General features: G+C 39.0%; 40 protein-coding genes and 1 pseudogene. 38 read left to right on the top strand and 3 right to left on the bottom strand.

Going from position 1 to position 42,960, the window contains the following annotated elements:
• Window positions 1-201, top strand: a 201-nt coding sequence (locus tag C1E99_RS13395) for a transposase (protein ID WP_161943210.1), incomplete at its 5' end; no start/stop codon positions are given.
• A 69-nt stretch (window positions 202-270) separates the two neighbouring features.
• Here the strand turns inward: C1E99_RS13395 and C1E99_RS13390 are convergent.
• Window positions 271-981 (bottom strand): GntR family transcriptional regulator, encoded by a 711-nt coding sequence (locus C1E99_RS13390; protein WP_105207782.1) that lies wholly within the window; start codon window positions 979-981, stop codon window positions 271-273.
• A gap of 232 nt (window positions 982-1,213) precedes the next feature.
• On the opposite strand from C1E99_RS13390, the gene C1E99_RS13385 reads away from it, so the two are divergent.
• The 20 genes and pseudogenes from C1E99_RS13385 to C1E99_RS13290 all read left to right on the top strand — a co-directional run bounded on the left by C1E99_RS13385 (window position 1,214) and on the right by C1E99_RS13290 (window position 21,052).
• Window positions 1,214-2,986 (top strand): glycoside hydrolase family 35 protein, encoded by a 1,773-nt coding sequence (locus C1E99_RS13385; protein WP_105207781.1) that lies wholly within the window; start codon window positions 1,214-1,216, stop codon window positions 2,984-2,986.
• Window positions 2,987-3,040: 54 nt separating this feature from the next.
• Window positions 3,041-3,427, top strand: a pseudogene (locus C1E99_RS13380) (PTS system mannose/fructose/N-acetylgalactosamine-transporter subunit IIB); the annotation flags it as partial.
• A 138-nt stretch (window positions 3,428-3,565) separates the two neighbouring features.
• Window positions 3,566-4,462 (top strand): PTS mannose/fructose/sorbose/N-acetylgalactosamine transporter subunit IIC, encoded by an 897-nt coding sequence (locus C1E99_RS13375; RefSeq protein ID WP_105107200.1) that lies wholly within the window; start codon window positions 3,566-3,568, stop codon window positions 4,460-4,462.
• On the top strand, window positions 4,449-5,267 hold the full coding sequence (locus C1E99_RS13370) for a PTS system mannose/fructose/sorbose family transporter subunit IID (protein ID WP_105207780.1): 819 nt from the start codon (window positions 4,449-4,451) through the stop codon (window positions 5,265-5,267). The genes C1E99_RS13375 and C1E99_RS13370 overlap by 14 nt, the downstream gene beginning before the upstream one ends.
• On the top strand, window positions 5,267-5,662 hold the full coding sequence (locus tag C1E99_RS13365) for a PTS sugar transporter subunit IIA (protein ID WP_105107202.1): 396 nt from the start codon (window positions 5,267-5,269) through the stop codon (window positions 5,660-5,662). Before C1E99_RS13370 ends, C1E99_RS13365 begins: the two co-directional genes overlap by 1 nt.
• 187 nt (window positions 5,663-5,849) lie before the next feature.
• Complete coding sequence (locus C1E99_RS13360) at window positions 5,850-6,851, top strand: aldose epimerase family protein (protein WP_105207779.1); 1,002 nt, start codon at window positions 5,850-5,852, stop codon at window positions 6,849-6,851.
• Between the two features lie 107 nt (window positions 6,852-6,958).
• The gene (locus C1E99_RS13355) at window positions 6,959-7,213 is read left to right on the top strand and encodes a DUF1912 family protein (RefSeq protein ID WP_105207778.1); all 255 of its coding nucleotides are present in this window, start codon (window positions 6,959-6,961) and stop codon (window positions 7,211-7,213) included.
• Between the two features lie 16 nt (window positions 7,214-7,229).
• The gene (locus C1E99_RS13350) at window positions 7,230-7,616 is read left to right on the top strand and encodes a helix-hairpin-helix domain-containing protein (protein ID WP_105207777.1); all 387 of its coding nucleotides are present in this window, start codon (window positions 7,230-7,232) and stop codon (window positions 7,614-7,616) included.
• Between the two features lie 83 nt (window positions 7,617-7,699).
• Window positions 7,700-8,728, top strand: a complete 1,029-nt coding sequence (locus C1E99_RS13345) for a hypothetical protein (protein WP_105207776.1) — start codon at window positions 7,700-7,702, stop codon at window positions 8,726-8,728.
• A gap of 247 nt (window positions 8,729-8,975) precedes the next feature.
• A complete protein-coding gene (locus C1E99_RS13340; protein ID WP_105207775.1) occupies window positions 8,976-9,365 on the top strand; it encodes a VOC family protein in 390 nt (129 codons plus the stop codon).
• Window positions 9,362-9,937, top strand: a complete 576-nt coding sequence (locus tag C1E99_RS13335; protein ID WP_105207774.1) for a shikimate kinase — start codon at window positions 9,362-9,364, stop codon at window positions 9,935-9,937. The genes C1E99_RS13340 and C1E99_RS13335 overlap by 4 nt, the downstream gene beginning before the upstream one ends.
• A 114-nt stretch (window positions 9,938-10,051) precedes the next feature.
• Window positions 10,052-12,703, top strand: a complete 2,652-nt coding sequence (locus tag C1E99_RS13330; RefSeq protein ID WP_105207773.1) for a valine--tRNA ligase — start codon at window positions 10,052-10,054, stop codon at window positions 12,701-12,703.
• Between the two features lie 324 nt (window positions 12,704-13,027).
• On the top strand, window positions 13,028-14,074 hold the full coding sequence (locus C1E99_RS13325) for a DNA cytosine methyltransferase (RefSeq protein ID WP_105207772.1): 1,047 nt from the start codon (window positions 13,028-13,030) through the stop codon (window positions 14,072-14,074).
• Window positions 14,067-15,149, top strand: a complete 1,083-nt coding sequence (locus C1E99_RS13320; RefSeq protein ID WP_105207771.1) for a DUF262 domain-containing protein — start codon at window positions 14,067-14,069, stop codon at window positions 15,147-15,149. Before C1E99_RS13325 ends, C1E99_RS13320 begins: the two co-directional genes overlap by 8 nt.
• A 2-nt stretch (window positions 15,150-15,151) precedes the next feature.
• Window positions 15,152-15,826, top strand: a complete 675-nt coding sequence (locus C1E99_RS13315; protein WP_105207770.1) for an MAE_28990/MAE_18760 family HEPN-like nuclease — start codon at window positions 15,152-15,154, stop codon at window positions 15,824-15,826.
• Between the two features lie 332 nt (window positions 15,827-16,158).
• Window positions 16,159-17,016, top strand: coding sequence for a Fic family protein (locus C1E99_RS13310; protein WP_105207769.1), 858 nt, complete (start codon window positions 16,159-16,161; stop codon window positions 17,014-17,016).
• 272 nt (window positions 17,017-17,288) lie between these two features.
• Entirely contained in the window at window positions 17,289-17,528 is a 240-nt protein-coding gene (locus tag C1E99_RS13305) for a hypothetical protein (protein WP_105207768.1), read from the top strand.
• Window positions 17,529-17,530: 2 nt separating this feature from the next.
• Window positions 17,531-19,447, top strand: coding sequence for a hypothetical protein (locus C1E99_RS13300; protein WP_105207767.1), 1,917 nt, complete (start codon window positions 17,531-17,533; stop codon window positions 19,445-19,447).
• Entirely contained in the window at window positions 19,431-20,294 is an 864-nt protein-coding gene (locus C1E99_RS13295) for a hypothetical protein (RefSeq protein WP_105207766.1), read from the top strand. The genes C1E99_RS13300 and C1E99_RS13295 overlap by 17 nt, the downstream gene beginning before the upstream one ends.
• On the top strand, window positions 20,291-21,052 hold the full coding sequence (locus C1E99_RS13290; protein WP_105207765.1) for a DUF6339 family protein: 762 nt from the start codon (window positions 20,291-20,293) through the stop codon (window positions 21,050-21,052). The genes C1E99_RS13295 and C1E99_RS13290 overlap by 4 nt, the downstream gene beginning before the upstream one ends.
• Window positions 21,053-21,175: 123 nt before the next feature.
• On the opposite strand, the gene dcm is transcribed toward C1E99_RS13290, so the two are convergent.
• Entirely contained in the window at window positions 21,176-22,441 is a 1,266-nt protein-coding gene (gene dcm, locus C1E99_RS13285) for a DNA (cytosine-5-)-methyltransferase (protein WP_105207764.1), read from the bottom strand.
• A 111-nt stretch (window positions 22,442-22,552) separates the two neighbouring features.
• On the opposite strand from dcm, the gene C1E99_RS13280 reads away from it, so the two are divergent.
• From C1E99_RS13280 to C1E99_RS13260, 5 genes are all read left to right on the top strand, one after another.
• On the top strand, window positions 22,553-24,043 hold the full coding sequence (locus C1E99_RS13280) for a Sau3AI family type II restriction endonuclease (protein ID WP_105207763.1): 1,491 nt from the start codon (window positions 22,553-22,555) through the stop codon (window positions 24,041-24,043).
• A gap of 21 nt (window positions 24,044-24,064) precedes the next feature.
• Window positions 24,065-25,123, top strand: coding sequence for an MmcQ/YjbR family DNA-binding protein (locus C1E99_RS13275; protein ID WP_105207762.1), 1,059 nt, complete (start codon window positions 24,065-24,067; stop codon window positions 25,121-25,123).
• An 82-nt stretch (window positions 25,124-25,205) separates the two neighbouring features.
• The gene (gene asnA, locus C1E99_RS13270) at window positions 25,206-26,198 is read left to right on the top strand and encodes an aspartate--ammonia ligase (protein WP_015646534.1); all 993 of its coding nucleotides are present in this window, start codon (window positions 25,206-25,208) and stop codon (window positions 26,196-26,198) included.
• Window positions 26,199-26,332: 134 nt separating this feature from the next.
• On the top strand, window positions 26,333-28,180 hold the full coding sequence (typA, locus tag C1E99_RS13265; protein ID WP_024399145.1) for a translational GTPase TypA: 1,848 nt from the start codon (window positions 26,333-26,335) through the stop codon (window positions 28,178-28,180).
• 17 nt (window positions 28,181-28,197) lie between these two features.
• Window positions 28,198-28,449, top strand: a complete 252-nt coding sequence (locus tag C1E99_RS13260) for a DUF3165 family protein (protein ID WP_105207761.1) — start codon at window positions 28,198-28,200, stop codon at window positions 28,447-28,449.
• 103 nt (window positions 28,450-28,552) lie between these two features.
• Here C1E99_RS13260 and C1E99_RS13255 read toward each other — a convergent pair whose 3' ends face one another.
• A complete protein-coding gene (locus C1E99_RS13255) occupies window positions 28,553-29,755 on the bottom strand; it encodes a mechanosensitive ion channel (protein WP_105207760.1) in 1,203 nt (400 codons plus the stop codon).
• Between the two features lie 169 nt (window positions 29,756-29,924).
• Between C1E99_RS13255 and murD the strand changes: the two genes are divergently transcribed.
• The 12 genes from murD to ileS all read left to right on the top strand — a co-directional run bounded on the left by murD (window position 29,925) and on the right by ileS (window position 42,593).
• Window positions 29,925-31,274 (top strand): UDP-N-acetylmuramoyl-L-alanine--D-glutamate ligase, encoded by a 1,350-nt coding sequence (murD, locus tag C1E99_RS13250; protein WP_105108055.1) that lies wholly within the window; start codon window positions 29,925-29,927, stop codon window positions 31,272-31,274.
• Window positions 31,275-31,276: 2 nt separating this feature from the next.
• Window positions 31,277-32,341 (top strand): UDP-N-acetylglucosamine--N-acetylmuramyl-(pentapeptide) pyrophosphoryl-undecaprenol N-acetylglucosamine transferase, encoded by a 1,065-nt coding sequence (locus tag C1E99_RS13245; RefSeq protein ID WP_105207759.1) that lies wholly within the window; start codon window positions 31,277-31,279, stop codon window positions 32,339-32,341.
• Between the two features lie 4 nt (window positions 32,342-32,345).
• Window positions 32,346-33,329, top strand: coding sequence for a cell division protein FtsQ/DivIB (locus C1E99_RS13240; RefSeq protein ID WP_105207758.1), 984 nt, complete (start codon window positions 32,346-32,348; stop codon window positions 33,327-33,329).
• Between the two features lie 166 nt (window positions 33,330-33,495).
• A complete protein-coding gene (gene ftsA / locus C1E99_RS13235; protein WP_105207757.1) occupies window positions 33,496-34,869 on the top strand; it encodes a cell division protein FtsA in 1,374 nt (457 codons plus the stop codon).
• 25 nt (window positions 34,870-34,894) lie between these two features.
• On the top strand, window positions 34,895-36,121 hold the full coding sequence (gene ftsZ, locus C1E99_RS13230; protein WP_105207756.1) for a cell division protein FtsZ: 1,227 nt from the start codon (window positions 34,895-34,897) through the stop codon (window positions 36,119-36,121).
• A gap of 1 nt (window position 36,122) precedes the next feature.
• A complete protein-coding gene (locus tag C1E99_RS13225; RefSeq protein WP_105207755.1) occupies window positions 36,123-36,794 on the top strand; it encodes a YggS family pyridoxal phosphate-dependent enzyme in 672 nt (223 codons plus the stop codon).
• A gap of 19 nt (window positions 36,795-36,813) precedes the next feature.
• Entirely contained in the window at window positions 36,814-37,371 is a 558-nt protein-coding gene (locus tag C1E99_RS13220; protein WP_105207754.1) for a cell division protein SepF, read from the top strand.
• Window positions 37,372-37,375: 4 nt separating this feature from the next.
• Window positions 37,376-37,639, top strand: a complete 264-nt coding sequence (locus tag C1E99_RS13215) for a YggT family protein (RefSeq protein WP_105108048.1) — start codon at window positions 37,376-37,378, stop codon at window positions 37,637-37,639.
• A 2-nt stretch (window positions 37,640-37,641) separates the two neighbouring features.
• Complete coding sequence (locus C1E99_RS13210) at window positions 37,642-38,433, top strand: RNA-binding protein (protein ID WP_105108047.1); 792 nt, start codon at window positions 37,642-37,644, stop codon at window positions 38,431-38,433.
• Window positions 38,434-38,441: 8 nt separating this feature from the next.
• Entirely contained in the window at window positions 38,442-39,119 is a 678-nt protein-coding gene (locus C1E99_RS13205; RefSeq protein ID WP_105207753.1) for a DivIVA domain-containing protein, read from the top strand.
• A gap of 231 nt (window positions 39,120-39,350) precedes the next feature.
• On the top strand, window positions 39,351-39,791 hold the full coding sequence (locus tag C1E99_RS13200) for a GNAT family N-acetyltransferase (RefSeq protein ID WP_105207783.1): 441 nt from the start codon (window positions 39,351-39,353) through the stop codon (window positions 39,789-39,791).
• A gap of 12 nt (window positions 39,792-39,803) precedes the next feature.
• Window positions 39,804-42,593, top strand: coding sequence for an isoleucine--tRNA ligase (gene ileS / locus C1E99_RS13195; protein WP_105207752.1), 2,790 nt, complete (start codon window positions 39,804-39,806; stop codon window positions 42,591-42,593).
• Window positions 42,594-42,960: the final 367 nt, after the last annotated feature.

Below are 42,960 nucleotides of genomic sequence, written 5' to 3'. Positions count from 1 at the left end.
TTTCTAAAGGATAAAGACAAGGTTTTAAACGCTATGGAATTGCCTTATTCCAACGCCAAACTGGAAGCTACCAATAATCTCATCAAAGTCATTAAAAGAAATGCCTTTGGTTTTAGGAACTTTGAAAACTTTAGAAAACGGATTTTGATTGCCTTGAACATAAAGAAAGAGAGAACCAATTTCGTCCTCTCTAGGTGTTAGCTTTTCATCTACCCACTACAGTTGACAAAGAGCCAAAAAACGCAGTAATTTGCGTTTTTTTGTTGTTAATTAACGATGGTTGGCTGTAATTTCAAATTTGTAATACTTCCAATGCTTGTAAGTCTCAGTGTATTCTAGAATCTCTCCGCTAGTGCTATTGGTAGTTGTTTTGTTTTGAAGTACAGCAGGTTCGGTTGCTTTTAATTTCAAATGACTTGCGACTTCCTTTGGACATGGACTGACAATTTCGTTTGTTTCTACAAACGGTTCCTCAGACATGTGGATGTTGTAATCCAATTTGAAGCGTTGGTAAATGGATTGATAGTGCTCTAATGGAGCATCGGGATTCTGGATAAATCGTTGTGGGATATATGAATTGTGGAAAATGTAAGGTGTATCCTCTGCAGAGCGAACTCTGACAATTTTGTAATAAAAATCATTTTTATCCAAATTCAATTTTTCAAGAATTGCTGGGTCATTGCCCTTATCGCATGAAAGAACGACAACCTTATCTTTGTCCATCGGGAAAATTTCAATATCGGAAAATTCCACTAGACGCCCTTTGCGAGAGCGTGAAACAAACGTTCCTTTCCCTTGTTGTCGAACGAGGTAACCGTCTTTTACAAGTTCATTTACTGCACGAATAACAGTGATAGAGCTAACATTAAAAAGCTTTGTCAATTCAGATTCTGTGTAAAATTTATCGCCATTTTCAAATTTACCAGAAATAATCTGTTGACGTAAGTCATTTTGTATAAGTTGGTACTTAGGTACTTTCATTACATATTCCTTCCTTTCTATGATTTATTATACTAAATGGTTGAGAAAAAATCAAAAAATATAGCTATTTCTATAAAAAAATCGAAGAGAAAACCTATACATTTCAATTGTTTAAATGAGTTTGTAATGAAATTCAAAGAAGTGTAAAAAAAATGAAAAAACTACTGGACATAACCACGGCAAAATGTTATTATATTAACAGAAAGGTAAGCGGTAACATCGGAGGAGACCTATGAAAGAATTTAAAATTAAAAATCAATTCTACATAAATGGAAAACCGTTTAAAATTTTATCTGGTGCTATCCATTATTTTAGGGTTCATCCGGATGACTGGTACCATTCCTTGTATAATTTAAAAGCTTTAGGTTTTAATACGGTTGAAACCTATGTTCCTTGGAACTTGCATGAACCAAAGAAAGGTGAGTTCTCATTTGAAGGAATACTAGATATAGAGCGATTCTTGGGAATTGCTCAGGAACTAGGGCTTTATGCAATTGTTCGTCCTTCCCCCTATATTTGTGCAGAGTGGGAGTGGGGTGGTTTACCCGCTTGGCTGATGACGGAGGAGCTTCAAGTACGCTCGAGTGATCCAGTATATTTGAAGCACCTAGATGAATATTACGCTTCTCTTCTTCCTAAATTAGCCAAGCTCCAACTCTCGCAAAATGGAAACATACTAATGTTCCAAGTGGAAAACGAGTATGGTTCCTATGGTGAAGAAAAAGAGTATTTAAGAGCAGTGGCTGAAGTGATGCGTAAATATGGGTTGACAGCCCCTCTATTTACCTCAGATGGACCATGGAGAGCCTGTCTGAGAGCAGGTAGCATGATTGCAGACGATGTCTTGGTGACAGGGAATTTCGGATCGAAAGCCAAGGAAAACTTCGCTATGATGCAGGATTTCTTTGACGAGTATGATAAGAAATGGCCACTCATGTGTATGGAATTCTGGGATGGTTGGTTTAACCGCTGGGGTGATGAAGTCATTCGTCGCGACCCAGAGGAATTAGCTCAAGCAGTCATGGATTGTATTGAATTGGGATCGATTAACCTCTATATGTTCCATGGTGGAACCAACTTTGGTTTCATGAATGGTTGTTCAGCAAGGGGGCAAATTGATTTACCGCAGGTAACGTCTTATGATTATGACGCTATACTTGATGAAGCAGGTAATCCGACTAAGAAATTCTATGCCTTGCAAGGCTTGATGAAGGAAAAATATCCTGAACTGGATTACTCAGAACCACTAATTAAGGAAGCAAGAGCCTTCCCGGCAGTTAGTCTGAAAGATAAAGTTAGCTTATTTGCTACACTCGACAATGTAAGCGTTTGCCAAAAATCGTTTTATCCGCGGAATATGGAGTCTCACGGTCAATCGACGGGCTATATCTACTATAGGACACAGCTTGAGAAGGATAAGATTGACGCAGAACGATTCAGAGTTGTGGATGCGCGCGATAGGATTCAAGTATATGCTGATGGTCAATTGGTGACGACTCAATATCAAACCGAGATAGGTGAGGATATTGATTTACACCTCGAAAATAGACAAACAGAGGTGTCTATCCTGGTTGAGAACATGGGGCGTGTGAACTATGGTCATAAATTGACGGCACCAACTCAATCCAAGGGGATTGGTAGAGGTGCTATGGCGGACTTGCATTTTATCGGTAATTGGGAAACCTATCCATTGCCATTAGATGATGTATCCTATCTTGATTTTACGCAAGAGTGGAAAGAGGGACAACCAGCCTTCTATCGTTATCCGTTTGAATTGGATGAATTGGCAGATACTTACTTAGACATGACTGGTTTTGGTAAGGGAGTTGTATTTGTTAACAATGTAAATATTGGACGTTTTTGGGAAAAAGGACCAATCCTCTATCTCTATATTCCAAAAGGATACTTAAAGAAAGGAGAGAATGAAATTATCGTCTTTGAGACGGAAGGAAGATATAGAGAAAAGATTAGCTTTTCACAAAAACCAGTAATAAAAGAATTGTAGAGTCTAAAAGTAGACTTCTACTCAAAAGATTTATGAAGAAGAGGAGAAGAAAATATGGCAATTATTGCTACACGTATTGATGGTCGTTTGATTCATGGTCAAGTTGCTAACCTGTGGACTACCAAATTAAATATTAGTCGTATCATGGTTATCGATGATGCTGTGGCTCAGAACGATATTGAAAAACAAGGTCTAAAATTAGCCTGTCCTCCAGGGGTAAAATTATCTATTTTACCAATTGAAAAGGCTGCTAATAATATTAAGGAAGGTAAGTATGACAGTCAACGTCTCTTGATTGTTGCACGTCGCCCAGAAAACTTCCTTCGTTTGGTTGAATATGGAGTTGAATTGGCAGAATTGAACGTAGGAAATATGTCTCAATCACCAGAAACTCGCTCTGTTACTCGTTCTATCAACGTTGTTGATAAAGACATCGCTGATTTCGATGCCTTGGTTGCAAAAGGTGTGAAATTGATTGCCCAAATGGTGCCAGGTGACACACCAAAAGACTTTATGCCATTGTTGGATAAAGTAAGATAATTTACGGATATTTTTGAAAAATTTTAAAGGAGGATCACTATTATGCAATGGTGGCAAATATTACTTCTAACGCTCTACTCTGCTTATCAGATCTGTGATGAGTTGACAATTGTATCGTCAGCTGGTTCACCTGTATTTGCAGGTTTCATCTCTGGTTTAATCATGGGAGATTTGGCAACTGGTTTGACAATCGGAGCGTCTCTTCAATTGATGGTACTCGGTGTGGGTACTTTCGGTGGTGCATCTCGTATCGACGCAACTTCTGGTGCAGTTCTTGCAACAGCCTTCTCAGTATCACAAGGTATTGATCCAGAGTTGGCAGTAGCAACAATCGCGGTACCAGTAGCTGCACTCCTTGTATATACAGATATCGCTGGTCGTTTCTCAACTACTTACTTTGCACACCGAGTGGACGCAGCTGTTGAAAAATTTGACTACGCAGCAATCGAACGTAACTACCTTCTCGGTGCTATCCCATGGGCACTCTCTCGTGCACTCCCTGTATTCCTTGCTCTTGCATTCGGTGGTGAATTCGTAGATGCAATGGTACAAGCTATCCAACAATATCAATGGGTTGCAAACGGTTTGACATTGGCTGCTCGTATGCTTCCAGGTCTTGGTTTCGCTATCCTTCTTCACTACCTTCCACTTAAACGCAACCTTCACTACTTGGCAGTTGGTTTTGCCCTTACAGCTATGTTGACAGTTCTTTACGGTAACGTATCTGCATTGGGTGGCGCTGTTGCTGGCATCGTTGGTACTCTTCCAGAAGATTCTGGTGTAGCATTTGTAAACAACTTCAAAGGTTTGTCAATGATTGGTATCGCAATTATTGGTATCTTCCTTTCAGTTTTACACTATATCAACAGCCAAAAAGTAGCAGTAGTTGCTCCATCAAATTCAGAAAGTGGGGAAATTGACGATGACGAAATCTAATTACAAATTAACAAAAGAAGATTTTAATCAAATCAACAAACGTAGCTTGTTCACTTACCAACTTGGTTGGAACTATGAGCGCATGCAAGGTTCAGGTTACCTTTACATGATCTTGCCTCAATTGCGTAAAATGTATGGAGATGGCACTCCTGAGTTGAAGGAAATGATGAAATTGCATACTCAATTCTTCAATACTTCACCATTCTTCCATACCATTATCACAGGTATTGACTTGGCACTTGAGGAAAGCGATGGCGTAGCTTCTAAAGATGCGGTAAATGGTATCAAGACTGGTTTGATGGGTCCATTTGCACCAATCGGTGACTCAATCTTTGGTTCATTGGTTCCAGCAATCATGGGTACTGTTGCAGCGACAATGGCTAGCCAAGGTTCACCAGTTGGTATCTTCCTCTGGGTGGCTGTAGCAGTTGTTTATGACATCTTCCGTTGGAAACAATTGGAAATTGCCTACAAAGAAGGTACTAAACTGATTACAACAATGCGCGACCGTTTGACTGCTCTTGTTGATGCGGCTTCTGTACTCGGTGTGTTCATGTTGGGTGCTTTGATTGCAACAATGATCAACTTTGAAGTTTCTTGGGCTCCAACTGTTGGTGAAAAAGTGATTGATGTTCAAGACTTGCTCAACACAATCTTCCCACGTTTGGTTCCAGCAATCTTCACAGGCTTTGTATTCTGGTTGCTTGGCCGTAAGGGTATGACTTCTACTAAGGCTATCTTGATTATCATTGCGCTTGCTCTTTGCTTGTCATTCATTGGTCACTTTGCATTTGGTATGGCATAATGGTTAGAAGTTTAGTATTAGTAAGTCATGGCATCTTCTGTGAAGAGTTAAAAAAATCTACGGAAATGATTATGGGTCCTCAAGAGGACATTCATACAGTAGCGCTTTTACCAGAAGAAGGTCCTGAAGACTTCCAGAAAAAATTTGAAGAAACAATTGCTAATCTAGATGACTTCGTTGTCTTCGCAGATTTGTTAGGTGGTACACCAGCCAATGTCGTATCACGAAAATTGATTGAAGGTGGGCAGTTTGATCTCTATGCAGGAATGAACATGCCAATGGTCATTGGTTTCTTGAACGGTGTCTTGCTTGGCGAAGCCGTAGACTATGTCGAATTTGGTACAAGCAACCTTGTCCACGTCAATAGCCTATTAACAAGTGATGAAGATGAGTGAAAAACTCCAGTGGAGTTTTTCAGCCCGAGCCTAGAAATAGGAGAGCGTGGAAAGTTCAAGTGAACTGTTTCAACTGGTCACCTTAAAATAAGATATACAAGTTAGTCATCTATTTAGAAAGGCTTTAAGTATCCTGAGGGGAAGCACGTTGAATGCCTCCCCTCCTTTGTTTTCGTGAGGAAAAGCAATGATTGAAGTAAAAACATTTGGTGAAAAAGCGAAGCTCTATTGCTTGAAAAATAAAAATGGTATGCAGGTTACTCTGACAGATTTTGGTGCCAGAGTGGTGGAAGTGCTTCTGCCAGTAGAAGAAAATGGTGGTTTACGAAATATTAGTTTGGCGGCAGGGTCAGATGTTGATTACCGCAAGACAGATTTGTATCCTGGTTCTACTATTGTTCCAGTTGCTGGACGGATTTCAGGTGCCCAGGCTGAGATAAAGGGAACACGCTACCGTTTCACAGAAAATGAACCAGGTCGGACCTTGCATGGTGGGGATGACACGGCAAATGAGCAGTATTGGGATGTTGAGCTAGACCATGAGAGAAATCAAGTGACCTTTGGTATGGTCCTACAAGATCGTTTTAATGGTTTTCCTGGTGATGTGAGGGTTGAGGCTATTTATGGTCTAACAGACCAGAATGAGTTGACGGTAGATTACCGGGCGGTGTCTAGCAAAGATACGATTTTCAATCCGACTAATCACATCTATTTCAACTTAACGGGGGATTTTCAGCAGTCAGTAGCAGACCATGAAATTCGGATTGCGGCCAATCGCTATGCTCCGCTTGGTGAGGACAATCTGCCGACAGGTGTTTTAGAGGATGTGACAGGAACACCATTTGACTTTAGAGAATTGGCCCCATTTGCGCAAGGGTTTGACAGCCAGCACCCACAAAATGTGTTGGTGAAGGGCTACGACCATCCGTGGCTCTTGGAGGATGTGGATAAGCCAGTTGAAGTGGTCAGTCCAGATGGAAAAATTGGTCTGCGCGTGCGAACCAATCAGCCATCAGTGGTTATCTACACCTACAATTTTCCTGTCGAAGCCTTGGCTGCCTATCATGGAGTTTTTAGTTTGGAATGTCAGGCCTTGCCGAATGCTTGTAACCTAGATGGCTTTGGCTCCATTTTGCTGGAAAAAGATGAGGAATTCTTGTCCCAGACTGTTTATCAATTTACATGGTAAGAATGAGAAGCTCTAACTGTTGTACAGATAGGGCTTCTTGTCTTTTTTGGAAAATATGGTATAATAAACCGGTGTGTTTCGATTGAAGCAGACGAAAGAGGAAAATAATGACAAAAGAACAAGAATTTTTAAAGGAATTTGAAGCTTGGGTCAATACTCAAGTCATGGTAAACGAGATGGCGGTAGAAGAAAGCCGTCGTGTCTTGGAAGAGGACAAGGATGAGCGTGCAGCGGATGCTTATATTCGTTATGAAAGTAAGCTAGATGCCTATCGCTTTATCCAAGGGAAATTTGCCAACTACCATGCTGGCAAGGACTTCCACGATTTACCAGATGGCTTGTTTGGCCAAAGACATTATTAAAGGGAGGATAGGAATCTTGGCAAAGAAAAAAATCAATCGTAAAAAAGTTTTGAAAAAACAATTAGCAGACTTGAAACGTGCAGGTCGTGTAGGTCTTGAAAGAGCGACAGAAGTTGTAGAAACAGTCGCTCATAAGGCTGAGGTTGCAGTAGAGCATGCTGTGGAACAAGTGAAAGAAGTTGTAGCAGAGGTGACTTCTTCAGCGACGTCATTGGAAGACTTTTTGGCACTTCCTAAGTTGGAAGGCATTGCGGCAGCACGTTTGGAAACCTTCTACCAAGCAGGTATTCAATCTGTGGCTGATTTTGCAAACCATACAGAAAAAGAGCTCTTGGCTCTTAAAGGCATCGGTCCTGCAACTATCAAACAGTTGAAAGAAAAAGGGATTGACTTGAAAGCTTAATATAACAGAAACCAACTGAAATGAGTTGGTTTTTTCTTGTTCTCTTGCTATAATAGAATTAGAATATTCAAGGAGAAAATCTATTGGCAAAGAAGAAAAATCAGGAGAAAGTTGTTTCTATTCATTCGAAGAAAAAACTTACGGGACAAGAAATGAATGGTCTATCAACAGATCAACTCTTTTGGGAGGTTGTTTACAGGAAGTATCCATATGAAATCAAGAGTGGACTTAGAGAGATTTTGAAGGTGGATCCAGAGCATCTAGGTGCTCGATTTGAATTGTACAAGTTTGAATACCCTGAATGGGGATATGAAAATCTCGAAGATATCAATTTATTTGCGGCAGAGGCTATTGAATTGTGGCTCGAGGAAGGTTGCCCAGCCTGGAATAGGGAAGAACCAAGTTACAGTTTAGGAATCGTTTTAAATATCTTATATTTTTATTGTGAAAAAGGTCTGTACGGATTAGCCAATGCTTTGTGCGATATTATTATAAGTCATCCCCAAGAAGCCTATCATCGCGACTTTATTTTTATATTATTGAGCGTTAAAAATCAGGTTTTTGACTTTGACTATCTACAGAACCAGTTTGAAAATGAATTAAAGAATGCAACAGTTCAAGATGCGACCGCTATACATTTTTTAATAGCTTCTATGGTTAGGGGTGAATTTGCTGTGGCTAAGTCAGTCTTGCGACTAATTCTTGAACGCTATCCTGAATATTCATGGATCTTTCAAACTGGTCATTGGCCGATGGTGGCTTTCGAAGAAAATGGTCTATTTGTTATTAGTGAATCAGATACCATGTTTAACTCGCTGGTATTTATGCAAGATTTCCTGGAACGTAGACGGGATTTGGTTAGAAAAGTTAGTCAAATGACCAGGGAAATTGAGGAAAATCGTGAGGGAACGATTCAACATTTCTATAAGTTCTACCAACTGCCGGAGCTTTTGAATCTGCAGGAAAAACGAGTTCGAATTTTTTACGAAAATGGTATTCATAAGTTAGAAGATTTTAAAAAATGGACTGAAAAAGAATTACTAGCATTAGATGGCATTGGAAAAACTAGTATTGAACACTTAAAAGATCAAGGTATTCAATTCAAATCTTAGACTTATTTTTCTTGCTTACAATGCATAATTCTGTTACAATAAAACCATTCAGAGGTGTTTTGAGCCCCATTTGTCACAGGAAGCGGTGGTACTGAGAAATCCGCACAAATGTCAAAACTGGTTGCTGATGCTATGAATCGAATAAGCAAAGTGCAGATAGTTTATCTGAACAAGGGTGGTACCGCGGAATAACTTCGTCCCTGTCTAGCAAGTCTAGACAGGGATTTTCATTTGGAAAGGAGAAGATATGTTACATCATGTTGAAATATATGTTTCAGACTTGGAAACCTCACGTGCATTTTACGATTTTCTTCTGACCAAGCTGGGCTACACGCTCTATCAGGAGTGGGAGGACGGGCTGTCTTATAAAAAAGCAGAGCAGTACCTGGTCTTTGTCCAAACGCCAAAGGACTTCCTAGAGGCAGGTTATCACCGGTGCCGAACAGGTCTCAATCATTTAGCCTTTCATGCGGGTACACCTGATGAGATTGACCAATGGCGGAAGGAATTTTTGACCAGACGAGTCAAACTGCTCTACGACGACCGCTATCCCCACGCAGGAGGACCAGACCACTATGCCCTCTATCTAGAGGATCCAGATGGGATAAAGATAGAGTTGGTGGGGGAGGTAAGATGAATCTAATTATTATTGGAGCACAAGCTTCTGGCAAGATGACCGTTGGGCAGGAAGTTGCGAAATTGACAGGGATGACCCTCTTTCATAATCACGATTCGATTGATTTTAGCCTACGATTTATCCCTGAATTTTCTGAGGATATGTTTGACCTCAATACACGTATTACATTTGCTGTTTATGATGTGTTTGCTAGTTCAGGTCGCCCACTGATTGGAACTGCCTTGATTAATTTTAAAAATCTCATAGATGTTCAATTCCTTACAACAGTTCAGACGATTTTTCATCATCATGGTCAGGAAATTTTATTTGTTGAATTGGAAACTGCTTTAGAAGAACGTCTGCGGCGTAATCGGACAGAAAATCGACTGACCCATAAACCTTTGAAACGAAACATTGAAGTTTCAGAGGCTGAGATTCTTTCTACAGCTGATACATGTCAATATACTTCATTAGGCATTCCAGAGGGCATTCAGCATTATCTCAAAATTAATAATACCCACCTTACTGCTAATGAAGTTGCTCAACTGATTATCCAAAAAATGGAAGAACTTGAGCAAGAACAAACGAAATAGCCAGCCCAAGGGACTGACTATTTCTAGGAGATTATATGAAAAAGAATTGGGCTATTTCTAGCTTGAGGATAGTATATGCCAATTTTCTTAAAGAATACTAAAGGAGAAAAAATAATGTCAAAAGAATTATCACCAAAATATAATCCAGCCGAGGTTGAGGCTGGTCGTTACCAAACTTGGTTGGACCAAGATGTCTTTAAGCCGTCAGGCGATGCGGAGGCTAAGCCCTATTCAATCGTCATTCCGCCACCAAACGTAACAGGTAAGTTGCACCTGGGGCACGCTTGGGATACCACCCTTCAAGATATTATTATCCGCCAAAAGCGCATGCAGGGCTTTGACACCCTCTGGCTTCCAGGTATGGACCACGCGGGGATTGCTACTCAGGCTAAGGTTGAGGAACGCTTGCGTGAGCAAGGCGTGACCCGTTATGACTTGGGTCGTGAAAAGTTCCTCGACAAAGTCTGGGAATGGAAGGATGAGTACGCAGCGACCATTCGTGAGCAATGGGGTAAGTTGGGTCTGTCTTTGGACTACCAACGCGACCGCTTCACGCTGGACGAAGGCTTGTCAAAAGCCGTTCGCAAGGTCTTTGTTGAACTCTACAAAAAAGGCTGGATCTACCGTGGCGAATTTATCATCAACTGGGACCCTGCAGCTCGCACAGCTCTTTCAGATATTGAAGTTATTCACAAGGATGTTGAAGGTGCCTTCTACCACATGAATTATATGTTGGAAGATGGTTCTCGTGCTCTTCAAGTTGCGACAACTCGACCTGAAACCATGTTCGGTGACGTTGCGGTTGCAGTTAACCCAGAAGACCCACGTTACAAGGACTTGATCGGCAAAAACGTTATCCTGCCAATCGTCAACAAGCCAATCCCAATCGTTGCGGATGAGCACGCAGATCCTGAATTTGGTACAGGGGTTGTGAAAATCACACCTGCCCACGATCCAAATGACTTCCTTGTCGGTCAGCGCCACAATCTGCCACAAGTCAACGTTATGAACGATGACGGTACCATGAACGAGTTGGCGGGTGAATTTGCAGGTATGGACCGCTTTGAAGCTCGTAAGGCAACGGTTGCTAAGTTGCAAGAACTGGGCGCCCTTGTGGAAATCGAAAACCGTGTGCATTCCGTTGGACACTCTGAGCGTACAGGTGTGGTAGTCGAGCCACGCTTGTCAACTCAATGGTTTGTCAAAATGGACCAATTGGCTAAGAATGCCATTGCCAACCAAGACACAGCTGATAAGGTAGAATTTTACCCACCACGTTTCAACGATACCTTCCTACAATGGATGGAAAATGTACACGACTGGGTTATCTCGCGTCAGCTTTGGTGGGGGCATCAGATTCCAGCATGGTATAACGAATCTGGCGAAATGTACGTCGGAGAAGAGGCTCCAGCAGGTGACGGTTGGGTACAGGATGAGGATGTCCTAGATACCTGGTTCAGCTCTGCCCTTTGGCCATTCTCAACCATGGGCTGGCCTGACGAAAATGCGGCGGACTTCCAGCGTTACTTCCCAACTTCAACCTTGGTAACAGGCTACGACATCATCTTCTTCTGGGTGTCACGCATGATTTTCCAATCGCTTGAGTTCACCGGCCGTCAGCCATTCAAGAATGTGCTGATCCACGGTTTGATCCGTGACGAAGAAGGCCGCAAGATGTCCAAGTCGCTTGGAAACGGGATTGACCCAATGGATGTCATCGAGAAATACGGTGCGGACGCTTTGCGTTGGTTCTTGTCAAACGGCTCTGCGCCTGGTCAAGATGTCCGCTTCTCTTATGAGAAAATGGACGCTTCTTGGAACTTCATCAACAAGATTTGGAACATTTCCCGCTATATCCTCATGAACAATGAAGGCTTGACCTTGGATGCGGCGCGTGAGAATGTCGCGAAAGTCGCAGCTGGTGAGGCTGGCAACGTGACAGACCGCTGGATTCTCCACAACCTCAACGAAACCATTGCCAAGGTCACTGAAAACTTCGACAAGTTTGAGTTTGGTGTGGCTGGTCACATCCTCTACAATTTCATCTGGGAAGAGTTCGCCAACTGGTATGTCGAGCTAACCAAGGAAGTGCTTTACAGCGACAACGAGGCTGAGAAAGTTATGACCCGCTCTGTCCTTCTTTACACGCTGGACCAAATCCTTCGCCTCCTCCACCCAATCATGCCGTTTGTGACGGAAGAAATCTTCGCCCAGTACGCAGAGGGCTCTATCGTGGTGGCGGCCTACCCTGTTGTCAACCCAGCCTTTGAAAATGCGGAAGCCCACAAGGGAGTGGAAAGTCTTAAAGACTTGATCCGTTCGGTGCGAAATAGCAGAGCAGAGGTGAATGTTGCCCCTTCTAAGCCGATTACCATTTTGATTAAGACGGCTGATAGCGAGCTTGAAACCTTCTTCAAGGCAAATGAAAACTACATCCGCCGCTTTACCAACCCAGAACAGTTGGAAATCAGCTCAAGCATTGCTGCACCAGAACTAGCTATGTCAGCCGTTATCACCGGTGCTGAAATCTTCTTGCCGCTAGCTGACCTCCTCAACGTAGAAGAAGAGTTGGCTCGACTAGACAAAGAATTGGCCAAATGGCAAAAAGAACTAGACATGGTCGGCAAAAAACTCAGCAACGAACGCTTTATCGCCAACGCCAAACCAGAAGTCGTTGAAAAAGAAAAAGAAAAACAAGCCGACTACCAAGCAAAATATGATGCGACAGTAGCGCGGATTGAAGAAATGAAGAAGTTGGTGGGGTAACCAATAAAGTACGATGACATTTGAATTTTTGTTAGCTAGAGAATTGCAGGATAATTTGGCACGATAAACATATGAAGAAAATTTCGTTTTCAGATGACGATTTTTCATAAAAAGTTATATTTTCATCATGAAATTTTGTTATAATGTAGGTGAAAACGAGGATAAATCACAGCGATTATGAAAATATCATGAAAATATTTTTGAAAAATGCATGTAGCTAGAAAATAGTTACATGCATTTTCTTCATGCGTACGGCGTGATAATTTGATTAAAACACGGATATTTTCTGAGTTTTTTGATATAATTACTATGAGGTATTGTATCATGATAATAAATGCATTAGATTTGTTCTGTGGAGTAGGAGGGTTGACTTACGGTGTTCAAAATGCTGGCATCAATGTTGTTGCTGGATTTGATTTTGAAAAATCTTGTCAATTCGCTTATGAAAAAAATAATAATTCTAAATTCATTCATAAAGATATTAAGGAATTACAGGATGGAGAGTTATTGGGATATTATCCTGAAGAGACAGATGTAAAGGTTTTGATAGGTTGTGCTCCATGTCAGCCTTTTTCTGCGTATTCTCACCGATATAAAGGTAGCTCTGCTAGTGAAGGAAAGTTAGACTTATTAGATTACTTTGGAAAACAAATTCGTCAAGTAAAGCCTGAGATAGTCTCAATGGAAAACGTTCCTCAGTTAGCAAAAGAAGATATTTTTGATAGGTTTGTAACTTTGTTGGAAGACGAGGGTTATAAAGTAACATGGAAAATCGCTTATGCACCAGCTTACGGAATTCCCCAAAATAGAAAGAGGTTATTACTACTAGCTTCAAAATTTGGAGAAATCAATTTTGATGATGAGTTATCAGAAAATGATTATCCAACAGTTAGGGATGCAATTTATCATTTACCAAAACTGCAGGCAGGACAAATTGACGATAAAGATCCATTACATCGTGCTAGAAACTTAAATGCTATAAATTTAAAGAGAATCAAAAGTTCAAAGCCTGGAGGAACATGGAAAGATTGGGATGAATCCCTTTTACCTGACTGTTATAAAAAAAAGAGTGGAAAGAGTTTTGGTTCCGTCTATGGTAGATTGGAGTGGGATAAACCTTCATCTACAATTACAACTCAGTTTCCAGGATATGGTAATGGTCGATTTGGACACCCCGAACAAGATAGAGCTTTGAGCTTGAGAGAGGGAGCAATTCTTCAAAGTTTTCCTATGGAATACCAATTTGTTGAAAATGTTGGAAGTTTTTCAAGTCAGAAAATTGCAATGCAAATTGGTAATGCAGTACCTCCGAAACTAGGAGAAGTGATAGGAAACAGTATATTAAAACATTTGGAGGAGTATTATGGCTAAACAATTAGGATTATTCGATGATGAGAAGAAGTTAGAAATTCAAAATCAAATAAACGAATTACAATACGAACTCAATTATGATACACGAGATTATCCTATAGGTTATATAGTTGATTTATACGATGGTAATAATAATGAAATTTTTGCACCGGAATATCAAAGAAGAGAATTACTTTGGGGAGTGAAGAGAAAGTCTCGATTTATTGAATCATTATTGCTAGATTATCCAATTCCTTTGATGTTTTTAGCAGATACCGATGACGGAACTATGGAAATAGTTGATGGTTTACAAAGGATTTCAACCCTATCTGAATTTTTTAGCAAGGATGAGAATTTAAAGCTTGATGGCTTGAAAAAACTTGATAAATTGAATGGTTGTACTAGAAGCGATTTACCAGAGGGGGAAATTCGAAGGCTGAGAGCTAGATCTCTCCGTGTCATCGTTTTGAAACACAATACTCCATCAGAAGTCCGAAAAGAATTATTTGATAGATTAAACACAAGCTCTCTTAGTGCTAATTCAAGTGAGGTTAGGTCAGGTAGGGAGCTAGATAATGAATTAATGAAATTAATAAAGGAATTGGCTGAAGATGAACTATTCCGTAAGGTTACTAATCTTTCAGAAAATCGTATTAATAGAAAAGAGGACATTGAATTAGTATCGCGTTTCTTTGCATATAGTAACGCTTTAAACTACTACAGTGGTCATGTCCAAAATTTTGTAGATGACTTTGTAACCTCATCGGGACAGGAATGGTCTGATGATAAAAAAGAAATTTATAAACAAGAATTTCATAATACAATGAATTTTGTTTATAAAAATTTCAAAAGAGGCTTTCAGAAGGAGGACAGAAATCAAACGCCTCGTGTCAGGTTTGAAGCTTTGGCCGTTGGAATAAATCTTGCACTACGTGAAAATCCTGAATTAGAGACTACTGAACAACAAGTAGATAAACTGTTGCAGAGTGTAGAGTTCGAGGAGTGGACTACATCAGATGCAGCCAACAATAGGAGTAAGGTTTTTAGCAGAATAAATGGCGTTAAAGACTATTTTTTGACTGGTAACTTGAGTTAGTAATGAATAGAATTGAATATGAAAAATTAAAACAAGAGATTGATCGTTTTATTGATTTTCTCATACACTTAGAACATTCCATAATTGGTATTGATAGTAATGATTGTCAAAGCTTTAAAGTTGATGTTTTAGATAGAGATGAAGCAGAATCTGTTTTTAAGTCAATGAAATCAAATGCTATGATTATGCTTTACAATTTGGTTGAAGCGTGTGTTCGTATAACAATGAGTAGCTATTACGAAAAATTTAATAATTCTAGTTATTCCTACCCACAAACGATTGAGGAATTAAAAAAGCTTTGGGTTAAGCATAATACCAAAACATTTCATGAGAGTAATATCTCTAAAAGTATATTTGATATGATAGAAAGTGTTATAGATGATGAACATAAGGTATCGTTAGACTTTGAGAATTTTACTCTATCAGGAAATGCGGATTTACGGGAGATAAAATCTATTTTAGAAAATCATGGTATAGGTTATGATTCTGAGAAATTCAAGAGTTATGGCGGAGCCTTAAAATCCATCAAGGATATGAGAAATAGTCTGGCACACGGTAATATCTCGTTTGAAGAAAATGGGAAAAAGCTTGCTGTTGATGATATATCTCAATATAAAACTGAAACGTATCTATGTCTGGAGTATTTTATGAAAGTCGTTCAAGAAGCTGAATTTTAATTATTGTTATTTTAATTTTACATTTTCATTTACAATATGATACTTTAATAACGCCAAACCAGAAGTCGTTGAAAAAGAAAAACAAAAACAAGCCGACTAACAAGCAAAATAGGATGCGACACAGGGACGTATCGCAGAAATGAAAAAACTGGTCTAGTGGTCTAAAACCACTTGATACTTCGTCAACTCACCTTGCCGTACTCAAGTACTGTCTGCGGTGTCGTTTCCTAGTCTCAAGCTGATTTTAGCCACACTAGATTAAACAAATGCCCAGCCTAAAAAGGCTGGGTTTTGTGGTATAATAAGGTTAGAAATTCAAACAGGAGGAGTCTATGCAACCAACCTACAATATTGATAATCCCAATCTTTCCTATGAAGCCAAGCAGGACCTCTGGGAAACTAGTTTTGGACTTCAAAAAGTAGATGGGTTGACTCCGTCTGTTTACATGGAAGAGTTGGCGGATAGGCAAGCTCGTGGAGAGTACACCTATGAGCAGGTGTACGAGGAGATTACTAAATACCACCAGACAATTGATGCTAGTTCGCAAGAGGCGGATATCGTATCTCTCCGAATTGTTGAAATGCTTTCTCAAAACGGTTTTAGCTTCCGACCAACCACTCTCTTACATATCCACAAAGAGCTTTTTCAAGGTGTTTTTGACAGCAATATTCCAGTGGGTGAGTATCGAACGGTTAACATTACAAAAAATGAACCAGTTTTAAAGGGGGATACTGTGATTTATTCAGATTTTCCCTTGATTGTCGCCACTTTAGACTATGATTTCCAGCACGAAAGGGATTTTTCTTATGCTGACTTAGATAAAAAAGCCATTGTTGCCCATATCCAATCCTTTATCTCAGGCATCTGGCAGATCCACCCATTCCGTGAAGGGAACACTCGAACAATCACAGTATTTCTCATCAAATACCTTCGCTCACTTGGTTTTGAGATTGATAATGATCCTTTTCAAAAACATGCCAAATACTTTCGAGATGCCCTTGTGCTTGACAATGCTAAGTTAGTCAATAAACGCTCAGATTTTTTAACTGCCTTTTTTGAAAATCTACTCTTGAACGGTCAGAATGATTTGTCAAGTGAGAGGATGTACGAGGAGTTGGGGATGAATAATAAAGTAGACTCCAAAGTATTATTAGAAAAAAAGAAATTTTTAGAAAATAATACATTTTGAATATGTATAAACAACAATTGCTCTGTTATTCATTTGATTTTATTTAAGAAATAGAAGCTTTATTGTTTTTTTGATATTAATTATCTATATTTTTAAACACACATGACTAAAATATAAAACATTTTGGATATGTGTGTTTTTATACTGTAAAAAACTATGCTAAATGTATATATAATTGTATTTCTTGCATATTAGATAAGATTTTTTCGATTTTATTGACTATATTTTTAAAATGTAGTAAAATAATAAAAAAAGTAATATATGGAGAAACTATGGAGTCAAAAAACGAAAAATTTATGCGGCTAGCTGAAGCTAGAACGAATTCTGCAATACAAAAAATACAGTTGATTGGAAATCTAGCTAATACTAGAAACTACTCATATGATAAACAAGAAGTTGATGAGATTTTTAAAGCAATTGAACGTGAGTTATTGCGAACGAAAAAATTATTTGAGATAGAGTTATCTAAAGAAAGTTCTCACTTCAGTTTTTCAAAATTTAAAGGAGAGTAAGGATGAATAATTGGGTATTTCCACACGGGGAAAATTTGACGCCGAGAGGAGTTAATGATCCGGCAATTAATTCTTTTTTGGATAATGTAATTGATTCATTGACAAGAGAAGTGATTCAAAATTCTTTAGATGCTAAAGATGGAGATTCTAAGAACCCTGTAATTGTAACTTTTGATTTTGGTTCTATTAAGCCAATTGATATTCCGGGAGTAAATACTATAAAAAGTGTAGCAATCCCAAATTCTCTTGATTTCTGGAGAAAAAAGGGAAACAGTGGAACTATTGAGTATTTAGAATTATTTAAAAAAACTTTAGACAAAGAATCGTTAAATATATTAAAAATAAGCGATTATAATACTATAGGTTTGGATGCAAAAAGCTATGATGCTTTAGTTATTGGGAATGGGTATACGGAGAAACCGAATCAAAATGCTGCTGGTAGCAAAGGGATTGGGAAAGCTGCACCATTTGCGATTTCAGATTTGCGATTAGTTTTTTATAACACAGTACCCAAAACAGATTCTATCAAGCATGTAGGAGTTTTAAATTTTGTTTCATTTAATTTAAACTTAGAAAATGCATCTGATATTACTCAAGAGCGTGCAACTTATCGAGATTCTGAACTAAATTATATTCCGAATCAAATTAGTTTTGGTTTTCCTGAACGAGAATCAACTGAATTTGGAACTGATTTATATATTATTGGTTTACGTGAAATTGATGATGATTGGGAAATGAGGATACTATTGTCATCTGTAAATAACTTTTTAGTATCTATTTTGGAGAATAAACTAGTTGTTAGAGTCAATGAAAAAACATTAGATAAAGATAGCTTAGTAGATATAATTGAATTGTTAGATGGCTTCCCAATGGGGCTAGCTGAAAAAAGAATTTTTGAAAATACAAAGAATTACTTGGATGCACTTACACACATTGATAGGAAAGAATTTTCGCTTGATAATCGATTTGAGAAATATAAATTCATAAAATCAATGGAAGATGGAAAATTATTTTTGTTAAAAAGAGAGTCTGCAAATAGAGCTATTTTACAAACTAGACTTTCTGGAATGAAAATTTATGATAGACGAAGCATCAGTGGGAATATTAATTTTACTGGAGTTTTTCGTGCCACTGGTTTTGAATTTGATGAATTCTTAAGGCAATTAGAGAATACGAATCATACTGATTGGAGTGTAGACCAAGCCCGAGAAAAGGATCGAAAAGTTGCTAAACAGCTGCTGAAGGATTTGTTTGACTGGTATAAAGAAAGTGTAAAGAACTCATATGAAGTTGCACCTGAAGATATTGTAGATGCATTTGGATTAAGAGATTTTTTACCGCTATTATCAGGGAGTCAAGGCGAGGAAAAAGTAATTGATTCAGGAACAAAGAGAAGTGTTGAATCTGTGGAATTAAAAAGAAATAACAATAAAATACAATTAACTAGGGACTCTGATGATCAAGATAGTGAATTAGAAAAACTACTGACAGAAGCTGGTTTTGAATTTAATGAAGGTGAGAATGAATTTGGCGTAGATAAGAAGAAAAAAAGACGGAGTTTCAAAGATAAACTTAATCTATTTAATTCAATCAGAAAAGAAAAACTAGTTGATTCGACAAATTTATTTTCATTGAAAATAGTTGCGAAAGATACAAGTCAAGGAAAGTATTTATTATTAATAAAGCCCCAAAAAGACATGAAAAATATTGAGTTGGATTTAAAATATATTGGTGAAGATGGAGGGGCGACGAAGGCTGTTATCCTAGAGGCTCAATCTGGAACTAATAAAGTAAAATTACATCATTCAAATATTAGAGTATCAAAAATGAAAAAGGATACAATTGCCTCTATTGAAGTAAAAATTGAAACTAAACTATTAGTAAAAATGTCCGGAGTTATTTATGAAGTTAAAGTCTGAAATTTTTCCATATCCTGTTTTAAGTAGTGAATTAGATGATTTTTCTAATGGGAAATTTGAATCAAGAATTTCCCAAAAAGTTATTAGTTTTACAAAGATAGAATTATTAATTGACTTTGTGTTAGAAAATTTTGAGTTAAATAAATTGATAGAAGATGGTGATGCGGTCTTTGCGATACACATAGAAGGGTTGGCCTCATCTTTTAGAAAGCTATATATTTTGAATAAAGGAGAATGGAGTAAGAAGATAGAATTGAGTTCTGATAATGTTCCCTCCAAAATCTTTATAAATACAATGATAATTGCTAATAATACAATTTCTAACTATAGAAATTCTGGATTTAATGAGGAGTATTATGGAAGGCAGTTAATAATTGAGGAAATAGATAAAGGTAGTATTCTTGCTTATGATACAATGGCAGAGTTAGAAGTTAATTTTTCAAACTTAGAAAAGCCAACTCTAAAATCAATGATTAGGGTAGCTTCTAAAAAGCAGAATTTCATGAATGTTGATTTTGATGGAGATGTAATAATCGTAAATTTGCCTGAAAAATCGTTTATTGCCTATACACAATTGTCAAGCTCAAGCATTTCTAAACAAAAATTATTATTATCAACAATAATTTTGCCAGCACTTACCATGATAGTGGAAAATATTAAGCATGGTCGTGTTGATGACGAAACAAGATGGTACGAGTCATTATGTAGATTGCTTGAAAAAATTGGATTGAGTTTAGATAAGATTCTTACGGAAGATATCGATTCGATGATAGTTGCACAACAATTATTGGATTTTCCTTTAGATGATGCGTTGTATAGTTATTACAGTGAGGAAGAGAATTTATGAACAATATCAAATATCTTTCTGATAAATTCTTGGATGAATTTAAAACAAATTTTGAACAAAAGTATTTACCGTTATATGTGAACAATGATATTCAAAGTATAAATGATTTATTTACATATTCTGAAAATGTCATTGATTCTGATACTGAATTTTGTTATCGTGAATTAATTTTAGAATCGGAAGTTCCGGGGGCACAGATTGAAAATCTGAAAATTATATGGGAATCACTGAAAAATTTAAGTGTGGCAGAAGCAGAAAGTGAGAAAATTTGGGTTGCCCTAGAAAATACCTATTATTTGAATTATCATTTGGATCAATTAGAGCTATTAAAAGGTGCTAAAAGAGAACAGAGTATTAAATCGAGAACAATTTTTAGTCAAGGGAAAAAAAGGTCGTTAATGATAAATAGTATTGCTTCACTTTGGTGGATTGCTTTCTATACATATGATGACAGCTTGACTAATCCGTATTATTACTCGGAGAGATTTTTATCAGGTTCTTATAGGGGAAATGCGGTAGCGTATTTTTCAAGTAATTTGGTATCTAATAAGAATATTGTTTTAGGTACCTTACAGGCGATTTACGAGTTGGTAGACGAGGGATTGATGAAGGAAAATAGATATTCTTATACAAATGCCAATAAAATATTAAATCTTATTGGAGGGGTAGTAGTGTTAGATTTCTTAACCAGAGCGGAAATTAAAGAAATTGTGAAAAAGAATTTACTCAATATGGAAAACATCATGGTTCTCAAGTGATTAATATACTATTGGTTTGTACAGAACTTTTATACACTAGTCAATAAAAAACACACCGGTTGATAGGAAATTTTTAGAAACCGGTGTGTTTAAATGTATTAAATATATTTTATTAGAATCCGTTTAGTCGAGTGTTTTTATATATTCCCCAATTTTTCGTACGATTTCTGTTACGAGGGCATTTCCCATAAAGAACATACGCATTTTATCAGAAACCTCTACAATGGAGCCATCTGCTAATTTTTTCTGCTTAGTCCAATCATCTGGGAAATCTTGCAATCGTTCCGCTTCTACTGGAGTTATCAAACGATAGCGATTGTTCACATTGATAAAGTGAGTGGAGCGATTGACAGTACCTTCGGAAGTCAACATAGTTCGTCCAGGTAGATTTAGGTCATCAGTTGGTGACATTCCGCCTTCCGAATAAGTATAGGTATGACCGTCTGCCGAAGTTCTTTCAATTTTTTTAGGACCTCGGAGATATTGGAATTTTTCTAGTTTAGCAGGGTCTGTCAAAAAGTATTTCTCAGGTACATCTTTTTCATCTTGTAAGATTTCTCCAAGAGTGATTGGTTGACCTTCATAGGCACACTGAGTATCGACGGAATAGTATTTGCCGTGTCTCATGACACCTGTATTCCAAACTGTACCTGTGAAATTGTCTGATACTTCGACAATATCATTCGCCAATTCGTAGTAGACTTGGCGATTTTTTATTGGTGTTGATTTAATTGGGAACTGAGTAGCAAACAAACCTGAATGGAAAAGATACTCATTGTAGCGATTTTCGTTAAACACAGTTTCAGTGTTTTCAAATTGTTCGTCAAGTCTTTTTGCAAAAGTGGTATCATTTCGATAAACAAAGAAGAAGACACGACGGCGACGTTGACTACGTCCGTATTCAGCAGCATTGATAACCCGCCATTCAACCGAGTAACCAAGATTGTTAAATGCTGTCAACATGATTGCAAAGTCACGTCCTCTTTGTTTAGAAGGTGCTTTTAATAGACGGTCAACATTTTCCAAAATAAGATACTTGGGTTTGGTGATTCGAGTGGCACGGATAATTTCCCAAAAAAGAACTCCTTTTTTTCCTTCAATTCCCTGTTCGTTCTTCTTGCTTCGTGCAACAGAATAGTCTTGGCATGGAAAACCACCAACAATCATGTCTGGATTCATCTCAGCAAACTTTTCGTCAGAAATTTCCGAGATACTAATATTTATGTTTTCACTATCTGGAAAATGCAAATCGTAAACTTCAAAAGCATCCTGTGATTTTCGAGAAGGCTCCCATTGATTTGCCCATTTAGTTTGGAAGTAATCTTTGTCAGCATTTTCAAGACCGATGCGAAAACCGCCTACACCGGCAAAGAGTTCGAGAATATTCATTTTTTCTCCTCAAGTTCATTTAATACTATCTATTATAACGTAAAAAACAATTTCGATCAAGGATTTTTATTTGATATAATAGAGCTATAGGAATTTAGTAGGAAATTTAATATGGAAAAACACTTATTCAATTATGATGAAACAGACATTCAAAGTATTCTTGATTATTCTCAACATTTATTAGATAGGTCACTTGGTGAAATTATTGCGGAATACCAGGTTTCGCCATTTAAAACTTATCGAGATTTTCAAGATGGGACAATCTCAGAAATTGTTGATAAAGAAATCAGCATGAAATCTAAGGGGCAATATGGCAATTACATAGAAAAGTATTTCTATGGATATCAGCCCAATAGTGATTCTGCCGCTGACTTTGATAAGGTTGGAGTAGAATTAAAAGTAACACCTTTTAAAGTAAACAAGAATGGAACAATTAGTGCAAAAGAACGGTTAGTTTTAACAATATTAAACTATATGGAGGAAAATCTAGATGACTTTTACTCCACTCATCTATGGCAAAAATGCTCTAAAATACTCCTGCTGTTCTACAATGGCCTCATTCAAGGTCAGACCATGTCAGATTATATTATTGAAAAAGTCTTCTTGTATGAATGGTTTGAGGAGGATATGGAGGTCATTCTTGAGGATTATAATCGCATTGTAGAGAAGATTAAGCAAGGGAAAGCCCATGAACTTTCCGAATCAGATGGGAACTATTTATCTACCTGTACAAAAGGTGCAGGGAAAGGAAAAGATTTTCGTATTCAGCCGTTTAGTGACACTCTAGCAAAACAACGGGCTTGGGAATTAAAGTCAAGTTACATGACATATTTGATCAATCATAAGATTTTTAATCAAGTAGATCAAGAAAGTATTCTCGCAACTGCCAGAGGAGAGAAAAAATCTTTTACACAGGTTATTGCTGATAAAATATTAGTCTATAAAGGATTTTCTGAGGAAGAATTATATAGTCGATTTGAAGTGAATCCGAAAGCAAAAGGAAAAAATAGTACCTTAGTTAAAAATATTTTGGGATTAACTGGTGACCTTGATAAGACACAAGAATTTCAAAAAGCCAACATGAATCTACGAGTTATTCGTGTAGATAAAAATGGGCTACCAAAAGAGGATTCTCCGTTTAAAACTTATCAATTTGAAGAATTGGCTAATAATGATGTTTGGGAGGAATCACATCCATATTTGGAGATTTGCAATAAACGATTTCTATTTGTTATCTTTAGAGAAGTATCAGATAAGTTATTTGTGTTAGATGGTATAAAGTTTTGGGGATTTCCGGATAGGCTAATTCCTGAGATTCAACGAGTTTGGAATGAAACACGAAACATTATTCGAGATGGAGTTGAACTGAAGCTAAATGGTAATAAAGTCTCGACAAACTTTCCTCAAAGTAAAGTAAATACAATTTTATTTACAAAAATTCATGCTCAAAATACCTACTACGAAATCCGACCAAATGAATTCGTAGGGAAAGGTAAGTTATCAGATACGGATTGCTTACCCGACGGTAGAAGGATTACAAAGCACTCATTTTGGATTCCTAAAAAATTCTTGAAAGAAGTTCTATCGGGTAAGTGGGATTAAAGTTATTGTTGAAAGGAATATATGATTCAAACCAATTCTTACCAACCCCACCTCCCCTCCCTCATCCCTTTCGGTTTCATCTTTACCGACAATCGTTACATCTACCGTGAGGTCTTCATGGAGGGGCAGTTTGAGGCGGTGGTAGAGGTTGATGAGGCTGGTCAGCTGTCGTCCTATGTCTGGGATTGTGAGATGGAGGAGGTCTATACTGCCCATCTGGTGACTGCGCCAGCAGGGGCTTTTGTGGGGCAGGTGCGTGAGGCTTATCAGTCCATTTTGGCTCGGGTAGAGGAAGCCTGCTGTATCGCTCTGCCATTTTCCAAAGACCAAAGTAACCGTCTAGCCCAGCTCATCAAGGAGCAGTGGGGTGACCTTCCTGACTATCCCTTTGCCAAGTTGCCGACCTATGGGGCTTTTCGCCATCCCAACAATAACAAGTGGTACGCCCTGGTCAGTCAGATTCCGAGGGACAAGCTGGATGGGAGCGGTTCTCAAGAAGAGGTGGAGATTGTCAATCTCAAGGTTGACGGTCGGGAAATAGCAGAGCTGCTGAGTCAGTCGGGCATCTTCCCTGCCTACCATATGTCGAAGAAGGCCTGGGTGTCAGTCTTACTCGATGATACAGTGGAGGACCAGACGGTGTTTGCCCTCCTTGAGAAAAGTCGCCATCTGGTAGGACCGAAATCCTACAAGGCGGCGCAAGGACCTGATTACTGGGTTATTCCAGCCAATCCCAAGGTCTATGATATTGATACCGAATTTGCAGAAAATAAGGTAGTCTATTGGCCGCAAAAATCAACCATTCAAGCTGGGGACATCGTTGCCATTTATGTCACGGCACGTGTACAGGCCATTCGCTATGTCTGTCGTGTCTTGGGGTCGAATCTAGAAAATCATGGACAATCAGACATTCCGACAGAAAAGAAACTCATGCAGGTGGAATTGCTCGCTCAGTTTTCCGATGATGTTTTGCCGATAGCGCGCATGATGGACTTGGGAGTCAAGGCGGTGCGTGGTCCTAGACGCTTGACAGAGGGTGTGATAGAAGTACTGACATCCGAAGTGAATAACCTCCATTAAATTATCAGAATATTTAATAAAAAGACTTTACAAGTAGGTAAAAAAGAGTATAATAGGGTGTATAAATTTAAGGAGGTAAGGTATGAAGAAAAGCTTCATTCATCAGCAAGAGGAGATTTCTTTCGTCAAAAATACATTCACTCAGTATTTGAAAGACAAGCTAGAAATCGTAGAAGTGCAAGGACCGATTTTGAGTCGTGTCGGGGATGGTATGCAGGATAATTTGTCCGGTGTGGAGAATGCGGTTACTGTTAATGTCAAGTTAATTCCAGATGCGACCTATGAAGTGGTTCACTCACTTGCTAAGTGGAAGCGTCATACCTTGGCTCGATTCGGTTTTAATGAGGGAGAAGGGCTCTTTGTTCACATGAAGGCTCTTCGTCCTGACGAGGATTCCTTGGATCCCATTCACTCAGTATACGTGGATCAGTGGGATTGGGAAAAGGTCATCCCTGATGGTCGTCGCAACTTGGCTTATTTGAAAGAAACTGTGGAGCAGATTTACAAGGCTATCCGTCTGACAGAGTTGGCAGTGGAGGCTCGTTATGACATTGAGTCTGTTTTGCCTAAGAAAATCACCTTTATCCACACAGAGGATTTGGTCAAGAACTTCCCAGACTTGACACCAAAAGAGCGTGAGAACGTGGTTGCCAAAGAATACGGTGCAGTTTTCCTAATCGGTATCGGCGGTGAACTGGCAGATGGGAAACCACATGATGGACGTGCACCAGACTATGATGACTGGACAAGCCCATCAGAAGCAGGCTACAAAGGACTCAATGGCGACATCTTGGTTTGGAATGAAGCGCTTGGATCAGCCTTTGAGTTGTCATCAATGGGGATTCGTGTGGATGAAGAAGCGTTGAAGCGCCAGGTTGCTATTACAGGCGACGAGGACCGTTTGGAATTTGATTGGCATCGTGCCCTGTTGAATGGTCTCTTCCCGCTTTCAATCGGTGGCGGTATCGGTCAATCCCGTTTGGCCATGTTCTTGCTTCGTAAGAAACATATCGGTGAAGTTCAATCTAGCGTATGGCCACAGGAAGTGCGAGATAGTTTTGAAAATATTTTGTAAGAGGTTGATTTTCAATCTCTTTTCTTTTTCTTCTCAATCAACTGCCTGAAAACATTTACAACAAGATTATCTGTGATTTTTGCGCCAATCTATGATATACTTTTTTAGTTAAATTAAAATATATAGAGGATATTATGACAAAACTAAGAGAAGACATCCGTAACGTAGCCATTATTGCCCACGTTGACCACGGAAAAACAACCCTCGTTGATGAATTATTGAAACAATCTCAAACCCTTGATGAACGTACGCAGTTGGATGAGCGTGCCATGGACTCAAACGACATCGAAAAAGAGCGTGGTATCACTATCCTAGCTAAAAACACTGCTGTAGCTTACAACGGTACTCGTATCAACATCATGGATACGCCAGGACACGCGGACTTCGGTGGTGAGGTTGAGCGTATCATGAAAATGGTTGACGGTGTTGTCCTTGTCGTGGATGCTTACGAAGGAACCATGCCACAGACCCGCTTCGTATTGAAAAAGGCTCTTGAGCAAAACTTGACACCAATCGTCGTTGTTAACAAGATTGACAAGCCATCTGCTCGTCCAGAAGAAGTTGTGGATGAAGTGCTTGAACTCTTCATCGAATTGGGTGCAGATGATGACCAGTTGGAATTCCCAGTGGTTTACGCATCAGCTATCAACGGTACTTCATCTTTGTCTGACAATCCAGCAGACCAAGAAGAAACAATGGCACCAATCTTTGATACCATCATCGAGCATATCCCTGCACCAGTGGATAACTCAGATGAGCCTTTGCAGTTCCAAGTATCCCTTTTGGACTACAACGACTTCGTAGGTCGTATCGGTATCGGTCGTGTCTTCCGTGGAACTGTTAAAGTAGGTGACCAGGTTACCCTTTCTAAACTAGATGGCACAACGAAAAACTTCCGTGTTACTAAACTCTTCGGTTTCTTCGGTCTTGAGCGTAAAGAAATCCAAGAAGCAAAAGCTGGTGATTTGATTGCCGTTTCTGGTATGGAAGATATCTTCGTAGGTGAAACAGTGACACCTACTGATACGGTTGAGCCACTTCCAGTTCTTCGTATTGATGAACCAACACTTCAAATGACTTTCTTGGTCAACAACTCACCATTTGCAGGTCGTGAAGGAAAATGGGTGACTTCTCGTAAGATTGAAGAGCGCCTTTTGGCTGAATTGCAAACGGACGTTTCTCTTCGTGTAGAAGCTACAGACTCTCCAGATAAATGGACTGTTTCAGGTCGTGGTGAATTGCACTTGTCTATCTTGATTGAAACTATGCGTCGTGAGGGCTATGAGCTTCAAGTATCACGTCCAGAAGTTATCATCAAGGAAATCGACGGCGTGAAAATGGAGCCATTCGAGCGCGTGCAAATCGATACTCCAGAAGAATACCAAGGTTCTGTTATCCAATCCCTATCTGAGCGTAAGGGTGATATGTTGGATATGGTTGCGACAGGAAATGGTCAAACTCGTCTTGTATTCCTTGTGCCTGCGCGTGGGTTGATTGGATATTCAACAGAATTCCTTTCAATGACTCGTGGTTACGGTATCATGAACCATACCTTCGACCAATACTTGCCAGTTGTTCAAGGTGAGATCGGTGGTCGTCACCGTGGTGCCCTAGTTTCTATCGATCAAGGTAAGGCAACGACATACTCAATCATGCGTATCGAAGAGCGTGGTACAATCTTTGTCAACCCAGGTACTGAGGTTTACGAAGGAATGATTATCGGTGAAAACTCACGTGAAAATGACTTGACCGTTAACATCACAACTGCTAAACAAATGACCAACGTTCGTTCAGCAACCAAAGATCAAACGTCTGTAATTAAGACGCCACGTATCTTGACTCTTGAAGAATCACTAGAATTCTTGAACGATGATGAATACATGGAAGTAACGCCTGAATCTATCCGTCTTCGTAAGCAAATCTTGAACAAGGCAGAGCGTGATAAGGCTGCGAAGAAGAAAAAATTAGCAACTGAGGAATAATTTCTAGGAGATTTTGCATGTTTTATTTAATCCTTGCGATCATGCTAGCCCTGTTTTATATATTTGTGGCACCCAAATATGTCAAAGGGACGATAAATCTGATTGTAGCAGTATTTATTTTAGTGCTTCTTTCGATTGCGTTAATTCTAGGATTCTTGAAAATGATGCAACTGTCAATAGAAATATTGCTTGGTATCGTCATGGTTCTAATTGGACTTTTGGCGATGCGGGATATTCACAATCTAGATAGTTCTCCTAAAGGAAAATAAGTTAATAATAGAATAAAAGGCTGGACAGGTAGTCCGGCCTTTTTTCTCAGGTTTTTAGGGTATAAAAAATAGCCCAAACTAGTGTTCAGGCTATTTGTAATGTTTATTCTTTATCAATTTTCTTTTCTAATTTTTCAAGTTGTCTTGCAGCAAAGTCTCGACCACCTAAACCGAAGGCAAGGGCGAAGGCAACTGCCAGTGCACCAAGAACAATTGTGAAGGTTGATTGAACGATATGTTGTGCAAACTTCAATTGATCGAGAGCCATGAAGACGGCAAATACGATAATCAAGTAGCGAACAATTGTGATAACAAGAGGGCTATCCGTAACTTTTTGTAGGAAGTTAGCTACTAGATTGCTTGCGATGATGGCCAATATAACAATAGCAAGAGCGCTGATAAGTGATGGAAGGTAGGCAAGCAAGGCAGAACCAACAGAATTAAATACTTCAAGGTTCAATACTTGGATAGCTTGGATAAAGAAGAAAACGATGATGATAGCACGAACGACTTGCGTAATGATAGCTGACAATTCAAAGTTAGCATCTTCTTTAGCGAATAGGTATTTAGAGTAGTTGTTGATACCAGCAGTTTCAAGAAGATTTTCAAGAAGGTTGCCAATCAATTTAGCTACGAAGCTACCAACTGCAATCAAAATAAGGGCAACCAAAACATTTGGTAGGATACCGATGACTTGATTAAGAATCGTAACGATTGGTTGAGAAATACTTGTGATACCAAGTGTTTCCAAGGCTAAGGTCAAGATTGGGATGAAAATCAAGACATAAACAACAGTTGATAGGACAGAAATGAGTTGTTTGGTATCAATAGGCAGTTTCTCTTGTCCAGTTACTTTTGCATACCAAGTATCGATATCCAAACGTTCTAGGACACCAGTTAATAGACCTTTGATAAATTTGCAGAAGAAAGTTCCAACAAAGAGAATCAAACCAGCTGCGATCATGTTTGGAATAAAGGCAAAGAATTTCTCAAACATGCTAGAGATTGGATCTACCGTGCTGCTGATATTCAAACCAGACAAGATAGATGGAAGGAAGAAAAGAATAACAAGGAAGTAAACGAGTTGTCCAAGAGTTTTGATGAGCGACTGCCCGTTATCTTCGGGCTTGATGACACCCCACTCTTGTAACTTTTGAGAAAACTGGATTTTGTTTAAACCAGATAGGGTTAACTTTCGTAATAAACTAGCCAAAGAAAAGGCAATGATTACGAGAACAATCATCCGTATGACTCCTGGTAAAGCAGAAAGCAATGGATAGAATAAGCTATCGATTATATTAGTCATATAATACTCCTTATAATAAAATATTTTTTCAAAACTAGTTTATCATGTTTATGTGTCCTTAACAAATAATATGACTTTTGAGGCTATTCCTAGTATTTACACTCCCTCCTGCTTGAAAAAGGTTCCTGTAAAGGGTAAAATAAAGTGTTAGAAAGTATAGGTAATTGAGATGAAGATGATTAAAGAATTACAAAATAAAAAAGTATTGGTCTTGGGTTTGGCCAAGTCTGGGGAGTCAGCAGCTCGTCTCCTGGACAAATTGGGTGCTATCGTCACGGTTAACGATGGAAAGCCTTTTGAAGAAAATCCGACTGCTCAATCTTTGTTGGAGGACGGCATCCGAGTTATTTGCGGGAGCCATCCAATTGAATTATTGGATGAAGACTTCGCCTTGATGGTGAAAAATCCAGGAATTCGCTATGATAATCCTATGGTTGAAAAAGCAATTGGCAAAGGCATTCCAGTATGGACAGAGGTTGAATTGGCCTACTTGGTATCTGATGCTCCAATCGTTGGGATTACAGGTTCGAACGGCAAGACAACGACAACGACCATGATTGCAGAAGTCTTGAATGCAGGAAATAAACCTGCAAAATTATGTGGAAATATTGGTTACCCAGCATCTTCGGTCGCTCAAACTGCAACTGCAGAAGATACCTTGGTCATGGAATTATCGTCTTTCCAGCTAATGGGGACAGCATCTTTCCGCCCACATATCGCTGTTGTGACCAATCTCATTGCCAGTCACATTGATTATCATGGGACTTTTGAGGACTATGTAGCAGCCAAATGGATGATTCAGCGTCAGATGACGGCTGAGGATTTTGTGGTGCTCAACTTCAACCAGAAAGAAGCCAAGGAATTGGCTGGACAGACCAAGGCAACGGTTGTCCCCTTTTCAACTCAGGAAGTGGTTGATGGAGCTTACTTAGCAGATGGAAAACTTTATTTCAAGGGTGAATACATCATGGATGCTGACCAAATTGGTGTTCCAGGTTCACACAATGTTGAAAATGCCTTGGCAACTATTGTGGTTGCAAAATTGTTGGGAGTAGATAATCAAGCCATTCAGGAAAGTTTGTCTGCCTTTGGAGGAGTCAAACACCGCTTGCAATTTGTAGGCGAAATCAAGGGTATTTCCTTCTACAACGATAGTAAGTCTACCAATATCTTGGCGACTCAAAAAGCTCTTTCAGGGTTTGACAACAGCAAGGTTATTTTGATTGCAGGTGGCTTGGACCGTGGCAATGAGTTTGATGAATTAGTCCCTGATTTGGTCGGACTAAAGAAAATGGTAATTCTTGGTCAATCAGCTCCCCGTGTTCAACGTGCTGCAGATAAGGCAGAAGTGGAAACGATAGAAGCTCTTGACATTGCGGATGCGACTAGAAAAGCCTTTGCCATGGCAGAAAAAGGAGATATCGTCCTTTTGAGTCCAGCCAATGCAAGCTGGGATATGTATGCCAATTTTGAGGTACGTGGCGACGTCTTCTTACAGACCTTTGAGGAGTTGAAATAATCATGAAAAAAATTGTTTTTACAGGCGGAGGGACTGTTGGGCATGTGACGCTCAATCTCCTTTTGATTCCGCGATTTTTGGAAGAAGGCTGGGAAGTCCACTATATTGGTGATGGGAATGGTATTGAGCATGAGCAAATTGTCAAATCTGGTCTAAATGTTCGTTTCCATTCGATTGCAACAGGGAAATTACGCCGTTATTTCTCTTTCCAAAATATGTTGGATGTATTTAAAGTCGGTTTCGGTGTTCTTCAATCCTTGGCCATTATTGCTAAAATTCGTCCGCAAGCTCTTTTTTCAAAAGGTGGATTTGTATCGGTTCCGCCAGTTATTGCGGCCAATTTATTACGAGTACCGGTCTTTATTCATGAATCAGATTTGTCCATGGGCTTAGCCAATAAAATTGCCTATAAATTTGCGACAACCATGTATAGTACTTTTGAGCAACCTGCCAGCTTGACTAAAGTAAAACATGTTGGTGCGGTTACAAAAGTGGGGCAAACGAATGACAAAGTTACACCAATTCAGTTGCCAGAAATTCTCAGTCACTTCGATAAAAGTCTGCCGACCTTACTGTTTGTAGGCGGTTCGGGTGGTGCCAAGGTCTTTAATGATTTAATCAGTCAGAATAGTGCTGCTCTGACCGAACGATTCAATATTATCAATTTGACAGGGGATAGTAGTCTCAACCAATTAGATAAAAACCTATATAGAGTTGACTATGTGACAGAACTTTATCAACCCTTGATGGATTTAGCGGATGTCGTTATTACCCGTGGTGGTTCCAATACTCTGTTTGAGTTGATTGCCATGCAACAACTCCATTTGATTGTGCCACTAGGACGGCAGGCCAGTCGAGGGGACCAGATTGAAAATGCGCAATATGCGGAGAAAAAAGGGTATTCAAAACAAATTGATGAAAGTCAATTAACCTTGGACTCCTTGTTAGTTGAAGTAGAAGATTTGTTGAAGAATAAAGAGTTTTACATTCAAAATATGGCCAATTCAAATGAGATTCAATCTGTTGACAGCTTTTATGACTTACTGAGAAAAGATATGGAAAGGTAAGGAAATGGCTGATATAGATTCAAGAGTTGAACAAGAAAAAATTAAAAATGAAATCAACTCCATAGATGTTCCTGAAATGGAAGCGACTAATGAGGAGAAGAGTGCTTTTTTTGAACAATGGAAGGCTAAGCATGAGGCATTTTTAGCAAATCAACATGAAATTGATAGCTTGCATTCAGAAACGGATGTAGAGAAAAAGGATAAAACACCCCTGTTTCAAGGTATTCAAAAAGCAAAGAAAAAGAAAAAACCAAAAGGGACAGCATCAGACTCAATTGTTAAACGTCCAAGGTTTACAGTTCCTTCGAAAGTTTTGTGGAGGTCGGCTCCAATACTGGCAACAAGCATCTTGATGGCGGCTCTTGCGCTTTACTTTATCTCACCAATGAGTAAAAATAAATACCTTTCAGTGAGTGGGAATAATCAACTTAGTGTTGAACAAGTAGAAAAATTTAGTAATATTTCTCAAAAAGATTATATTTTAACAATATTTTTGAATGCTAGTGCATATGCTGAAAATATAAAGAAAAGCAGCCCTGCGGTAGAGTCAGCGACAATTCATTTTAAGTTTCCAAGTAGTTTTGAAATCACGATTAAAGAATTTCCGATTATTGGTTATCTCGCTAAGGATAGTCAGTTATACTCAGTTTTGTCAAATGGAGCTGTGATGTCCGAGCCTGTGGTTGCAGAAGCTTTACCTGCAAACTATACAACAATCAATCTCTCTGACCAAGAAATGGTTAAAAAGTTGGCTATTGAACTTGGAAAGATAGATGAATCAGTTCGAACGGTGATACAGTCAATCGATCTTACTCCTAGTTCAGTGACAGCTGATTTAATGACAATGAAGATGGTTGACGGTAATACGGTAATAGTTCCATTAAGTGAATTATCTCAAAAAATGAAATACTATTCAAAAATTGCATTGGAAGTAACTGTACCAACTACGATAGACATGGAAGTTGGAATTTATAGTTATGCTAGTTAAGATAGTATATTCGTAAAGAAAATATGGTGTAGAAAAATAATAAATAATAACCTTTATAATCGTCATTATTTGATAAAATATGGTATAATGAAAGATGACTAATTATACTATTTTTTAAAAATGGAAGATGATTTGTTAATGTTGGAAGTAAGAGAGGACTGACAGAATGGCTAGAAACGGCTTTTTTACGGGATTAGATATTGGTACAAGCTCCGTTAAAGTCTTGGTTGCAGAATATATTGATAATGAAATGAATGTGATTGGCGTCAGCAATGTAAAGAGTGCTGGTGTTAAGGATGGAATTATTGTAAATATTGATGTTGCAGCAGGTGCAATTAGAAAAGCACTTGAACAAGCAGAAGAAAAATCAGGTATTCGTATTGATAAAGTGAATGTTGGATTGCCTGCCAATCTTCTGCAAATTGAACCAACTCAAGGAATGATTCCGGTTACGACGGATTCACAAGAAATTACTGACCTAGATGTTGAAAATGTTGTCAAATCAGCACTAACAAAGAGTATGACTCCTGAACGCGAAGTTATTTCATTTATTCCAGAAGAGTTCACTGTTGATGGTTTCCAAGGAATCAAGGACCCTCGTGGAATGATGGGAATTCGTTTAGAGATGCGTGGGATGTTATATACAGGTCCACGAACGATTTTACATAATCTTCGTAAAACAGTTGAACGTGCGGGTGTTCAAGTAGAGAATATTGTGATTTCTCCACTTGCATTAACTCGGTCGGTATTAAACGAAGGAGAGCGTGAGTTTGGAGCTTCAGTCATTGATTTGGGTGGAGGACAGACAACAGTTGCTGTTATGCGTGGACAGGAGTTGCAATACACAAATATCTATCAAGAGGGTGGCGATTACATCACAAATGATATTTCGAAAGTTTTGACAACATCTAAAAGTATCGCTGAGAACTTAAAATATAATTTCGGTATTGCTTATCCTCAGGAAGCAAGTGATAAGGAGAAATTTACAGTTGAAGTAATTGGTGAAAATACACCAGTTGAAGTTTCAGAATTGTATCTCTCAGAAGTTATTGCTGCTCGCCTTCGACAAATTTTTGAACGAGTAAAACACGACTTGGAGCGAACTCGTGCTCTTGATTTACCAGGTGGAATTGTTTTAGTTGGCGGAGGTGCTATTTTACCTGGAGTTACTGAGTTAGCTCAAGAAGTTTTTGGAGTTGGTACAAAATTATTTGTTCCAAATCAGATTGGTATCCGAAATCCTGCTTTTGCCAATGTCATTAGCATTGTAGAGTATGTAGGAGAATTGGAGGAGGTTGAACAAATTGCCCAACATGCAGTTAGTGGGGAAATTAGTTTGAGACATAAGCCAATTGAAATCACTGCACCTCGTCAACGAATTACTCAACCTATACAAAAAGAAATTTTACCTGAAATACAAGAAGTTGAGCGTGAAGAACCTGTAATTCCTATTTATCAAGAGGAAGAAGATATTCAATCAACAGGTAAAAATAATTTTTCAGATCGAATTCGTGGCTTCTTTGGCAGTATGTTTGAATAAGAGAATAGAAAAGGTGATGTAAACTATGGCATTTTCATTTGAAGCAGCAGCAAGTCATGGTGCTGTCATTAAAGTAATTGGTGTCGGTGGTGGTGGAGGCAATGCCATCAACCGTATGATAGAAGAAGGGGTTGCTGGTGTTGAGTTTATCGCAGCAAACACAGATGTACAGGCCCTTAGTAGTTCTAAAGCTGAAACAGTTATACAATTAGGTCCCAAATTGACTCGTGGTTTGGGTGCCGGAGGTCAACCAGAAGTTGGTCGTAAAGCAGCTGAAGAAAGTGAAGAAGTATTGACAAATGTTCTTTCAGGAGCAGATATGGTCTTCATCACTGCTGGTATGGGCGGCGGCTCAGGTACAGGAGCGGCACCTGTTATTGCACGTATTGCTAAAAATCTTGGTGCACTGACTGTAGCAGTTGTGACTCGTCCATTTGGTTTTGAAGGAAACAAACGCGGAAACTTTGCTATCGAAGGTATTGAAGGTCTTCGCGAACAAGTAGATACTCTTTTGATTATTTCAAATAATAACCTTCTTGAAATCGTTGATAAGAAGACTCCGCTCTTGGAAGCTTTGAGTGAGGCAGACAACGTTCTTCGTCAGGGTGTTCAAGGGATTACAGACTTAATTACCAATCCTGGTTTGATTAACTTGGACTTTGCTGATGTGAAGACAGTTATGGAGAACAAGGGAAATGCTCTTATGGGTATTGGTATCGGTACTGGTGAGGACCGTGTTATTGAAGCGGCTCGTAAGGCGATTTACTCTCCTCTTCTTGAAACAACTATTGATGGCGCTGAGGATGTTATCGTAAACGTAACTGGTGGCTATGATATGACTTTGACAGAAGCTGAGGATGCTTCTGAAATTGTTAACCAAGCAGCGGGTCAAGGAGTAAATATCTGGTTAGGTACTTCAATTGATGAAACAATGAAAGATGAGATTCGTGTGACAGTGGTTGCTACGGGAGTTCGACAAGATAAAGTTGAAAAAACTGTCCGTCAACAACCAGAATCGACTGCTCCTCGTCAGACCCAGCGTTTTGATCATCCTGTTGCAAGTGCACCGACGAGAAGCACTGCTCCAAAAACTGAAAAACCAAAAGCATCTGCATTTGGTGAATGGGATCTTCGTCGTGAAAACTTGATTCGTCCAGTTACTGATTCAACCAATTCAGTTTCGGTAGAGAAGTTCACTATGGATCAAGATGAGGATGAGTTGGATACACCGCCATTTTTCCGTAATCGTTAATATGGATCTACAATATAATAAGGATAAAGTTTTTTCAGCTGTAGCTACGGCGGCTGAAAAAGCTGGTCGTTCTAAAGAATCAGTAGAAATAATAGCTGTCACAAAATATGTTGACAGCTCTATTGCTAATGAGCTTGTGAAAACTGGTATTTCTCATATTGGAGAAAATCGTGTTGATAAATTTATTGAAAAATATAATGCATTATCAGAATGTAACTTGACTTGGCATTTGATTGGAACTTTACAGAGACGAAAAGTGAAGGATGTTATCAACTTAGTAGATTATTTTCACGCTTTAGATTCTGTTAAACTTGCAAAAGAAATCGATAATCGCGCTCAAAAAGTAATTAAGTGTTTTTTACAAGTGAATATCTCAGGTGAAGTAAGCAAACATGGTTTTGCTTTATCCGAGCTTGAAAAATCAATTGCTGAAATTTCTCACTTTGAAAATATTGAGTTGGTTGGTTTAATGACAATGGCCCCATTTGAAGCTAGTCAAACTGAACTTCAATCAATATTTTCAAAAATGCAAGAGCTTCAAGTCGAGTTGTCATCACGATGTTTACCAAGAATGCCTTTTAATGAACTTAGCATGGGAATGAGTGGTGATTATGAGCAAGCAATTGCTCATGGAGCTACATTTGTACGAATTGGTTCAGCATTTTTCGAGTAATGTAATGAGAGGAGAAATAATGGCTTTCAAAGATACATTTAAAAATTTATTTAATTATTTTGAAGTTGATGATATAAATGAGGTCGAGGAACAAGAAAGTGCCTACTCAATGCCAAATGAACGCCCTAAAATGCGTGTAGCCAATACTACCAATTCAAGTCAAGAGTCTAACGAAAAAATAGAGACTCGAAGAGTAGTACGGTCAGAAAGTCAACTTCAACGCCAGAGTGAAAGAAAACAAGATATGATTTTGGAGCATACTGATAAAGAGTATGTAAAAACAATTATTGACATCAAATTTCCTAAACGCTATGAAGATGCACCTGAGATTGTTAATCTATTACTTGATAATGCAAGTATTTTAATAGATTTTCAATATATGTCTGAACAACAAGCTAGAAGATGTTTGGATTATTTAGATGGCGCACGTTCAGTCTTGTCTGGAAATTTGAAAAAAGTATCAAATACGATGTGGTTGTTGACTCCAGTTAATGTTACAGTCCATATTGAAGATTTAAGAAATGCCAATAACGGTCAAGCATCAGATTCACGATTTGATTTTGATATGAAACGGTAAATATATGCAGATCATTATTGTTATCGTATTAAAAATAGTTGAAATTTATTCCTATCTTTTATTGGCCTATGCTTTGTTGTCTTGGTTTCCAACTTTGTACACATCTAATTTAGGTCGCATCATCAGATGGTTAGTAGAACCGATTGTAAAACCATTTAGAAGTCTTCCTCTCCAATTCTTAGGTCTGGATTGGTCAGTGATGGTAGCTATGATTGCTTTAAATATAGGGACTAGACTTTTACTTCAATTGTTATATTTGTTTTCATAAGGATGAAGAAAGAAAATAATATATTGCAGCATTTTTCTAATGACGAGAAGGAGTTTGCTGAAAAGATTATTGATTTGTGTTACCAAGTAGAGAATACCTATTCTTATCGATTAACACAATTTATCAATCCTAGACAAGTGAGTATTGTCAATCAAATTGCTAATTATTTCCAACTATCAATGTATTTGATGGGAGAGAGTGCTCAATTTGAATATTCAAGAGTGATAATTGCCCCTGCTTACTATGAGTTGGACTATAAAAATTTTGAAGTGATGGCCTTAGAAATTTCCTATTCTCGAAAGTTCCATCAACTTTCTCATTCGCAGGTACTTGGGAGCTTCTTGCATCAACTTGGAATGAAAAGAGAGTTCTTAGGTGATATTTTTGTGGGTGAAGAAAAATTAGTTGTGATGATAGACCAAAAATTTGGTTATCTTGCAATACAAGAAGTCACAAAAATTGCAAGAGTTCCAGTAAAGATAAGTGAGACTGATTGGACAAGAATTGATTTTGATACAGATTCCAACAATAAAACAAAAGAAGTTCTCGTTTCAAGTTTGAGGTTGGATAAATTGATTGCTGTTGCATTCAATGTATCACGAACTTCAGCTACAAAATTGATTGAAAGTGGTCAAGTAAAGCTAGATTATGTTACAATTGAACAAACAAGTAAAATTGTAGAAATTGGTCAGTTAATTAGTGTGAGGAAATTCGGTAGAATTCATGTAGATGAATTTTTAGGTTTTTCTAAGCAAGGTAAGGTAAAATTAAAGTTGGACATTGTTAAAACTTAGGAGGAAAAATGGCACTAACAGCACTAGAATTAAAAGATAAAACCTTTGCTACAAAATTCAGAGGATATGATGCAGACGAAGTAGATGATTTTTTAGATATTGTCACTCGAGACTATGAGGAACTAATTCGTAAAAATCATGAACAAGAAACAGAGTTGAAAACACTTCGTGATCGTTTGGCATATTTTGATGAGATGAAAGAGTCATTAAGTAAATCAGTACTGTTGGCTCAAGACACTGCTGAGAAGGTGAAAACTGCAGCTGAAGAAAGAGCCGCAAATATTGTTAAACAAGCTGATTACGATGCTGCAACGCTTTTACATGAAGCAAAAGATAAGGCGAATGAAATTCTTCGTACTGCTACTGACAATGCGAAAAAAGTTGTAGTGGAAACAGAAGAATTAAAGAACAAATCTCGAATTTTCCACCAAAAATTGAAGTCGACGATCGAAAGTCAATTGTCGTTGGTAAATTCATCAGAATGGGATGAGATACTTCGTCCAACTGCTAGCTATATTCAAACAAGTGATGAAGCATTCCGTGATGTATTACATAAGGCACTTGAAGAAGAAGTTGATGTTGTCGAAGATAGCTTGGATTACACTCGTCAATTGACTGCTGAGGAAATTGCAGAGTTGACTCGCCAAGCAGCTGCATTTGAAGCGGAAGAGACAGTTGAAGAATAGTCATCATAAATAAAGATACGGTTTAATAGAAATATTTATAGCGAGTAGGAGATGGTGGAAGCCCTACATTCCCTTTCTATCAAATCATCACTTTATATGATTTTCCTTGAAAGAAGTAGGGGAAGACGTTTGTTCACGTTACGAACGTAGAGGGATAGGGGAAACTCTATCTAAACTAAGGTGGTACCACGAACTTTCGTCCTTATTGACGGAAGTTTTTTATTGTTTTTTATGATACGTTTAGAACTTGTAAATAAAGAAAATTTTAACGAGGTCTTGCAAGTCCAATTGGCACCTCAAGATCAGCGCCGTGTTGCATCGGTTGAATATTCTTTGGCACAGGCATGGCTGTATCGCGAGGAAGAGAATATACTTCCTTATGCGGTAAGATCTGGTCAGAAGGTCATTGGCTTTTTATTGTTATCCCTTCTAGCTGAGGACAAGAGCTACTATGTATGGCGTTTGTTGATTGATAAGGATTTTCAAAATCGTGGATTTGGTAAAGAAGTTATTCGGCAAGTGATTGGAAAGGCAAAGGCTGATCCACTTTGTCACAAGATTTCGATTCACTATGTCATTGGAAACCATAAAATGCGCTACATCTTAGAAAAATTCGGCTTTCAATCAGTTGGTATAGTTGGACAAGAAATAAAAATGGAATTAACTTTTTAAAAAGGAGATATAATGAAACTCAAAGAAACCCTTAATTTAGGCAAAACAGCATTTCCAATGCGTGCAGGATTGCCAACTCGCGAACCTGAATGGCAAAAGGCTTGGGATGAAGCAAACTTGTATGCTCGTCGCCAAGAACTCAATGAAGGCAAGCCTGCCTTCCACCTCCACGATGGCCCTCCATACGCTAACGGAAATATCCACGTTGGACACGCCTTGAACAAGATTTCTAAAGATATTATCGTTCGCTCTAAGTCAATGTCTGGCTTCCGTGCACCATTTGTACCGGGTTGGGATACGCATGGTCTTCCTATTGAGCAAGTCTTGGCAAAACAAGGGGTTAAGCGCAAGGAAATGGACTTGGTAGAATACCTTGAAATGTGCCGTGACTACGCTCTTAGCCAAGTTGACAAGCAACGTGATGATTTCAAACGCTTGGGTGTTTCTGCAGACTGGGAAAATCCATACATCACCTTGACAAAAGACTACGAAGCAGCTCAAATCCGTGTCTTCGGTGCTATGGCGGACAAGGGCTATATTTACCGCGGTGCCAAGCCTGTCTACTGGTCATGGTCATCTGAATCTGCCCTTGCAGAAGCTGAAATCGAATACCATGACATCGACTCCACATCTCTTTACTATGCCAACAAGGTCAAAAATGGCAAGGGACTCTTGGATACAGACAGCTACATCGTTGTCTGGACAACGACTCCATTTACAGTAACGGCTTCTCGCGGTTTGACAATGGGAGCAGACATTGACTATGTCGTGGTTCAACCAGCTGGTTCTGACCGTAAGTATGTCTTGGCAGAAGCCTTGGTTGATAGCTTGGCAGCCAAATTCGGTTGGGAATCCTTCGAAGTGATTTCAAAACACAAGGGTGCTGAATTTGAATACATCGTGACCGAACACCCATGGGATGCTGAAGTTGACGAATTGGTTATCTTGGGCGACCACGTCACAACGGACTCGGGTACTGGTATCGTCCATACGGCTCCAGGTTTTGGTGAGGATGACTACAATGTCGGTGTCAAATATGACTTGGAGGTTGCGGTAACTGTCAACGAACGTGGCTTAATGAATGAAGCTGCGGGTCCTGATTTTGAAGGGCAATTCTATGACAAGGTTGTACCAACGGTTAAGGAAAAATTAGGCGACTTGCTCCTTGCTAGTGAAGTGATCAATCACTCATACCCATTTGACTGGAGAACCAAGAAGCCAATCATCTGGCGTGCAGTGCCGCAATGGTTTGCCTCTGTTTCTAAATTCCGTCAGGAAATCTTGGACCAAATCGAAGCGACAACCTTCATTCCAGCTTGGGGTAAAACACGTCTTTACAACATGATCCGTGACCGTGGTGACTGGGTCATCTCTCGTCAGCGTGCTTGGGGTGTGCCGCTTCCAATCTTCTACGCTGAAGACGGTACAGCGATTATGACCAAGGAAGTGACAGACCACGTTGCTACCCTTTTTGAAGAGCATGGTTCTATCATCTGGTGGAAATCAGAAGCTAAAGATCTTTTGCCAGCTGGTTTCACTCATCCAGGTTCACCAAATTGCGAATTTACCAAAGAAACAGACATCATGGACGTATGGTTTGACTCTGGTTCATCTTGGAATGGTGTCATGAACGCCCGTGAAAACCTTGCTTACCCAGCAGACCTCTACCTAGAAGGTTCTGACCAATACCGTGGTTGGTTTAACTCATCCTTGATTACCTCTGTAGCCGTAAATGGGCATGCACCATACAAGGCTGTCTTGTCACAGGGCTTTGTCCTAGACGGTAAAGGCATGAAGATGTCTAAATCTCTAGGCAATACCATTCTGCCAAGTGATGTTGAGAAACAATTTGGTGCAGAAATCTTGCGATTGTGGGTGACATCCGTTGATACTTCAAACGACGTACGTGTGTCTATGGATATTCTTGGACAGGTTTCTGAAACCTACCGTAAAATCCGTAATACTCTTCGCTTCTTGATTGCCAACACTTCTGATTTCAATCCTGCAAGTGATGCAGTGGCTTACCAAGAGCTTCGTTCTGTTGACCAGTATCTCTTGGTGAAATTTAACAAATTGGTAGCCCAAATCCGTCAAGCCTACGATAACTATGACTTCATGGCTATCTACAAATCTGTAGTAAACTTTGTAACCCTTGACTTATCAGCCTTCTACCTCGATTTTGCCAAAGATGTTGTCTACATTGATGGTGCTAAATCACTTTCTCGTCGTCAGATGCAGACAGTTTTCTATGACATCTTGGTGAAAATTACCAAGCTCTTGACCCCAATCTTGCCACACACAGCAGAAGAAATTTGGTCATACTTGGAACACGAAGCAGAAGAGTTTGTACAATTGGCGGAAATACCAGAGGTGGAAACCTTTGCCAATGAAGCGCAGCTTTTGGCTGATTGGGAAAACTTTATGAACTTCCGAACTCAGGCACAAAAAGCCTTGGAAGAAGCGCGTAATGCCAAAGTCATCGGTAAGTCACTTGAAGCTCATTTGACTGCCTATGTCTCAGCTGAAACCAAGTCCTTCTTGGAGAGCTTGAATGTAGACCTTGCTCAGTTGCTCATTGTTTCAAACTTGACAGTAACCACGGAAGCAGCTCCTGAAAATGCACTTGTGGTGGATGAAGTTGCCTTTGCGGTAGAACGTGCAGCAGGTGAAGTGTGTGATCGTTGCCGCCGCATTGATACTAGCGTTGTAGAACGTAGTTATGGGGCAACAATCTGTGATCACTGTGCAAGCGTAGTGGAAGAGAACTTCCCAGAAGCAGTAGCTCAAGGTTTTGAAGCTTAAGTAATCCCAATATATTTGTTAAAGGTAACCGCCCAATAACAAAGTATATTGAAAAGGCTCCAAAGTCCTATCGACTCTGGAACCTTTTTCTATTTACATGCTCTCTTAATTTGTAACCGCCCAATAACAAGGTATCTATCTACTCACTCCCTCCTCCAGTATACTGTTAGAAAAACAAAACTGGAGGATTTATTATGTCACAGCCCATCGTCCCATTGACTGTTCCCCAATCTAGACACTTTGAGAAGAAAGGCAGAAACGATATTCTGATGAAAATTCGCCTCGGAAAGGTGGAAGTCACATTTTTCCAATCTATCAACCGTGAAGTAATGGAAATAATCTTGGATAAGGTACTGCACTATGACCA

Origin of the sequence: Streptococcus suis, assembly GCF_002964045.1 — a bacterium.
GTDB lineage: Bacteria > Bacillota > Bacilli > Lactobacillales > Streptococcaceae > Streptococcus > Streptococcus suis_U.
The sequence above is the reverse complement of the archived record's forward strand: the minus strand, read 5'-3'. Positions and strand labels throughout refer to the sequence as shown.

Coding starts and splice junctions, on each gene's coding strand:
- ftsA (WP_105207757.1), top strand. CDS start 33,496: ATGGCTAGAAACGGCTTTTTTACGGGATTAGATATTGGTACAAGCTCC.
- C1E99_RS13305 (WP_105207768.1), top strand. CDS start 17,289: ATGGAGTCAAAAAACGAAAAATTTATGCGGCTAGCTGAAGCTAGAACG.
- asnA (WP_015646534.1), top strand. CDS start 25,206: ATGAAGAAAAGCTTCATTCATCAGCAAGAGGAGATTTCTTTCGTCAAA.
- C1E99_RS13325 (WP_105207772.1), top strand. CDS start 13,028: ATGATAATAAATGCATTAGATTTGTTCTGTGGAGTAGGAGGGTTGACT.
- C1E99_RS13370 (WP_105207780.1), top strand. CDS start 4,449: ATGACGAAATCTAATTACAAATTAACAAAAGAAGATTTTAATCAAATC.
- dcm (WP_105207764.1), bottom strand. CDS start 22,441: ATGAATATTCTCGAACTCTTTGCCGGTGTAGGCGGTTTTCGCATCGGT.
- C1E99_RS13360 (WP_105207779.1), top strand. CDS start 5,850: ATGATTGAAGTAAAAACATTTGGTGAAAAAGCGAAGCTCTATTGCTTG.
- C1E99_RS13210 (WP_105108047.1), top strand. CDS start 37,642: ATGAAGAAAGAAAATAATATATTGCAGCATTTTTCTAATGACGAGAAG.
- C1E99_RS13215 (WP_105108048.1), top strand. CDS start 37,376: ATGCAGATCATTATTGTTATCGTATTAAAAATAGTTGAAATTTATTCC.
- C1E99_RS13365 (WP_105107202.1), top strand. CDS start 5,267: ATGGTTAGAAGTTTAGTATTAGTAAGTCATGGCATCTTCTGTGAAGAG.
- C1E99_RS13260 (WP_105207761.1), top strand. CDS start 28,198: ATGTTTTATTTAATCCTTGCGATCATGCTAGCCCTGTTTTATATATTT.
- ileS (WP_105207752.1), top strand. CDS start 39,804: ATGAAACTCAAAGAAACCCTTAATTTAGGCAAAACAGCATTTCCAATG.
- C1E99_RS13225 (WP_105207755.1), top strand. CDS start 36,123: ATGGATCTACAATATAATAAGGATAAAGTTTTTTCAGCTGTAGCTACG.
- C1E99_RS13295 (WP_105207766.1), top strand. CDS start 19,431: ATGAAGTTAAAGTCTGAAATTTTTCCATATCCTGTTTTAAGTAGTGAA.
- C1E99_RS13220 (WP_105207754.1), top strand. CDS start 36,814: ATGGCTTTCAAAGATACATTTAAAAATTTATTTAATTATTTTGAAGTT.
- C1E99_RS13330 (WP_105207773.1), top strand. CDS start 10,052: ATGTCAAAAGAATTATCACCAAAATATAATCCAGCCGAGGTTGAGGCT.
- murD (WP_105108055.1), top strand. CDS start 29,925: ATGAAGATGATTAAAGAATTACAAAATAAAAAAGTATTGGTCTTGGGT.
- C1E99_RS13300 (WP_105207767.1), top strand. CDS start 17,531: ATGAATAATTGGGTATTTCCACACGGGGAAAATTTGACGCCGAGAGGA.
- C1E99_RS13340 (WP_105207775.1), top strand. CDS start 8,976: ATGTTACATCATGTTGAAATATATGTTTCAGACTTGGAAACCTCACGT.
- C1E99_RS13335 (WP_105207774.1), top strand. CDS start 9,362: ATGAATCTAATTATTATTGGAGCACAAGCTTCTGGCAAGATGACCGTT.
- C1E99_RS13390 (WP_105207782.1), bottom strand. CDS start 981: ATGAAAGTACCTAAGTACCAACTTATACAAAATGACTTACGTCAACAG.
- C1E99_RS13245 (WP_105207759.1), top strand. CDS start 31,277: ATGAAAAAAATTGTTTTTACAGGCGGAGGGACTGTTGGGCATGTGACG.
- C1E99_RS13205 (WP_105207753.1), top strand. CDS start 38,442: ATGGCACTAACAGCACTAGAATTAAAAGATAAAACCTTTGCTACAAAA.
- C1E99_RS13280 (WP_105207763.1), top strand. CDS start 22,553: ATGGAAAAACACTTATTCAATTATGATGAAACAGACATTCAAAGTATT.
- C1E99_RS13200 (WP_105207783.1), top strand. CDS start 39,351: ATGATACGTTTAGAACTTGTAAATAAAGAAAATTTTAACGAGGTCTTG.
- typA (WP_024399145.1), top strand. CDS start 26,333: ATGACAAAACTAAGAGAAGACATCCGTAACGTAGCCATTATTGCCCAC.
- C1E99_RS13290 (WP_105207765.1), top strand. CDS start 20,291: ATGAACAATATCAAATATCTTTCTGATAAATTCTTGGATGAATTTAAA.
- C1E99_RS13355 (WP_105207778.1), top strand. CDS start 6,959: ATGACAAAAGAACAAGAATTTTTAAAGGAATTTGAAGCTTGGGTCAAT.
- C1E99_RS13275 (WP_105207762.1), top strand. CDS start 24,065: ATGATTCAAACCAATTCTTACCAACCCCACCTCCCCTCCCTCATCCCT.
- C1E99_RS13315 (WP_105207770.1), top strand. CDS start 15,152: ATGAATAGAATTGAATATGAAAAATTAAAACAAGAGATTGATCGTTTT.
- C1E99_RS13310 (WP_105207769.1), top strand. CDS start 16,159: ATGCAACCAACCTACAATATTGATAATCCCAATCTTTCCTATGAAGCC.
- C1E99_RS13240 (WP_105207758.1), top strand. CDS start 32,346: ATGGCTGATATAGATTCAAGAGTTGAACAAGAAAAAATTAAAAATGAA.
- C1E99_RS13255 (WP_105207760.1), bottom strand. CDS start 29,755: ATGACTAATATAATCGATAGCTTATTCTATCCATTGCTTTCTGCTTTA.
- ftsZ (WP_105207756.1), top strand. CDS start 34,895: ATGGCATTTTCATTTGAAGCAGCAGCAAGTCATGGTGCTGTCATTAAA.
- C1E99_RS13385 (WP_105207781.1), top strand. CDS start 1,214: ATGAAAGAATTTAAAATTAAAAATCAATTCTACATAAATGGAAAACCG.
- C1E99_RS13320 (WP_105207771.1), top strand. CDS start 14,067: ATGGCTAAACAATTAGGATTATTCGATGATGAGAAGAAGTTAGAAATT.